Source organism: Mycobacterium sp. E3339, assembly GCF_001666915.1.
Classification (GTDB): Bacteria; Actinomycetota; Actinomycetes; order Mycobacteriales; family Mycobacteriaceae; genus Mycobacterium.
Genome location: NZ_LZIZ01000083.1, coordinates 1 through 56,681, shown reverse-complemented (window position 1 = coordinate 56,681; position 56,681 = coordinate 1). Strand labels below are relative to the sequence as shown.

Here is a 56,681-nt window from a genome sequence, read left to right as displayed (position 1 = left end):
CGGTGATCCTCTGCTGCCAAGAAAAGCCTCTAGCGAGCACACACACGGCCCGTACCCCAAACCAACACAGGTGGTCAGGTAGAGCATACCAAGGCGTACGAGATAACTATGGTTAAGGAACTCGGCAAAATGCCCCCGTAACTTCGGGAGAAGGGGGGCCGGAATACCGTGAACACCCTTGCGGTGGGAGCGGGATTCGGCCGCAGAAACCAGTGGGTAGCGACTGTTTACTAAAAACACAGGTCCGTGCGAAGTCGCAAGACGATGTATACGGACTGACGCCTGCCCGGTGCTGGAAGGTTAAGAGGACCCGTTAACCGTAAGGTGAAGCGGAGAATTTAAGCCCCAGTAAACGGCGGTGGTAACTATAACCATCCTAAGGTAGCGAAATTCCTTGTCGGGTAAGTTCCGACCTGCACGAATGGCGTAACGACTTCCCAACTGTCTCAACCATAGACTCGGCGAAATTGCACTACGAGTAAAGATGCTCGTTACGCGCGGCAGGACGAAAAGACCCCGGGACCTTCACTACAACTTGGTATTGGTGTTCGGTACGGTTTGTGTAGGATAGGTGGGAGACTTTGAAGCAGTTACGCCAGTAATTGTGGAGTCGTTGTTGAAATACCACTCTGATCGTATTGGACACCTAACGTCGAACCCTTATCGGGTTCACGGACAGTGCCTGGCGGGTAGTTTAACTGGGGCGGTTGCCTCCTAAAATGTAACGGAGGCGCCCAAAGGTTCCCTCAACCTGGACGGCAATCAGGTGTTGAGTGTAAGTGCACAAGGGAGCTTGACTGCGAGACTTACAAGTCAAGCAGGGACGAAAGTCGGGACTAGTGATCCGGCACCCCCGAGTGGAAGGGGTGTCGCTCAACGGATAAAAGGTACCCCGGGGATAACAGGCTGATCTTCCCCAAGAGTCCATATCGACGGGATGGTTTGGCACCTCGATGTCGGCTCGTCGCATCCTGGGGCTGGAGCAGGTCCCAAGGGTTGGGCTGTTCGCCCATTAAAGCGGCACGCGAGCTGGGTTTAGAACGTCGTGAGACAGTTCGGTCTCTATCCGCCGCGCGCGTCAGAAACTTGAGGAAACCTGTCCCTAGTACGAGAGGACCGGGACGGACGAACCTCTGGTATACCAGTTGTCCCACCAGGGGCACGGCTGGATAGCCACGTTCGGACAGGATAACCGCTGAAAGCATCTAAGCGGGAAACCTTCTCCAAGATCAGGTTTCTCACCCTTTTAGAGGGATAAGGCCCCCCGCAGACCACGGGATCGATAGGCCAGACCTGGAAGCTCAGCAATGAGTGCAGGGAACTGGCACTAACCGGCCGAAAACTTACCAACACACAATCGCAACCACTTTCCAGTTCCGCCGACATTTGTCGCGGACGCTTGAATACCACACCCCCCACCGAAACAAATTTAAATAGAGTTACGGCGGCCACAGCGACAGGGAAACGCCCGGTCCCATTCCGAACCCGGAAGCTAAGCCTGTCAGCGCCGATGATACTGCCCATGCGGGTGGAAAAGTAGGACACCGCCGAACATACACAAAAACACCCCCGGCAACGGGGGTGTTTTTGCATTCTTTGACGCCGGCGCAGTCCTAGTCGAATAGCGTCAATGCCACCGAAGCGCGCTTCTTTTCCAATGCGAGCAGCTTTTGTTTGCGGTCGAGGCCTCCGCCATAACCCGTGAGGCTTCCGTTGGCCCCGATGACCCGATGGCAGGGCACGACGATCGCGATGGGATTGTGGCCGTTGGCCAATCCGACGGCGCGTGCCGAACCGGGTGCGCCGATCTGGGCCGCGATTTTTCCGTAGGACCGCGTCTCGCCGTACGGAATGGTCAGCAGGGCCTCCCATACTCGCCGCTGAAAGTCGGAGCCGCGCAGCTCGAATTCGAAATCGAATTCGGTCAGCTCGCCCGCGAAATAGGCGTCGAGTTGCTCGGCGGCCTCGCAGAATGCCGCGGGGTTGGGAGTCCAGCCGGTCCGGCTCGGCTCGTACGTCTGGTCGACCATTCGAAGCATGGTCAACACCGAATCCTGGCCGGCCAGGGTCAGTGGCCCGATAGGGCTGTCAATCGTGCGGTACTCGATCATGCGACCTCCTGTGGTGGCCATTGGTTAACCGGGTGCTCGAGGGTGGTCCATAGGTATTGGGTGGCATAGGAGCGCCAGGGCCGCCACCCGCCGCTGCGCTCGACAAGCGAGCGTTCGTCGGAGGGCAGGCCCAGGTGCCCGGCGGCCAGGCGCACCCCTAAATCACTGGCGGGGAACGCATCCGGGTCGCCGAGGCCGCGCATCGCTATCACCTCGGCGGTCCAGGGGCCTATCCCGGGAACCTCAAGGAGCTGCCTGCGCGCGGCCTCCCAGTCGCACCCGCTGTCCAGGACGATACTGCCGTCGGCGAGGCCGGCGATCAGCGCGCTGAGGGTCCGCTGCCGGGACTTGGGGACCGCCAAGTGGACGGGATCGATCTGGGCGAGCTGCGCCACCGACGGGAAGGTATGGGTCAACCCGCCACCCGGGTCGGCGACCGGCTGCCCGTAGGCCGCCACCAGGCGACCGGCGTGGGTGCTGGCCGCCTTGGTCGACACCTGTTGGCCCAGGACGGCGCGCACGGCGAGCTCGGCCTCGTCAACGGTGCGCGGAATGCGTTGTCCGGGCGCCTTTCTCACCGCCGGGCGCAGATGCGGGTCGGCGACCAGCGCGTCGTCCACCGCTTCGGGATCGGCGTCGAGATCCAGCAGCCGCCGGCAGCGCGCGATCACCGTCGTCAGGTCGCGGAAGTCGTCGAGGACGAGCACGCAGCGGACGTGATCGACGGCCGGTGTCAGGCTGACGACGGCGGTGCCGAACGGAAGGCGCAGGCTGCGCCGGTACGCGCCCTCGCGGACCTCTTCACAACCGGGCACCGTACCGGCGGCCAGATGGCCGAACACGCCCTCATACGCGAACGGCGTGCGTACGGGCAACCGGAGGCAGACCGTCCCCGCGGCCGAAGAACTCGAGGATCCGGACCGGACCGCCGCCCGCCGGCGCAGCTCCGTCGGCGTGTTCTCGAAGACCAAGCGCACGGTGTCGTTGAACTGCCGGATGCTGGAAAACCCTGCGGCGAAGGCGATGTCCCCGAAGGGCAGGTCCGTAGTCTCGATGAGCAGGCGGGCGGTCTGCGCCCGTTGGGCGCGGGCCAGCGCGAGGGGACCGGCCCCGACCTCGGCCTGCAGCAGCCGCTCCAGCTGGCGGGTGGTGTAGCCGAGGTGCGCCGACAGCCCGCCGACGCCTTCGCGGTCGACGGTGCCGTCGGCGATCAGGCGCATCGTGCGGGCGACGACGTCACCGCGCACGTTCCATTCCGGCGACCCGGGCGACGCGTCGGGACGGCACCGCTTGCACGCCCGGAATCCGGCGCGCTGGGCGGCGGCGGCCGTCGGGTAGAACCGCACGTTGCGCGCGAACGGCGGCCGCACCGGGCAGCTGGGCCGGCAGTAGATGCGGGTGGTCAGGACGGCCGTGACGAACCAGCCGTCGAACCGCGCGTCCTTGGACTGGACGGCGCGGTAGCAGCGTTCGAAGTCGTCGTGCACGCTTTCCAGACTTACACCCACCGGGTGACAAAACTGGCGGAAAAGCGACATCGCAGTGGGACGTCGGCTCAGGGTCCGTCCTGCCGCACGGCCGCGGCGGCCGCGATGAAATCGCGGGCCGGGCGGGACAGCGGGCGGCCCGAGTCCCAGATCATGCCCACATCGCGGTACGCGTCGGCGTCGGCGAGCGGCACCACGCACAACCCCGGTGCGGAGTCGCCGCCGTCGATGGGCATCAGGCTGACGCCCAGTCCGGCGGCCACCAGGCCGGCCGTCGTCGTGAGGTTCGCCGCCTCCAGCACGATCCGAGGCTGAAAGTGTGCCGCGGCGCAAAGCTCGTCGAGCAGCCGTCGCATGCCGAAGCCGGGCTGCATGGCCACGACGGGCTCGTCGGCCAGTTCGGTCATGGACACCGCGGCGCTGCCCTCGAATCGGTGAGCGCGCGGCACGGCGACACCGAGCCGCTGTCGAAACAGGCTGCGCCAGGCCAGAGTTGGCCGGCGCGGCCGCGGTGAAACCACCCCGACGTCGACGCCTCCGGCCAACACCAGGTCGCCGATCGATTCGGCGGCGCCCTCCTCGAGCGCGAACGCCACGCGCGGTGAGGATTCCTTGAACCGCGCGATCAAGCGCGGCACCACCGTCGCCCCGAACGAGCCGAGGAAGCCCACCCGGATCTCGCTGACGGCCGGGTTCGCCAGGTCGTCGATCGCCCGCCTGGCCGAGTCGAGTTCCAGCTGTGCCCGCCGGGCGTGCTCGTAGAAGATCCGGCCATAGGTGTTGAGCGACAAGCGCTTACCCCGACGATCGAACAGCGCCACACCCAGTCGCCGCTCCAGGCGCGCGAGCATTCGGGTCAGTGTCGGCTGGGCTACGCGAAGCTGTTCGGCGGCCGCCGTGACGTGTTCCAGCTCCGCGAGTGTGACGAACCACTCGTAGTCCTCGCCCGTCAAGCGCACCACCTCGACTTATACCCAAAAAGCATATTAAACCAGCGAATAATTCATTTCCGTCGATTCCCGGCGGAGCGCAGGATGAACGGCATGTCCCAGCGCCCCCCGACTCCCGTCGCGCACCGCGCCGGCAGCCCCGGCTACCGGCGACTGACCGCGGCGCTGTGCGGCGCCGGGGTGGCCAGCTTCGCCGCGATGTACTGCACCCAGGCGCTCCTGCCGGCCCTGTCGGCGGCCTACCGGATCGGCCCGGCCACTGCGGCGCTCACGGTCTCGCTCACGACGGGGATGCTGGCCGTCTGCATCATTCCCGCCAGCGTCCTTTCCGAGCGCTACGGCCGCATCACGGTGATGCTGACCTCGGGGGTGGCGTCCAGCGTGATCGGGCTGTTGTTGCCGTTCAGCCCGAACCTCGGCGTATTGCTCCTCGGCCGGGCGGTGCAGGGCGCAGCGCTCGCCGGGATACCGGCGGTCGCGATGGCGTTCCTGGCCGAGGAGGTACACGCCTCGTCGCTCGGGTCGGCGATGGGACGCTACATCGCGGGCACAACGGTCGGCGGGCTGGCCGGGCGACTCGTTCCGTCGTTGGTCATCGAGATCAGCGATTGGCGGGTGGCGCTGCTGGTGTGCTCCCTGACGACGCTGGCCGGCACGGTGGTTTTCGCCGTCCTGGTGCCGCGATCTCAGTTCTTCAACCCGAGGGAGGCGAGCGTGCGGGCCGGCGTGCGCAACCTCGCCGCGCATCTGCGAAACCCGTTGCTGCTGAAGCTCTTCGCCGTGGGGTTCGTGCTGATGGGTGGATTCGTGACCGTGTACAACTACCTCGGCTACCGGCTGACCGCCCGGCCATTCGGCCTGGCGCCGTCGGTGATCGGCCTGCTGTTCCTGCTGTACCTGGTCGGCACCTGGACATCGGTGGTGGCCGGGAGGCTCGCCGACAGAAAGGGACGCCCATTCGTGCTGGGAGTCGCCATGCCGGTTGCGGTGACCGGCCTGCTGCTCACCGTGCCGCACTCCCTGGTCGCCGTCATCGTGGGCGTCGGCGCCTTCACCGGTGGCTTCTTCGCCGCGCACACCGTGGCGAGCGGATGGGTGGGCGCGGTCGCGCAGCGCGACCGCGCTGAGGCGGCGGCGCTGTATCTGTTCAGTTACTACCTGGGCGGATCAGTGGCCGGCGCGTTCGGCGGCCTCGTGTACGGCGTCGGCGGCTGGCCGGCGACCGTCGGTTTCGTCGGGGCGCTGCTGGTGGCCGGCGCATCGCTGGTGGCGTTGTTGGTGCGGGAGAGCGGCTCCCGCACCAACAACCACGTCGTTGAGGCCCTGGCCACCGTCGAGTGATCCCGCCCGGTGCCCCGCAGGCGCTTACGGGCTGGGCGGCGTTCCCACGCAGACGCCGCCGGCGCAGGCGCCCGCACCACCGGGTCCGGCGGAAGCCCCGGCACCCGGCACGCCCGCGCTTGCCCCACCGGGCCCGGCGCCGGCGCCGGACCCACCCGGTCCGGCGGTCGTGGCACCACCGGGTCCGGTTTCCGGACCGCCGCCGCCCGGCGCGGCGGGACTGGTCGCCGCCGGGGCGGTCGTCGTGACGCTGGCAGGCGTGGTGACGGAGGTGGTGACGGTCGAGGTCGAAGTCGTCGGGTTCTTGTTGTCCTTGCCCGAGCCGCAGCCCGCGGTCAACGAACTCAAGGCAATCACCGCGGCAATTCCCGCGGCGACGGAAACACGGCGGGCGGTTCCGCTACCAGTCATGTCAACACCAATCTGTAAGGGGCGATGTCTTCAATCCCCTTACCCACTCGGCTCGAAAATCAATCAACCCGACCGGTCGGTGGGCGAGGCCAGTTGGGTGGGGCGCTCGTGCCCGCGAAGGGTCACCGTCTCGCCCAAAGACCAACGCGCGCGTTCGTTCTCGCTCGCGCCCTCCAGCGCGTCGGCCGTCGCGAGCAGCCGGCCGGGGTGCGACTTGGCGAGCTCGCACAGGCGGGCCGCCTCGTTGACCGGACCGCCGATCACGGTGTATTCGAAGCGTTCCCTGGCCCCGACGTTGCCGGCGACGACCTGCCCCGCCGCGACGCCGATACCGGCCTCGCACTCCGGCATCTCGTTGTCCAGCCGCTCGGCCATGGCCCGCGCGGCGGCCAGCGCCTCGTCTTCCGGACGCTCAAGATGATTCGGGGCCCCGAAGATGGCCAGCGTCGCGTCGCCCTCGAACTTGTTGACCAGCCCGCAGTGTCGGTCCACCTCTTCGACGACTATCCCGAAGAATCGGTTGAGCAATTGAACGGTCTCGGCCGGGGGGCGGCTGGTCACCAGCTGGGTGGATCCGACGATGTCGATGAACAGGACTGCCACATGGCGTTCTTCGCCGCCCAGCTTCGGCCGCTCGCGCTCCGCGGCCAGGGCGACCTCGCGTCCGACGTGACGGCCGAACAGGTCACGGACACGTTCCCGCTCACGCAGCCCGTCGACCATGGCGTTGAATCCCCGTTGCAGCTCACCGAGTTCGGTGCCGTCGAAAACGACGAGATCACCCCGCAGGTCGCCGCGCTCGACGCGCCTCAGCGCGGCGCGGACCACGCGCACGGGAGTTGCGGTGAGCCAGGCCAGAATCCACATCAAGAGGCAACCGAAGATCACCGTGGCCATCGAGATGATCAACACGCCGACCGCGAACTCGGTCTCGGTCAGGTTCCGCATCAGGGCCTGGAAGCCCGCGAGAAAAGCGATGCCGAGGACGGGCAATCCCGAACCGAGAAACCAGACCACCATCGTCCGGCCCATGATCCCGGCCGAGAAACGCCGCGGGGGTGGCCCCGCCTCCAGCGCCTGCGCCGCGACGGGACGCAGGGCGAACTCGGCGATTAGATAGCTGGCGGTGGCCACCAGGACGCCGCAGATGCTCACCGCCACCAGAAACCGCGGGATGAACAGCGTGTTGATCAGGCCGTAGAGCGTCGTGTACACCACCGCCCCGACACCCCACAAAATGAGGAGGAAGCGAGCGATCCGCCACGGGGCCAGGAAGGTGTTGCGCTCGTCTTCCGCGTTCGGCGAACGCTCCTCGATCGCCCAGCGCAACGAGATCACGGTCCGGCGGGTGATCCAATACGTGCCCACCGCCAGGGCCAGCGCGATGTAGGCCGGTGAGACCCCGAACGTAATCCAGGCCGGCGCGTCGTGGAAGATGCTCGGCTGCGGCACGGCGACGATCACCAACAGCAGCGCGACCACGATGCCGATCAGGTTGGCCCCCAGCACCAGCACGGTGAGGATGAGCTGGATGCGGATTCGGCGACGGCGCTGGCTCTCGGAGACCCGGCCCAGCAGCAGGGAGCCGTACGCCGGGGTCTCCGGTAGCCGGCCGCTCTGACGGGTGACCGTCTCGAGCACCCGCCCGATGCGTCTCGCCAAGCTCTGGGTGGCCGACATGGTGGCGCCAGCCTAATTTGTCGGCCACGCTCTAAGGTGAGTCGGGTGCGTCTAGTGATCGCCCAATGCACCGTGGACTACGTCGGCCGGCTCACCGCGCATCTTCCGTCGGCGCGCCGGCTGCTGCTGTTCAAGGCCGACGGATCGGTCAGCGTGCACGCCGACGACCGGGCCTACAAGCCGCTGAATTGGATGAGCCCGCCCTGCTGGCTGACCGAGGAGCCCGGCGACGACGCGCCCGTGTGGGTGGTGCAGAACAAGGCCGGCGAACAGCTGCGCATCACCGTCGAGGACGTCGAGCACGACTCCAGCCACGACCTCGGGGTGGACCCCGGGCTGGTCAAGGACGGGGTCGAGGCCCACCTGCAGGCGTTGCTCGCCGAGCACGTGCAGCTGCTCGGCGAGGGCTACACGCTGGTACGTCGCGAGTACATGACCGCCATCGGGCCCGTCGACCTGCTCTGCCGCGACGAGCGAGGCGGCTCGGTCGCGGTGGAGATCAAGCGGCGCGGCGAGATCGACGGCGTCGAACAGCTGACCCGTTACCTCGAGCTGCTCAACCGTGACAGCGTGCTCGCGCCGGTGAAGGGGGTGTTCGCCGCCCAGCAGATCAAGCCGCAGGCGCGCACCCTGGCCACCGACCGCGGGATCCGTTGCATCACACTGGATTACGACAAGATGCGGGGGATGGACAGCGACGAATACCGGCTGTTCTGAGCCCGGCGGCTAGGCTGGCGGCATGGCACGGCGCCGCACACCGCCCCGCCGGCACCGGCCGTCGTCGCCGCCCCCGGAGTTCCGCCGGGTGGAGATCGGGCCCGACGGGCACGAATACGAGGTCCGCCCCGTCGCGGCGGCCCGTGCGGTCAAGACCTACCGCTGTCCCGGATGTGATCACGAAATACGCTCGGGCACCGCACATCTGGTGGTGTGGCCGACCGATCCAACCCTCGGGGGATCCGACGATCGGCGCCATTGGCACGCCCCGTGCTGGAGCCACCGCACCACGCGGGGCCCGACCAGGAAGTGGTCGTGATCAGGCGGCCGGTTCGACCAGCTCGATGAGCACGCCGCCGGCGTCCTTGGGGTGGATGAAGTTGATCCGCGAGTTTGCCGTGCCACGACGCGGCGTCTCGTAGACGAGCCGGATGCCCTGGGAGCGCAGGCGCTCGACCAGGCTGTCGAGGTCGGTCACCCGGACCGCCATCTGCTGGATGCCCGGCCCCCGCTTGTCGAGGAACTTGGCGATGGTCGAGGAGTCGTCGATCGGGGCCATCAGCTGGATCTGCGCGGTACCCGCGGGGGCGCCGCGCACGGCCAGCATGGCCTCGCGGATTCCCTGGTCGGAGTTGACTTCCTCGTGCACCAGGATCATGCCGAGGTGGTCGTGGTACCACGCGATTGCGGTGTCCAGGTCGGCGACTGCGATGCCGACGTGATCGATCGCCGTCACCAGCTCGGTGGCCAGGACCTGACGGGCGTCAACTTGATCGGTCGTCATCACATAAAGGTAACCTGGCGGCAAAGATTGCGCTTCTCCGGGAGGCCGAATCGGCCGTCCGCGGACCCTTGGGAGGTTGTTATGACGACGTCGGTGATCGTTGCTGGAGCGCGCACGCCGATCGGCAAGTTGATGGGTTCGCTGAAGGATTTCTCGGCGAGCGACTTGGGTGCGATCGCGATCGCCGGCGCGCTGGAAAAGGCCAACGTGCCCGCCTCGCTGGTCGAGTACGTGATCATGGGCCAGGTGTTGACCGCCGGGGCCGGCCAGATGCCCGCGCGCCAGGCGGCGGTTGCGGCCGGCATCGGCTGGGACGTTCCCGCGCTGACGATCAACAAGATGTGCCTGTCCGGTATCGACGCCATCGCGCTGGCTGACCAGCTGATCCGCGCCGGCGAATTCGACGTGGTGGTGGCCGGCGGCCAGGAGTCCATGACCAAGGCGCCGCATTTGCTGATGGACAGCCGGGCTGGCTACAAGTACGGCGACGTCACGGTCCTGGACCACATGGCCTACGACGGCCTGCACGACGTCTTCACCGACCAGCCGATGGGCGCGCTCACCGAGCAGCGCAACGACGTCGACAAGTTCACCCGCGCCGAGCAGGATGAGTTCGCTGCGCGGTCGCATCAGAAGGCCGCCGCGGCGTGGAAGGACGGCGTCTTCGCCGACGAGGTCGTTCCGGTCAACATCCCGCAGCGCAAGGGTGATCCGCTGCAGTTCACCGAGGACGAGGGGATCCGCGCCAACACCACCGCCGAGTCCCTGGCCGGCCTGAAACCGGCCTTCCGCAAGGACGGCACCATCACCGCCGGTTCGGCGTCGCAGATCTCCGACGGCGCGGCGGCCGTGGTGGTGATGAACAAGGCCAAGGCGGAGGAGTTGGGGCTGACCTGGCTGGTCGAGATCGGTGCGCACGGCGTCGTCGCCGGACCGGACTCCACGCTGCAGTCGCAGCCGTCCAACGCGATCAAGAAAGCGCTCGGCCGCGAGGGGATTTCGGTCGACCAGCTCGACGTCGTCGAGATCAACGAGGCGTTCGCTGCGGTCGCCCTGGCCTCGACCCGCGAACTCGGCGTCGACCCCGAGATCGTCAACGTCAACGGCGGCGCGATCGCGGTCGGGCACCCGATCGGCATGTCGGGCGCCAGGATCACCCTGCATGTGGCCCTGGAGCTGGCCCGGCGCGGCTCCGGCTACGGCGTGGCGGCCCTGTGCGGGGCGGGCGGCCAGGGCGACGCGTTGATCCTGCGGGCAAACTGAGCGGCGCCCGGACGACGCGCGTCGACGTTGCTGGCGCGACGGCCGCGGGAACTTTTGTGATCTTCGTCATACCGGCCGCTCGGGCGCCCCTTCGGGGCGCCTGCGGGCCGCCGAACGCCCGGTGGATGGGCCGGCGATGGGCATGACAAACTTGACGGCGTGACGCGTCCGCGACCCTCAATCGGCCCCGCGCTGGCCGGTGCCGTCGACTTGTCCGGTCTCAAGCAGCGGGCCCAGCAGCAACCGCCGGCCGGCGGGACCGGCGGCGCCGCAACGCCGGCCGCCGAGGGTGGCCCCGGCGTCTCGGCCATCACCGAGGCGAACTTCGAGAGCGACGTCCTGCTGCGGTCGGAGGAAGTGCCCGTCGTGGTCCTGCTGTGGTCGCCGCGCAGCGACGCGTGTGTCCAACTGCTGGACACGCTGTCCGGCATGGCGGCGCAGGACAACGGCGAGTGGTCCCTGGCCACGGTCAACGTCGACGTGGCGCCCAGGGTCGCCCAGATATTCGGCGTCGACGCCGTCCCGACCGTCGTGGCCTTGGCCGCCGGGCAGCCCATCTCGAGTTTCCAGGGCATGCAGCCGCCCGATCAATTGCGGGGCTGGCTGGATCAGATCTTGTCGGCGACGGCCGGAAAGCTAAGGGGCCGAGCCGGTTCCGCGGATGCCGAGGTGGTGGACCCCGAGCTGGCCGCCGCGCGCGAACAGCTCGAGGCGGGCAACTTCGCGGGCGCCAGGGACGCCTACCAGGCGATTCTGGACGCCAACCCGGGCAGCGTCGAAGCGAAGGGCGCGATCCGGCAGATCGACTTCCTCATGCGCGCGACCGCCCATGCACCGGACGCCCCCGCGGCGGCCGATGCGTCCCCGGGCGACATCGACGCGGCCCTGGCGGCCGCGGACGTGCAAATCCTCAATCAGGACGTGAGCGCCGCGTTCGAGCGCCTGATCGCGTTGGTGCGCAGCACATCCGGCGACGAACGCACGCGGGTGCGCACCCGGTTGATCGAGCTTTTCGAGCTCTTCGATCCCGCCGACCCCGAGGTCGTCGCCGGACGGCGCAACCTCGCCAACGCGCTCTACTGAGGGCCTACTCCGGTTCGAGCCACAGGGCCGAGTTGGGCGGCAACACCAGCACCGCCGACGCCGGCCGGCCGTGCCACGGGTCCTCGGTGGCGTCGACGCCGCCCATGTTGCCGATGCCGGAGCCGTTGTAGTCGGTGGCGTCGGTGTTGAGCACCTCGCGCCAGCGGCCCGCGGACGGCAGGCCGAGCCGGTAACCGCTGTGCTCGCTGCCGGCGAAGTTGAACACGCAAGCCATGACCGAGCCGTCGCTGCCATACCGCAAGAAGCTCAGCACGTTGTTGGCCGAATCGTTCGCGTCGATCCAGGAGTAGCCGTCGGGAATGGTGTCCTGGCTCCACAGTGCCGGGCGGTTGCGGTAGATGGCGTTGATGTCGCGCACCATGCGTAGGACGCCGTTGGAGAAGCCCTGCTCGTCGAGTTGCCACCAGTCCAGGCCGCGCTCCTCGGACCATTCGGCGCGCTGGGCGAATTCCTGCCCCATGAACAGCAATTGCTTACCGGGATGCGCCCACTGGTAGGCGAGCAGGCTGCGCAGCCCGGCGGCCTTGACGTGGTTATTGCCCGGCATCCGCCCCCACAGCGTGCCCTTGCCGTGCACCACCTCGTCGTGGCTGATCGGCAGCACATAGTTCTCGCTGAACGCGTAGAGCATCGAGAACGTCATCTCGTGGTGGTGGTAGTTGCGGTAAATCGGGTCGCGGCTGATGTAGTCGAGGGTGTCGTGCATCCAGCCCATGTTCCACTTCATCGAAAAACCCAGGCCGCCAAGGTTTGTCGGGCGTGTCACGCCCGGCCACGACGTCGACTCCTCCGCGATGGTGACGATGCCTGGGGCCGACTTGTGCACCGTGGCGTTCATCTCCTGCAGGAACTGCACGGCCTCCAGGTTTTCCCGGCCGCCGTAGATGTTGGGGGTCCAGCCGCCTTCCGGGCGTGAGTAGTCCAGGTACAGCATGGACGCCACCGCGTCCACGCGCAGGCCGTCGACGTGGTACTCCTCGAGCCAATACAGCGCGTTGGCCACCAGGAAGTTGCGCACCTCGTTGCGGCCGAAGTCGAACACGTAGGTGCCCCAATCCAATTGCTCGCCACGCTTGGGGTCGGAGTGCTCGTAGAGGGGGGTGCCGTCGAACCGGCCCAGCGCCCAGGCGTCTTTGGGGAAGTGCGCCGGCACCCAGTCCACGATGACGCCGATGCCGGCGCGGTGCAGCGCGTCGACGAGCGCCCGGAACTCGTCGGGAGTGCCGAACCGCGACGTCGGCGCGAAGTACGACGTCACCTGGTAACCCCATGACCCGGCGAAGGGATGCTCGGCGACGGGAAGCAGCTCGACGTGGGTGAACCCGTGCTCCACAACGTAATTGGTCAGCTCCTCGGCCAGCTGCCGGTAGTTCAGCCCGGGGCGCCATGAACCGAGGTGAACCTCGTAGGTGCTCATCGGCTCGAAGACCGGGTTGCGCTGGGCGCGCTGTTCCATCCAGTCGGCGTCCTGCCAGGAGTACTTGCTGCGCGTCACCCGTGAGGCGGTGTGCGGCGGCACCTCGGTGGCGAAGGCCATCGGGTCGGCCCGATCGGTCACCACGCCGTCGGCGCCGTGCACGCGGAACTTGTACAGGCCGTCGGCGGGAAAATCGGGCCAGAACAGCTCCCACACCCCGGAGGACCCCAGTGAGCGCATCGGGGCGTCATTGCCCGTCCAGCCGTTGAACTCACCGATCAGGCTGACGCCCTTGGCGTTGGGCGCCCACACCGCGAACGACACCCCGTTGACGACCCCGTCGGCCGTGGTGAACGAGCGCGGGTGCGCGCCAAGGACTTCCCAGAGTCGCTCATGGCGGCCCTCGTTGAACAGGAATAGGTCGACCTCGCCCAGGGTGGGCAGAAAGCGGTAGGCGTCGGCGACGACGTAGGGGTCGGAACCCTCGTATTTCACCTGCAGCCGGTAGTCGATCAGGTTGGTGAACGGCAACGCCGTTGCGAACACGCCGGATTCGATGTGCTGCAGCGGGAATTTGTCCTCGCCGACGAGCGCGACCACCTCGGCGGCATGCGGGCGGAACGCGCGGATGACGGTGTGGTCGGTGTACTCGTGGGCGCCCAGGACGCCGTGCGGGTTGTGATGCGTGCCCGCCAGCAGGCGCGACAGGTCAGCCGGGTCCGGGGCCAGGTGCGTCTTGGCGAGTTGGTCGGCTTGGCTCATGTCACAATCCCTCCGGTCCGTGTGGTGGCCTGCGGAGCAGCTTCATTCGCGACTCCTGTGGGATGAGCGGCATGTTGATCACATGCGCGACGGCCCGCGCAGGGTCGATGCGAACGTAGTTTGCTTGCCCCCATTGGAATTCCTGGCCGGTGATTTCGTCGCGCACCCAAAATCGCTCGTAGGGCTCCATACCCAATGCCGCCATGTCTAAAAACAGGGTGGCTTCCTCGGCGCCGTACGCGTTGAGCGTCACCACCACCAACACGCAGTCGCCGGTGGCCGGGTCGAACTTGCTGTAGGCCAACAGCGCATCGTTGTCCACGCTGTGGAAATGGATGGTGCGCAGCTGCTGCAGCGCGGGGTGCAGCCGCCGAATCGAGTTGAGCAGCGTGATGAACGGCTCGAGCGAACGCCCCTCGGCCAGAGCGCCCGCGAAATCGCGCGGCCGCAGCTCGTACTTCTCGGAGTCCAGGTACTCCTCGCTGCCCTCCCGCACCGCGCGGTGTTCGAACAGCTCGTAGCCCGAGTACACGCCCCAAGCCGGACCCATGGTCGCCGCCAGCACCGCGCGGATGGCGAACATTCCCGGGCCGTTGTGCTGCAGGATGGCGTGCAGGATGTCGGGGGTGTTCACGAACAGGTTCGGCCGCCGGAAATCCGCGGCGGCGGCGATGGCGTCGCCGAACTCGGTGAGTTCCTGCTTGGCCGTGCGCCAGGTGAAGTAGCTGTAGGACTGGGTGAAGCCGAGCTTGGCCAGCCCGTACTGCCGGGCCGGCGGGGTGAAGGCCTCCGACAGGAAAAGCACGTCGGGGTCGATGCTCTTGGCCTGGGCGATCAGCCATGCCCAGAAGTTCGGCGGCTTGGTATGCGGGTTGTCCACCCGAAAGAACTTGACCCCGTGGTCCATCCAGTGCCGCACGACCCGCAGCACCTCGTCGTAGAGGCCGGCCGGGTCGTTGTCGAAGTTGAGCGGGTAGATGTCCTGGTATTTCTTGGGCGGGTTTTCCGCGTAGGCGATGGTGCCGTCGGGCAATTCGGTGAACCACTCGCGATGCTCGCGGGCCCACGGATGGTCCGGTGCGCACTGCAACGCCAGGTCCAGTGCCACCTCCATGCCGAGTTCGCCCGCCGCGGCCACGAACGCGTCGAAGTCCTCGATGGTGCCAAGCTCCGGATGGATGGCGTCGTGGCCGCCCTCGTCACTACCAATTGCCCAGGGGGAGCCCACATCTGACGGGGCGGCGGTCGGAGAGTTGTTGCGGCCCTTGCGGTGGATCTTACCGATCGGGTGGATCGGCGGCAGGTACACGACGTCGAATCCCATTGCCGCGATGCGGGGAAGCTGGGCGGCCGCCGTGGCGAACGTGCCGTGCACGGGTTTGCCTTTGGCGTCCCACCCGCCGGTCGAGCGGGGAAACATCTCGTACCACGAACCGAAGCGCGCCAGCGGCCGATCCACCCAGACCCCGTACTGATCGCCGCGGGTGACCAAATCGCGCAACGGATACTCGGCGAGGATCTCGTCGATCTCCGGCGCCAGGGCCAGCGCGGTGCGGGTGGTCGGGTCCCCGGGGCTTCGCAGCGCCGTGGCGGCCGCCAGCAGCGGGTCGCGCCGCGCGCGCGGCACTCCGGTGGCGGCGCGCTCGTACAGCGCGGCCCCCACCAGCAGGTCGTTGGACAGTTCCGTCTCGCCCTGACCGGCCTCGAGCTTGGCGACCAGACCGTGCCGCCAGGAGTCGATGGGGTCACCCCAGCCGTCCACTCTGAACGTCCACAGGCCGACCCGGTCGGGCGTGAATTGGCCGTGGAACACGTAGGGCTCGATGCCCAATGTCATCGGCAGGAGCAGCGGCTTGATCCGTTGCTGGTCCACGCCGCCGTCGACCTCGGATGCGAACTTGACCGGAGCCTGCACCGCCTTGAGTCGGCGCGTCTCGGTCACTTGCGGATAGCGCGGCCCGAGGTAGCGCACCACCAGGGTCGCCGCGACGGCCTCGTGGCCTTCCCGCCACACCGCCGCGCTGACCGGGACGGTCTCGCCGACCACGGCCTTGGCGGGATAAGCGCCGCAGGAGACGACGGGTTGGACGTTATCGATCTCGACACGACCAGGCACAACACTCCATTTCCGAATCGTCGTCGGCTGGTTCCGATTGTGTGCGGCCAAACCGCGGTGTGCTCCGTCGCGGAATGCCTCTCGTCTGGCGAAACTTCCTGTCGTGGGGAACTTCCTCTGCGGGGAAGCGCCGTTGCGGCCCCAGTAACTAACCGATACCCACCCTAGTGTGCGGTCACACCCTTGGCTCGAAAAGCGCTCTCCGCCGCCGTGCACCGAGCGAAATCCTCAGTAAGGTAAGGACGCGTGAAAGCCCTCCGCCGCTTTACCGTCCGAGCTCACCTTCCCGAGCGGCTGGCCGCGCTGGACCAGCTGTCGACCAACTTGCGATGGTCATGGGACAGGCCCACCCAGGACTTGTTCGCGACGGTGGACGCGGGGTTGTGGCAGCGGTGCGGCGCCGATCCGGTCGCGTTGCTGGGCGCGGTCAATCCGGCCCGCCTCGACGAGCTGGCGCTCGACGAGGCGTTCCTCGGTCGGCTCGACCAACTGGCCGCCGACCTGAACGATTACCTGAGCCGTCCGCTCTGGTATCAGCAGCAGCAGGCCGAAGGTCGGGCGATGCCGGCGGCCATCGCCTACTTCTCGATGGAGTTCGGCGTCGCCGAGGTGCTGCCCAATTACTCGGGCGGTTTGGGCATCCTCGCCGGGGACCACCTGAAGGCGGCGTCGGACCTGGGCGCGCCGCTGGTGGCGGTCGGCCTCTACTACCGGTCCGGGTATTTCCGGCAGTCGCTGACCGCGGACGGCTGGCAGAACGAGACCTACCCGTCGCTGGACCCGCAGGGGCTGCCGTTGCGGCTGCTCACCGATGCCGCCGGCGACCCCGTCCTGGTCGAACTGACGCTGCCCGACGCCGCCCAGCTGCACGCGCGGATCTGGGTGGCGCAGGTGGGCCGGGTGCCGCTGCTGCTGCTCGATTCCGACGTCCCCGAGAACGAGCACGAGCTGCGCAGCATCACCGACCGGCTGTACGGCGGCGACCAAGAGCACCGGATGCGTCAGGAGCTGCTGGCCGGCATCGGCGGGGTGCGCGCGATCCGCGCGTTCACCGCCATCGAGGGCCTGCCCGCCCCCGAGGTGTTCCACATGAACGAGGGGCACGCCGGGTTCCTCGGAGCCGAACGCATCCGCGAGCTGATGACCGATGCGGGGCTGGACTTCGACACCGCGCTGGCCGTCGTGCGCTCCAGCACGGTCTTCACCACCCACACCCCGGTGCCCGCCGGCATCGACCGGTTTCCGATCGACATGGTGCGGCTCTACTTCGACGGGCATGTCGAGGAGGACGCCGGCAAGAAGACCGAGAAGGCCGGTGGCAAGAGCGCGCCCGTGTTGTTGCCGGGCGTGCCGACCGCCCGCGTTCTTGCGCTCGGCGCCGAGGACGATCCGACCAAATTCAACATGGCGCACATGGGTCTGCGGTTGGCGCAGCGGGCCAACGGCGTATCGCTGCTGCACGGCGAGGTGAGCCGGGCCATGTTCAGCGAGCTGTGGTCGGGCTTCGACGCCGACGAGGTGCCGATCGGGTCGATCACCAACGGAGTTCACGCGCGCACCTGGGCGGCTCCGCAATGGTTGCAGTTGGGGCACGAGCTGGCGGGTTCGGACTCGTTCGCCGACCCGGGTGTCTGGCTGCGCCTGAACCAGGTTGATTCGGGCCATCTTTGGTGGATCCGGTCCCAACTGCGCTTGCTGTTGGTCGAGGACGTGCGGCGGCGGCTGCGCAAATCGTGGCTGGAACGCGGCGCGTCCGACGCCGAATTGGGTTGGATCGCAAAGGCGTTCGACCCCGACGTGCTCACCATCGGTTTCGCGCGGCGGGTGCCCACGTACAAGCGGTTGACGCTGATGCTGCGCGACCCGGAGCGGCTCGAACGCCTGCTGGTCGACGAGCAGAGGCCGATCCAGCTGATCGTCGCGGGGAAGTCGCACCCGGCCGACGACGGCGGCAAGGCGTTGATCCAGCAGGTGGTGCGCTTCGCCGACCGGCCGGAGGTGCGGCACCGCATCGCGTTTCTGCCCGACTACGACATGTCCATGGCGCGGCTTCTGTACTGGGGATGCGATGTCTGGTTGAACAACCCGCTGCGGCCGCTGGAGGCCTGCGGCACGTCCGGAATGAAGAGCGCGCTCAACGGCGGGTTGAACCTGTCCATCCGCGACGGCTGGTGGGACGAGTGGTACGACGGCGAAAACGGTTGGGAGATACCGTCCGCCGACGGTGTGACGGACGAAACCCGCCGCGACGACCTGGAGGCCAGCGCCCTCTACGACCTCCTGGAACAGTCCGTGGCCCCCAAGTTCTACGAACGAGACGAACACGGGGTGCCGCCGCGCTGGATCGAGATGGTGCGGCACACCTTGCAGACGCTCGGGCCGAAGGTGCTGGCGTCGCGGATGGTGCTCGATTACGTGCAGCAGTACTACCTGCCCGCGGCGCAGTCGCTGCGCAGGACCGTGGGGCCAGCCGAGGACGGCGAGGACGGCGGCGAGTTCGGCGCGGCGCGCGAGGTGGCGGCCTACCGTCGGCGCGCGGAGGAGGCCTGGCCCAAGATCACCATCACCGACGTCGACAGCACCGGATTGCCGGACACCCCCGTGCTCGGCTCCAAGTTGACCCTGACGGCCACCGTCGCGCTGGACGGGCTGGCGCCCGACGAGGTCACGGTCCAGGGCCTGGTGGGCCGGGTGGACTCCAGCGATGCGCTGCTGGACCCGGTCACCGTCGAGATGTCGTACACCGGCACCGCCGAAGGGGGCAACCAGGTGTTCTCGACGACGCTGTCGTTACCGCTGGCGGGTGCGGTCGGGTACACGGTGCGCGTGCTGCCCCGTCACCCGATGCTGGCCTCCAGCGCCGAGTTGGGCCTGGTCACCCTAGCCCGCTGACCGTCGGCGGCCCCTCCGGCGCGGCGCGCAGTCGCTCCAGCGCCGCGCGGACCTGCGCGGGGTCGGTGGTCTGCCAGAACGGCGGCAGCGAGGCGCACAGGTAGGCGCCGTAGCCGGCGGTGACCATCCGCGAGTCCAGCACCGCGACCACTCCGCGGTCGGTGACGCGCCGCAACAGCCGGCCCGCGCCCTGGGCCAACAACAAGGCGGCGTGGCTGGCGGCGACGGCCATGAAACCGTTGCCGCCGCGCGCGGCGACCGCGCGCTGCCGGGCGCCCAGCAGCGGGTCGTCCGGCCGCGGAAACGGGATGCGATCGATGAGTACCAGGGACAGCGACGGCCCGGGAACGTCGACACCCTGCCACAACGACAGCGTGCCGAACAGCGAGGTCTGAGGGTCGGCGCTGAACTGCTCGACCAGCGCGGAGGTGCTGTCGTCACCCTGACACAGCACCGGCGTCGACAATCGCTGGCGCATGGCCTCGGCGGCGGCCCGCGCGGCGCGCATCGACGAGAACAGGCCCAGGGTCCGCCCGCCCGCCGCGGTGATGAGCTCGGCGATCTCGGCCAGCTGCTCGGCCGAGCCGGTGCCGTCCCGCCCCGGCGGCGGCAGGTGGGCGGCGACGTACAGAATGCCGGCCCTGGCGTGCTGGAACGGCGAACCGACGTCGACACCGCGCCAGCGCGCAGCGGGGGCGTCGGGAGCGGTCAGGCCCCACGCCGCGGCCATCGCGTCGAAGGTTCCGCCGATGGCCAGGGTCGCCGACGTCAACACCGCGGTGGATCGGGAGAACACCCGCTCGCGCAGCAGGCCCGCGACCGACAGCGGCGCCACCCGCAGCACCGGGCGCATCGCGCCCCGGTTGTCCTCGTGATCCAGCCAGACCACATCTGTGCGATCGGGGATCGCCGGGGCGAACGAGGTGAGGACCCGCGACGCGGTATCCGATATCTCGGCGAGCGCCGCGATCGCCTCGGCGCGTGCCGCGGCCGCTTTCGCGTCGCTGGTGGTGTCGATCGCCGAGCGCGCCGCGCCGGCGGCGTCGCGCAGCGCGGTCAGGTAGGTCGCCAGCTCGTCGTCGAGGCGGTCGATGCGGCCCGGGGTGGCGTCATGGATGGCCGCGGCGAAGTTGGCCGTCGCGGCCTCCAAGCGTTGGGACAGTTCGGGATTGACCAACCGGGCGATCCGGCGCGCCGCTACGCCCAGGGCGGCCGGCGTCAATTCCGCGGTGGCCACCGACGTGACCCGGTCGACCAACTCGTGGGCCTCGTCCACCACCAGCAGCGCGTGTTCGGGCAGCACGGCCGATTCGGAGACGGCGTCGATAGCAAGCAGCGCGTGGTTGGTCACCACGATGTCGGCCGCGCCGGCCCGGCCGCGCGCCCGTTCGGAGAAGCACTCGGTGCCGAACGGGCAGCGGGCCACGCCCAGGCATTCCCGCGCCGAAACGCTGACCTGCGACCAGGACCGATCCGGCACACCGGGTTTCAGGTCGTCCCGGTCGCCGGACTCGGTCGTCGACGCCCAGGCGGTGAGCCGTTGGACGTCGCGGCCCAGCGCGGTGGCCGCCATCGGATCGAATAGTTCCTCCTGCGGCCGGTCGCCGGCGTCTTCCTCGGCCTCGGCGCCACCGTTGTGAATCTTGTTCAGGCACAGATAGTTTCGTCGGCCCTTGAGCAGTGCGAACTGCGGGCGGCGCGGCAGCGCGCCGGCGATCGAGTCGATCAGCCTGGGCAGGTCGCGATCGACGAGCTGGCGCTGCAGCGCGATGGTGGCCGTGGACACGACGACCGGCGAATCGTCGTCGATGGCGCGAACGATCGCGGGCACCAGGTACGCCAGCGACTTTCCCGTGCCGGTGCCGGCCTGCACGACCAGGTGCTCACTGGTCGCGAACGCCCGCGCGACGGCGTTGGCCATCTCGAGTTGACCGCCGCGCTCACTGCCGCCCAGCCCGGCCACGGCGGCGGCCAGCAACTCGGGCACGGACACTTCGGACGTGGCTACCCTCTCTGGTGCTACCGGTGACCGGCGGGAATCTGCGTCGTCGGGATCGCGGGCTCGCCGTGCGACAGGTTCAGGCCCTCCCACGGCAGGCTGCGCAGTCCGGAAGCTACCAGCTCGCGCGCCTCGGCCACATTCGGTTTGGCGACGACGTCGCCCCCGCGGACCAGCGGGACGGTCAGCACCCGGGCCGGTTCGCTCGCGGTGGGCCGGCGGCCCGCCGGGTACACCACCTCCTCGGTGACAGTGCCCGACGGCCGCGTCAGGCGCAGCGCCTCCTTGCGGCCGCCGCGGGATTCCTTGCGGCTGCTGCGCTTTTGCACCGGTATCCCGTCCACTTCGACCAGTTTGTAAACCATGTTCGCGGTCGGCGCGCCCGAACCCGTCACGAGCGACGTGCCGACGCCGTAACTGTCCACCGGTTCGGCGCCCAGGGCCGCGATGGAGAACTCGTCGAGGTCACCGGAGACCACGATGCGGGTGCCGGTGGCGCCCAACCCGTCGAGCTGGTCGCGGACCTGGCGCGCCAGCACGCCCAGCTCACCGGAGTCGATCCGCACCGCACCGAGCGACGTCCCGGCGGCGGCGACGGCGTTGGCCACGCCGGTCGTCACGTCGTAGGTGTCGACCAGCAACGTGGTGTCGACGCCCAGCGCCTCGACCTGCGCCCGGAACGCGGCCAGTTCGGTCTCTTCGGCGGTTTGGTCGCTCGCGTGCAGCATGGTGAACGCGTGCGCCGAGGTGCCCTGCGCGGGTATGCCGTATCGGCGCTGGGCCTCGAGGTTGGAGGAGGCGGCGAAGCCGGCGATATAGGCGGCACGCGCCGCGGCGACCGCGGCGTATTCGTGGGTCCGGCGCGATCCCATCTCGATCAACGGTCGGTCCCTGGCCGCACTGACCATCCGCGCCGCCGCGGAGGCCACCGCCGTGTCGTGATTGAAGATCGACAACGCCAGCGTCTCCAGCACGACGCATTCGGCGAAAGTGCCGGTCACCGACAGGACGGGGGAGCCGGGGAAGTACAGCTCGCCTTCGGCGTAGCCGTCGATGTCACCGCCGAACCGGAAATCGCCCAAGTAGCGCAACGTATCTGGATCGAGGAACTGCGCCAGCACGTCGCACGCCTCGTCGTCGAACCCGAACTGCGGCAACGCTTCGAGCAACCGGCCGGTCCCGCAGACCACGCCGTAACGACGGCCCTCGGGCAGTCGGCGGGCGAACAGTTCGAAGGTCGTCGGGCGGTCGGCGGTGCCGTCTTGCAGCGCGGCCGCCAACATCGTCAACTCGTACTTGTCGGTAAGCAGCCCAGTTACGACCGCGTCGTTCATTCCATAACGGTATCGGCTGCCGTCGGGGGCTCGGAAACCTCACCTGTCGCTCGGTATCGTGTAGACCATGGTTGTTATGTCAGCGCCCACTAAGCCGGGCACTACAGGACAACGTGAGTCCGCGCCGGTAGAGGTAACCGCGAGTCCGTGGGTCACCATCGTGTGGGATGACCCGGTCAACCTGATGACCTATGTGACGTACGTGTTCCAAAAGCTGTTCGGCTACAGCGAGCCGCACGCCACCAAGCTGATGCTGCAGGTGCACAACGAAGGCAAGGCGGTGGTGTCAGCCGGCAGCCGGGAGTCCATGGAAGTCGACGTGTCCAAGCTGCATGCCGCCGGATTGTGGGCGACCCTGCAGCAGGACCGGTGATCTTCGAGGGCTTCGGCGATCACCTGTGCGCAAATGGAAGCGCGTCGAGACCGCGGACGGTCCCCGTTTCCGGTCCGCCCTGGCGTCTCACGAAGCCGCCCTGCTGAAGAACCTGGCCACCGCCATGGTCGGGTTGCTCGATGAGCGTGAATCATCCTCGCCCGCAGACGAACTCGAGGAGATCACCGGCATCCGGACCGGAAACAGCGATCCGCCGAAGGACCCGACCCTGCGCCGGCTGTTGCCCGATTTCTTCCATCCCGACCACCGCAATGCGTCGGACCCCGAGGCGGCGAACAGCCTCAACGCCGCGCTGCGCAGCTTGCACGAGCCCGAAATTATCGAGGCCAAACGCGTTGCCGCACAACGCTTGTTGGAATCCGTTCCGAACGACGGCGGCCGCTTCGAGCTGACCGAGGACGACGCCAACGCGTGGATCGCGGCCGTCAACGACATCCGCCTGACGCTGGGCGTGATGCTCGAGGTCGGCCCGCAGGGACCGGAGCGCCTGCCCGCCGACCACCCGCTGGCGGTGCACTTCGACGTCTATCAATGGCTGACCGTGTTGCAGGAGTACCTGGTCCTGGTGCTGATGGGCAGGCCGGCCGGATGAACGCCATCACCGACGTCGGCGGCATCCGCGTCGGTCACCATCACCGACTCGACCCCGACGCGACCATGGGCTCCGGGTGGGCCTGTGGCGTCACCGTCGTGCTGACCCCGCCCGGGACCGTCGGCGCCGTCGATTGCCGCGGCGGCGCCCCCGGCACCCGCGAGACCGACCTGCTCGACCCCGCCAACACCGTCCGGTACGTCGACGCGGTGCTGCTCGCCGGCGGCAGCGCCTACGGCCTGGCGGCCGCCGACGGGGTGATGCGCTGGCTGGAGGAACGCGAACGTGGCGTGGCGATGACCGGCGGGGTGGTGCCCATCGTGCCCGGCGCGGTGATCTTCGACCTGCCCGTCGGCGGCTGGGACCGTCGCCCGTCGGCGGAGTTCGGGTACCGGGCCTGCGAAGCCGCCGAAGCGGCGGGCGCGCCGGACGTCGGGAGCGTCGGCGCGGGCGTGGGGGCGCGGGCCGGGGTGTTCAAGGGCGGCGTCGGGACCGCCTCGACGGCGTTGCCGTGCGGGGTGACCGTGGGCGCGGTGGTCGTGGTGAACTCCGCCGGGGACGTCGCCGACCGGGCCACCGGCCTGCCGTGGATGGCGGACCTGGTGCACGAATTCGGGCTGCGACAGCCGCCGGCGGAGCAGGTCGACGCCTTCGCGCAGTTGCCCACCGCGGCGGGCCCGCTGCAGAACCCGCTCAACACCGTGATCGCCGTGGTGGCCACCGACGCGGCACTCAGCGCGGCCGCATGCCGGCGCGTCGCCGTCGCCGCCCAGGACGGCCTGGCCCGCGCCGTCCGCCCGGCGCACACCCCGTACGACGGCGACACGGTGTTCGCGCTGGCGACCGGGGCGGTGGAGGTCCCGCCCCCACCCGACGCGCCCGCCTCGTTCTCGCCGGAGATGCGGCTGGCCGCGGAGGTGGGCGCCGCCGCGGCCGACTGCCTGGCGCGTGCGGTGCTGGTCGGCGTGTTCGCCGCGGAATCGGTGGCGGGGATACCCACCTACCGCGACGTGCTGCCCGGGGCGTTTGCCCGATGATGAGTTCGCCGCCGGCCGCGCCGGTAACCTGCAGCTATGGCTAAGACCACCCCGACGGGACGATCGGGTGCATCCGGGGCGCGGGCGAAGCGGCCCGCGTGGATGGTCGGCGGGGCCACGATCCTCACCTTCGTCGCGCTGCTCTACCTCATCGAGCTGATCGACCAGCTGACCCGGCATTCGCTGGACGCGAACGGCATCCGGCCGCTCGAGGCCGACGGGCTGTGGGGGATCGTGTTCGCCCCGGTGTTGCACGCCAATTGGCAGCACCTGATCGCCAATACGATCCCGCTGCTGGTGCTGGGTTTTCTGATGACGCTGGCCGGGCTGAGCCGGTTCGTCTGGGCCACCGCGATCGTGTGGATCCTGGGCGGCTTCGGCACGTGGCTGATCGGCGACGTGGGCAGCTCCTGCGGGCCCACCGATCACATCGGCGCCTCCGGCCTGATCTTCGGCTGGCTGGCCTTTTTGCTGGTGTTCGGGATCTTCGTCCGGCGATTCACCGACATCGTGATCGGGCTGGTGGTGCTGTTCGCCTACGGCGGAGTGCTGCTGGGCGCCATGCCTGTGCTGGGCAGGTGCGGGGGCGTGTCGTGGCAGGGGCACCTGTGCGGCGCGATCGCCGGCGTCATCGCCGCGTATTGGTTGTCCGCGCCGGAACGCAAGGCGCGTGCCAACAGAAAGGGCGGCGCCGCCACGCCGCGACCCACCGCATGAGCTCGCCGTTGGCGCCCGTCGGGATCTTCGACTCCGGCGTCGGGGGACTGACGGTCGCGCGGGCGATCATCGACCAACTCCCCGACGAGGACATCGTCTACGTCGGTGACACCGGCAACGGGCCGTACGGTCCGCTCACCATTCCGGAGGTGCGGGCGCACGCGTTGGCCATCGGCGACGACCTGGTCGGGCGTGGCGTCAAGGCGTTGGTGATCGCGTGCAATACCGCGTCGGCCGCCTGCCTGCGTGACGCCCGCGAGCGTTACGACGTACCCGTCGTCGAGGTGATCCTGCCGGCTGTGCGCCGCGCGGTCGCCACGACGCGTAACGGCCGGATCGGGGTCATCGGCACGCAGGCGACCATCAACTCGCACGCGTATCAGGACGCGTTCGCCGCGGCCCGCGATACCGAGATCACCGCCGTGGCCTGCCCGCGCTTCGTCGACTTCGTCGAGCGGGGCGTGACGAGCGGCCGTCAGGTGCTCGGGCTGGCCGAGGGATACCTCGAACCGCTGCAGCGCGCCCAGGTCGACACGCTGGTGCTCGGGTGCACGCACTACCCGCTGCTGTCTGGGCTGATCCAGCTGGCGATGGGGGAGCACGTGACCCTCGTGTCGAGCGCCGAGGAAACCGCCAAGGAGGTGCTGCGGGTGCTCACCGAGCGCGACCTGCTCCGACCGCATGATGCGCCGCCCGCGACCCGGGTATTCGAGGCCACCGGCGACCCCGAGGCATTCACCCGATTGGCGGCCCGATTTCTGGGTCCCGCGGTCACCGGCGTGCAACCCGTTCACCACGTGCGGATCGACTAGCTCCGATGGCGAGATTCTCATCACATGAATGCGGCGATGTTTTCGTCACGGTCCCATCGGGCATGGCACAGTAGTGTCCGTGCGAATAACCGTGCTCGGCTGCTCGGGCAGCGTGGTGGGGCCGGATTCGCCCGCGTCGGGATATCTGCTCCGGGCACCGGACACCCCGCCGATGGTCATCGACTTCGGCGGCGGTGTGCTTGGCGCGCTCCAGCGCTATGCCGATCCCGCCTCCGTGCACGTGCTGTTGTCCCATCTGCACGCCGACCACTGTCTGGATCTTCCCGGTTTGTTCGTGTGGCGCCGGTACCACCCGTCGCGCCCGGACGGCAAGGCGTTGTTGTACGGGCCCGGCGACACCTGGTCCCGCCTGGGCGCGGCATCGTCACCCTACGGCGGCGAAATCGACGACTGCTCAGACATTTTCGACGTTCGGCACTGGGTCGACGGCGAGCCGGTCACGTTCGGGTCGCTCACCGTGACGCCGCGGGTGGTGGCCCACCCGACGGAGTCCTACGGCATGCGGATCACCGATGCCACCGGCGCCTCGTTCGTCTACAGCGGCGACACCGGCGTCTGCGACCAGCTCGTCGAGCTGGCCCGCGACGCCGACGTCTTCCTCTGCGAAGCCTCCTGGACCCACTCGCCGGACCGCCCGCCCGCCCTGCACCTGTCGGGTACCGAGGCCGGCAGGATCGCGACCCAGGCCGGCGTCCGCGAGCTGCTGCTGACGCACATCCCGCCGTGGACCTCGCGCGAGGACGTGATCACCGAGGCCAAGGCGGAGTTCGACGGACCCGTGCATGCGGTGGTGTGCGGCGAAACGTTCGATATCCGCCGCTCTGAAAGGGTCTGACCGTCCCGCGTTAGGGTTGCGTCGTGACCAGACGAGAAGACGGCCGCCTTGACGACGAGCTTCGCCCGGTAGTCATCACCCGCGGTTTCACCGACCATCCGGCGGGATCGGTGCTGATCGAATTCGGCCACACCAAGGTCATGTGCACCGCCAGCGTCACCGAGGGGGTGCCGCGCTGGCGCAAGGGTTCCGGTCTGGGTTGGCTGACCGCGGAGTACGCGATGCTGCCATCGGCCACCCACACGCGCTCCGACCGCGAATCCGTAAAGGGGCGGTTGTCCGGCCGCACCCAGGAGATCAGCCGGCTGATCGGCCGGTCGCTGCGGGCCTGCATCGACCTTAGGGCGTTGGGGGAAAACACGATCGCCGTCGACTGCGACGTGTTGCAGGCCGACGGCGGCACCCGCACCGCCGCCATCACCGGCGCCTTCGTGGCGCTGTCCGACGCCGTGACCTACCTGGCCGCGGCGGGCAAGCTGTCCGACCCGCGGCCGTTGTCGTGCGCCATCGCGGCGGTCAGCGTCGGGGTGGTCGACGGCAGGATCCGGGTGGACCTGCCCTACGAGGAAGACGCGCGCGCCGAGGTCGACATGAACGTCGTCGCCACCGACACCGGGACCCTCGTCGAGGTTCAGGGCACCGGTGAGGGGGCGACGTTCCCGCGGTCGACGCTGGACAAGCTGCTCGACGTGGCGCTGGCCGCCTGCGACAAGTTGTTCGCCGCCCAGCGTGAGGCGCTGGCCCAGCCGTATCCGGGCGAGCTGCCCGAGGGGGCGCCGCCGCCGAAGGCGTTCGGCAGCTGACGCGCGTATTGGTCGCCAGCCGCAACCCCAAGAAGCTGGCCGAATTGCGCCGGGTGCTCGACGCCGCCGGCCTGACGGGGCTGACGTTGCTGTCCTTGCGGGACGTGCCCCCCTTCGATGAGGCGCCCGAAACGGCCGCGACCTTCGAGGACAACGCGCTGGCCAAGGCGCGGGACGCGTTCGCCGCGACCGGGCTTGCCGCGGTGGCCGACGACTCCGGTCTTCAGGTGGCCGCGTTGAACGGGATGCCCGGGGTGCTCTCGGCGCGCTGGTCGGGCAACCACGGCGACGACGCCGCCAACACCGCGCTGCTGCTCGCGCAGTTGCGCGACGTGCCCGACGAACGGCGCGGCGCCGCGTTCGTGTCCGCCTGCGCCCTGGCCGGGCCGACCGGCGAGGTCGTCGTCCGCGGCGAGTGGCCCGGCAGCATCGCGCGGGCACCGCGCGGCGACGGCGGCTTCGGTTATGACCCGGTCTTCGTTCCGAACGGGTCCGGGCGCACCGCCGCGGAACTCAGCCCCGAGGAGAAGGACGCGGTCTCCCATCGCGGGCGCGCCCTCGCGCTGTTGGTGCCGGCGCTGCGCGAGTTGGTCTAGCGCGCCTTAAAGGCCGAAGCGGGTCTTGACGTCCCTGGTCTGGACCTGCTCGACGATGATGCCCAGCACCGGGATGGTCCCCGCGAGCAGCACACCGATCGTCTTGGCAATCGGCCACCGCACCTTGACCGCCAGATTGAACGCGGCCAACACGTAGATGAAGTAGACCCAGCCGTGGACCACCTCGATCCAGCGGATCTCGTGGTGCATGACGAGGTGCGAGACGATCTCGTAGCACAGCGCGATCAACCAGAGGCCGGTCGTCCACGCCATGATCCGGTAGGCGAGCAGTGCGGTGCGAATCTTCTCGATGGGGAAGGCGGACGCCGGTGCCCCGGGCGGCTCGGGTGTGGTCATGCGGTGGTCCTGTTCTGTTTTTCGGTGTCGTGTTTGGCCAACTCGGCAAGGTAGGCGTTGTACTCCGCGAGCGCCGGATCGTCGGGCGGCTGGGGCGTCGGCTTGGGGCGCTCTGGGAGCAAGCCGGCGGGTAGCTCGGTTTGGGCTTCCCGGCGGGGCTCGGGTGGCATCTCTTCGTAGCGGACGTATTTGCGGTAGGCGTACACGCAGAACCAGGCGAACAGCGGCCATTGCAACGCGTAGCCGAGGTTCTGGAACGTGCCCGAGACCGACTGGAACCTGGTCCACTGCCACCAGCCCAGCGCCAGGCATCCGCACGCCGCGACGATCACCAAGGCGATCAGCGCGGGCCTGCGACGGCGGGTGGTGGACACCCCATGAACCTACCGCTCACGACTTGGGGCCGACGAATTCGTCGAGGCGCGCTGTCGGCGGGTAGGGCCGCGAACGCAGCGGTACGATCGGCACGCTGCGGGCGTGATGAAATTGGCAAACATGCCGGCTTTAGGTGCCGGTGCTCGTAAGAGCTTGAGGGTTCGAGTCCCTCCGCCCGCACCACCAGTTCTCCTTCGCCAGGCGTTAAACCCTCCGTGCGGGGTACCTGCATCTGCACGGGACACAAGGAGACGCCATGGACACCAGAGACCAGCCGGGCGAGAAAGCCTTCAGTTCAAAAGACGTGGAGCGCGCCGAACGCAGAGCCGCGCAGGCTCGCGAACGCGCCGCACACGCGGGGCTCTCGGCGGCCCGCAGCTTGGAGGAGTCGGCCCGCAAGCACGACCAGATCGCGCGGATGCAAGACCGGACCGTCGAGCTTGGTGTTTCTCATGTGGGCGCCCACCGCGAGTCGGCGGTCAAGCATCGGGAAGCGGCGGTCGAGGACCGCAAGCTGGCCCAACTGAAGCGCGAGGAGTCCGAGGCCGACTTGGCGCTCGGGGCCGAGGGCTAGGCGTCCAGGAAGCGGGCGCGAACCTGCGGCGGCGGCAACGGGCAAGTGTCGTACTTGCCGAAGACGCGATAGCGGATGCCGGCGAACTTGTCGTAGAGCCAGTCGCGCACCGGAGCCGGAATGATGCGGGCCATTCCGAACAGCTTCCACGGCCCGCCGAGGTAATCCACCACGCGCAGCGCGGCGGCGGATCGGACGGCTACCCGTTCGGCGGGCCGGCCCGGCTCATCGACGAACACCACGGAGTCGACACCCTCCATGGCCGGGTGCCGAGCGAAGACCGCGCGGGCGTAGTCGCTGTCCAGGGCCGCGAAGCGCAGGGTGCCGGCGCGGTCGAACCGAAGTACCGTGCGCACCGCCGCATTGCACACGCCGCAGACGCCGTCGTAGAGCAACACCGGCGGAACCGATTCACCGCTCACGCCACCAGGCTACCGAGCCAGCTCAGGCCACCCGGGTTTGACCTTTGGTAAGGCAACCCTTAGTTTGTGGGCGGTAGCGTATTCAGCGAAGGGGCCGCCCGCCGGCCCGTTCGCTGACGTCGCCGCGGAGCTGAGCGCCGCGGGAAAGGACCGGTGATGGCGCGCGGACTCTCCGGCGTGATGTTGCGAAGCTTCGGCGCCCGCGACCACACCGCAACCGTGATCGAAACCGTCCAGATCGCACCGCATTTCGTGCGGGTGCGGATGACGTCGCCGACCTTGTTCGAAGACGTGGACGCCGAACCCGCGGCCTGGCTGCGGTTCTGGTTCCCGGACCCGGACGGATCCAACACCGAATTCCAGCGCGCCTACACGATTTCCGAGGCCGACGTCCCCGAGGGCCGCTTCGCCGTCGACATCGTGCTGCACGAACCCGCGGGCCCGGCGTCGAAATGGGCACGCACCGTGCAACCCGGCGCCACCATCGCCGTCATGGCGCTGATGGGCTCGTCGCGCTTCGACGTGCCGGACGAACAACCGGCCGGCTACCTGCTGATCGGGGATTCCGCGTCGATCCCGGGGATGAACGGCATCATCGGCGTCGTCCCCGACGAAGTGCCGATCGAGATGTATCTCGAGCAACACGACGACCACGACGTCCTGATACCGATCGCCCAGCATCCCCGATTGCGCGTGCACTGGGTGGTCCGCCATGACGAGAAATCCCTTGCCGCGGCGATCGATAGCCGGGACTGGTCCAACTGGTACGCGTGGGCGACGCCCGAGGCCACCGTGCTCAAGCACGTGCGAACGCGGCTGCGCGACGAATTCGGCTTCCCCAAGTCCGAGGTACACGCCCAGGCCTATTGGAGCGCCGGACGGGCGATGGGCACCCGCCGCGGTGACGAGCCCGACCCCAATGAGATTGCCCCAGAACGAGTTTCATCACCGGAGCCGCACGGTCCGGCGCCCGTCGCCGCGGCGCGCGGCAGCTGGCGAGCCCAGGGTGCCGGCCGATTGCTCGCGCCGCTGCGCTCGGCGCTGATCCTGTCCGGGGTGCTGCAGGCCGTCATCACGCTGGTGCAGCTGGCACCGTTCGTGCTCCTGGTCGAGCTGGCCCGACTGCTGGTTTCAGGGGCGCCGGCCCCACGGCTCTGGGATGTCGGGATCGCGGCCGTCGCGCTGCTGGGAACCGGCACCGTGCTCGGGGCGGCGCTCACGCTGTGGCTGCACGTCGTCGACGCCCGGTTCGCCGCAGACCTGCGTTCCCGCTTGCTGCACAAGCTGTCTCGGCTGCCGCTGGGTTGGTTCACCGCGCGCGGATCCGGCTCGATCAAGCAGCTGCTGCACGACGACACGCTGTCGCTGCACTATCTGGTCACCCACGCGATCCCCGACGCGGTCGCGGCGATCGTCGCGCCGCTGGCCGTGCTGGCCTACCTGTTCGCCGTCGACTGGCGGGTGGCGCTCGTGCTGTTCCTGCCCGTCCTGGTGTACCTGGTGCTGACGTCTTCGCTCACCATCCAGTCCGGCCCGCGCATCCCGCAATCACAGCGCTGGGCGGAGAAGATGAACGGCGAGGCCGGCGCCTACCTGGAGGGCCAACCGGTGATCCGCGTCTTCGGCGGGGCGGCCGCATCCAGCTTCCGGCGCCAACTGGACTCCTACATCGAATTCCTCGTCTCCTGGCAGCGGCCGCTGGCGGGCAAGAAGACGCTGATGGATTTGGTCACCCGGCCCTCGACCTTCCTGTGGCTGATCGTGCTCACCGGCACCCTGCTGACCGTGAGCGGCCGAATGAATCCGGTCAATTTGCTGCCATTCCTGTTGCTGGGCACCACATTCGGCGCCCGGCTGCTGGGAATCGCATACGGGGTGGGTGGCATCAGCGCCGGCATGCTGGCCGCCCGCCGCCTGCAGAACGCCCTCGACGAACCCGAACTCGACGTCTGCGGGCACGACCAGTCCGGCGATCCGTCGGCGACCGTGGAATTCGACGACGTCAGCTTCGGCTACCGCCCGGGCGTCCCGGTGATCCAGAACGTGTCGTTGGCGCTGCGGCCCGGCACCGTCACCGCCCTCGTCGGCCCGTCGGGCTCCGGGAAGTCGACGCTGGCCGCCCTGTTGGCCCGGTTCCACGACGTCGAACGGGGCTCGATACGCGTTGGGGGCCGCGACATCCGGTCGATGACCGCCGATGAGCTCTACGCGAACGTCGGGTTCGTCCTGCAGGAGACGCAACTGGTGCACGGCACCGTCGCCGACAACATCGCGCTGGCCGTCCCCGATGCCAGCGCGACCCAGATCCAGGAGGCGGCGCGCCAAGCGCGAATCCACGACCGCATCATGCGACTGCCGGACGGCTACGACACCGTGCTGGGCGCGGGCAGCGGCCTTTCCGGTGGGGAGCGGCAACGGCTCACGATCGCCCGCGCGATCCTGGCGGACACGCCGGTGCTCATTCTCGACGAGGCCACCGCGTTCGCCGACCCGGAATCGGAATACCTTGTGCAGCAGGCGCTCAACCGGCTGACGCGGGATCGCACCGTGCTGGTGATCGCCCACCGATTGCACACCGTCACCGGCGCCGACCAGATCGTCGTGCTCGACCACGGGCGGATCTCCGAACGCGGCACGCACGAGGAGTTGCTGGCCGCCGACGGCCGCTACCGACGGCTCTGGGAGGGCGGCCGACGAGACCCGGTCGCGGCCAGCCCGGCTCGGGAGGGGGCGCGATGATCCGCACGTGGTTACACCTGGTCCCGGCGGATCGCCGCGCCAAGGTCAGCGCCTACACCGTGCTCGCGCTGCTCTCCGTGGTGGTCCGCGCGGCGGCCGCGGTGCTGCTGGTGCCATTGGTGGGCGCGCTGTTCGGCGACGCCCCGCACCGCGCGCTGGGGTGGCTGGGCTGGCTCACCGCCGCCACCGTGCTCGGATGGGTGATCGACACCGCGACGGCACGCATCGGCTTCGACCTGGGGTTCGCCGTGCTCGACCACAGCCAGCACGACGTGGCGGACCGGTTGCCTTCGGTGCGGCTGGACTGGTTCACCGCCGAGCACACCGCGACGGCACGCCAGGCGATCGCCGCGACCGGTCCCGAACTGGTCGGCCTCGTCGTCAACCTGCTGACGCCGCTGACCTCCGCCATCCTGCTGCCCGCCGCCATCGGGCTGGCGTTGCTCCCGATCTCGTGGCAGCTCGGCGTGGCCGCGCTGGGCGGGGTGCCGCTGCTGCTGGGTGCGTTGTGGGCGTCGTCGCGACTGGCGCGGCGCGCCGACGCCGCCGCCGACGAAGCCAACAGCGCGCTCACCGAACGGATCATCGAATTCGCGCGCACCCAGCAGGCGTTGCGGGCCGCCCGGCGGGTCGAGCCGGCGCGCAGCCTGGTCGGCGACGCGCTGGCCGCGCAGCGCGGGGCGACCATGCGGTTACTGGCCATGCAGATTCCCGGCCAGCTGTTGTTCAGCCTGGCCAGCCAGCTCTCGCTCATCCTGCTGGCGGGGGCGACCGCGGCGCTGACCATCAACAAGACGGTCACCGTGCCCGAGGCCATCGCGTTGATCGTCGTCATCGTGCGCTACCTGGAGCCGTTCACCACGATCAGCGAACTGGCGCCGGCCCTGGAAAGCACCCGCGCCACGCTCGGCCGCATCCGCTCGGTCCTCGCGGCGCCGGTGCTGAACGCCGGGTCCGCCAGGCTGCCCGCCGCGACGGCGCCCAGGATCGAATTCGACGACGTCACGTTCGGCTACGACGGCGCTACCGCCCCGGTGCTGGACGGGGTGAGCTTCAGTTTGGCGGCGGGCAGCACGACGGCGATCGTCGGACCGTCCGGATCGGGCAAGAGCACCATCCTGGCGCTGATCGCCGGGCTGCACGAGCCGACCCGCGGCCGGGTCCTGATCGACGGTGTCGACGCGGCGACGCTGGACGCGGAATCGCGGCGGGCGGCCAGCAGCGTGGTGTTCCAGCACCCCTACCTGTTCCACGGGTCGATCCGGGACAACGTGTTCGCCGGGCATCCCGGCGCCGACGCGGCGCAGTTCACGCGGGCCGTGGCGCTGGCCCGCGTGGACGAACTCATCGGCCGGCTGCCTGAGGGCGCCGACACGATCGTCGGCGAAGCGGGCTCCGCATTGTCCGGCGGCGAACGCCAACGGGTCAGCATCGCGCGGGCGCTGCTCAAACCGGCGCCGACGCTGTTGGTCGACGAGGCCACCAGCGCCCTGGACACCGAAAACGAGGCGGCGGTGGTCGACGCACTCACGCTCGACCCGCGGTCGCGCACCCAGGTGATCGTCGCGCACCGGTTGGCCAGCATCAGCCACGCCGACCGAGTCCTGTTCCTCGATGGCGGTCGCGTTGTCGAGGACGGAACGGTCGACGAATTACATGCGGCGGGTGGGCGTTTCGACGAGTTCTGGCGGCAGCAGCACGAGGCCGCCGAATGGCGGGTCCGCTCCGGCTAGGAGTTGACCGCGGCTCTTGCGGTATGCCTTACAGTTTGTCAGTCGGGCAAGGCGGCCCGGGTACAGGAGGCGTGCTGTTCATGAGTGCTGTGGTGTCGATTCCGCGGTATCCGGGCGACGTGACGCCGGAGTGGCTGTCGAACGCGCTCAGTGGGGGCGGCGCACCCGTCGAGGTTGCCGACGTCGACGTGGTCGCGATCGGCACCGGGCAGACGGGTGCGACCTACCGGGTGACCGCCCGCTACGCCGGGAGCCCCGGTGACCTGCCCCAGACCTTCGTCATCAAATTGCCCGCCCAGGACGACACCGTCCGCGATCGGGTGGTCATCGGATATCGCAGCGAGTGCGCGTTCTACTCGTCCGTGGCCGGCCGGGTGCGGGTGCCGACGCCGCGGTGCTACTACTCGGAGATCTCCGAGGACGCAATGGATTTCGCCTTGCTCCTCGCCGATCAAGCGCCCGCCGTGCAGGGCGACCAGCTCGCCGGTTGCGGGCAGCGCGAAGCGCGGCTCGCGGTCACCGCGCTCGCCGGCTTGCACGCGCCCAGTTGGTGCGATCCGTTCTGGCTCGATTTCCCGGGCATTGCGTTCGGCCGACCCGACGAGGCGGGCGCCGGCGGCATGGGCGAGGTGGCGAAGATGAGCGCCGACATCACCCTCGACAAGCTGGGCGATCGGATGAGCGCCGAGGATCGCGATACCTTCAGCGCGGCAATGGGATTGGTCACCCCGTGGCTGATGACCGAGTATGACCGGTTCGCGCTGCTGCACGGTGACTACCGCCTGGACAACCTGCTGTTCGATCCGGACCGAACCCGGGTCAGCGTGGTCGACTGGCAGACGCTCGGGGTGGGTCTGCCGGCCAGGGATCTCGCCTACTTCACCGCCACCAGCCTCGATTCGGCGCTGCGCGCGAGCATCGAGGGGGGTCTGGTCACCGACTATCATCGCGCCTTGACGACGTCGGGGGTCGCCGGCTACGACCGCGAAACGTGTTGGCGCGATTACCGTCTCGGGGTGTTGCAGGCACCCCTGATCTCGGCGCTGGGGTTCGCGTTCGCCGCCGCGACCGACCGTGGTGACGACATGGTGCTGACCATGCTCACCCGCGGCTGCCAAGCGATCCGTGAGCTCGGGACGCTGGACCTGATCGGCTGAGACCTCTACAGGTCGCCGGTGAAGTCCGCGCTCAGCCAGCGGTCGGGGCGGATGGTGTACATCACCTCTTCCACCCCCTCCATGCTGCGGATGAACGCCCGCCCGCCCTCCTCGCCGAGGTAGCGGATGGCGATCGCCTCCTGCACGTCGTGGGGAGCCGGATTGGTGGTCTCGACGATCGAGCCCTCGACCACCACGTACTGATACGGCGGCTCTTCGCGCTGGACGACCAGCGTCACCGCCCCGGCCCGCTCGATGAGCCGCGTCTTGCGACTCGACGCCCCGGTCATGATCCGGATGTCCCCACCCGGCGTGTAGTCGTACCAGATCGGGACGCTGGCCGGGGGCCGGCCGTCGGCCGCGACGGACAACACGGCGACGTGCTTGCCGGCCAGAAACTCCTGACGTTCGCTCTCGGTGAAGGCTTTCATGTGGCCAGCAATCGCCGCCCGCGGGAATCTATTCCCACGCCGGTCAGTACTGCGTGGAGCCCTGATCGACCGGGATCCGCGCGGCGGTGATCTTGCGGGACTCGTCGCTGGCCAGCCAGCAGACCGTGTCGGCGATCTCCTCCGGCTCGGCGACCCAGTCGGGCAGGAACGGCGTGAGCACGCTGGACAGCTGCGGGTTGGTCTCCATGGCCTTGCCCACCGCCGCGACCATGTCGCCCGTGCCCATCGGCGTGTTCACCGGCCCGGGATGAACGCTGTTGACCCGGATCGAATGCTTGCCCAGCTCGGCGGCGAAGGCGCGCGCCATCCCGGTGACGGCGTGCTTGCTGGCGGTGTAGTGCACCATGAACGGCTGCATCTTCATCCCGGCCGCGGAACTGATCAGGATGATCGAGCCGCCGCGGCCCCCTTCGATGATCTTGTCCGCGCCGGCCATCACGGTGTTCCACGTGCCGGTCACGTTGATGTCCATCACGTCGCGGAAGTCCTGCGGCGTGATGTCGTTCCAGGCCTGCGGGGCGGCGACGCCGGCATTGGCGACGATGATGTCCAGCCGCCCGAACGCGGCGACGCCGTCGTCGACGGCCTGGCGAAGCGCCTCGAAGTCGCGGGTGTCCACGACCGAGGCGACGATCCGGCGGCCCGTTTCCTTAACCAGCCGAACGGTCTCGGCCAGGTCGTCGGGGCTCGCCGGGTCGTACGGGACACAGGACGGAAGCTTGCCGGCGATGTCGACGGCGATGATGTCGGCGCCCTCCCGCGCCAGCCGAACCGCGTGCGCCCGGCCCTGACCGCGGGCCGCCCCGGTGATGAATGCCACTCGGCCTGCGAGCTTGCCGCCCATAGTTGCTCCTTATCGCTGCGCCGCTTTGACGAGGTTGGACCCGATGATCAGGCGTTGAATCTCGCTGGTGCCCTCATACAGTCGTAGCAGCCGCACGTCGCGGTAGATGCGCTCGACCGGGACCCCGTGCATGTAACCGCTGCCGCCGTGGATCTGCACCGCGAGGTCCGCCACGTTGCCGGCCATTTCGGTGCAGAACAGCTTGGCCGCGGACGGCGCGACCCGGCGGTCCTCGCCGGTAACCCACTGCCGCGCGGCGTCGCGCACCAGCGCCCGGCCGGCCAGCACGCCGGTCTGCTGGTCGGCGAGCATCGCCTGGACCAACTGGAAGCTTCCGATCGGCGTCCCACCCTGCGTCGCGGTGGCCGCGTAGCCGACCGATTCGTCGAGCGCCCGCTGGGCGGCGCCGACGGCGAGGGCGGCGATGTGCACCCGTCCGCGCGCCAGCGACGTCATCGCCGCTCGATACCCGATGTCCTCGCTACCGCCGACCAGCGCGCCGTCATCGACCCGGACGTCGTCGAAGCTGACGTCGGCGGTCCACGCGCCCTCCTGGCCCATCTTGGCGTCCTTGGCGCCGACTTCGACGCCGTCGGCGTGCGCGGGCACCAGGAACACGGCGATCCCGGGTCCCTGGTCGTCGGCAGGTCGGGTGCGCGCGAACACCACGAACAGGTCGGCGACGGGCGCGTTGGTGATGAAGCGCTTCTGCCCGGAGATCACCCAATCATCCCCGTCACGAACGGCTTTGGTGCGCAGGCCGGCCGGGTTGGAGCCGGCGCCGGGCTCGGTCAGCGCGAACGAGGCGACGACGTCGCCGGTCGCGATCGCCTCCAGCCAGCGGGATTTCTGTTCGTCGGTGCCGAAGCCGACCAGCACCTGTCCGGCGATGCCGTTGTTGGTGCCGAACATCGACCGCAGCGCCAGCGAGGTGTAGCCCAGCTCCATCGCCAGCTCGACGTCCTGCATCAGGTTGAGGCCCAGGCCGCCCCACTCCTGGGGAATCGCGTAGCCGAACAGCCCCATCTTCTTCGCCTCGTCGCGGAGGTCGTCCGGCACGCGATCGGAGTCGAGGATCTCCTGCTCGCGGGGAACGACGGCGCTGCGGACGAATTGCCGTGTCTGGGCAAGGATCTCGCGAAAATCTTCGTCGCTGACTTCCGCGGATTCGGTGGCTGCCATTGGCTGCACGCTCCTCTCCTGGTCGGGGAGACCCCGGTTCAGAGCAGGATCCTATATCAAATATGATATTTGCCCTGAGGGTGTCCGGCGGCGGCTACGACAGTGAAGGATGTGTGACCCAGGTGGGGTTGTTGGCAGGTCAGACGGCGGTAATCACGGGCGGAGCGCAAGGGCTGGGGCTGGCCATCGCGGAGCGCTTCGTCGCCGAGGGCGCGCGGGTTGTGCTCGGCGACGTCAATCTCGAAGCGACGCAAGCGGTGGCCAAACAGCTCGGCGGTGATGACGTCGCCGTCGCGGTCCAATGCGATGTCACGCAGGCATCCGACGTCGAAAAACTGATCCAAACCGCGGTCGAGCGTTTCGGCGGGCTGGACATCATGGTCAACAACGCGGGCATCACCCGGGACGCGACGATGCGCAAGATGACCGAGGAGCAGTTCGATCAGGTCATCGCCGTGCATTTGAAGGGAACCTGGAACGGCACCCGATTGGCGGCCGCGGTCATGCGGGAAAACAAGCGGGGCGCGATCATCAACATGTCGTCGGTGTCGGGCAAGGTCGGCATGGTCGGGCAGACCAACTACTCGGCTGCCAAGGCCGGCATCGTCGGCATGACCAAGGCGGCCGCCAAGGAGCTGGCCTACTTGGGCGTCCGGGTGAACGCGATCGCCCCCGGCTTGATCCGCTCGGCGATGACCGAGGCTATGCCGCAACGTATTTGGGATTCGAAGGTCGCCGAGGTGCCGATGGGCCGGGCCGGTGAGCCCAGCGAAGTCGCCAGCGTGGCGCTGTTCCTGGCGTCCGACCTGTCGTCCTACATGACCGGCACCGTCATGGAGATCACCGGCGGCCGACACCTATGAGCGCGCTACGCGAAGCCGTTATCTGTGAACCGGTCCGCACGCCGATCGGCCGCTACGGCGGCATGTTCTCCTCGCTGACGGCCGTCGACCTGGGCGTCACCGCCCTGAAGGGGTTGCTCGAGCGGACCGGGCTGGCGCCCGACGCGGTGCAGGACGTGATCCTCGGCCACTGCTATCCCAACAGCGATGCCCCGGCGATCGGGCGCGTCGTGGCGCTGGACGCCGGCCTGCCGGTGACGGTGCCCGGCATGCAAGTCGACCGGCGTTGCGGGTCGGGCCTGCAGGCGGTGATCCAGGCGTGCCTGCAGGTGGGCAGCGGCGATCAGGATCTGGTGGTCGCCGGCGGCTGCGAGAGTATGAGCAATGTCGCGTTCTATTCCACCGACATGCGTTGGGGTGGCGCGCGAAGCGGGGTCCAGGTGCACGACGGGCTGGCCCGCGGACGCACCACCGCCGGCGGCCGTCACCACCCGGTCCCCGGCGGCATGCTGGAGACGGCGGAGAATCTGCGCCGCCAGTACGGCATTCCGCGGTTGGAACAGGACGAACTCGCCGTGCGGTCACACCAGCGGGCCGTGGCCGCGCAGAAGGACGGGGTTCTCGCCGAGGAGATCATCCCGGTCACCGTCCGCACGCGCCACGGTGAAGAACTGATCGACACCGACGAACATCCGCGCGCCGACACCTCGGTCGAGTCGCTGGGCAAGCTCAAACCCGTTCTGCTCAACCAGGATTCGGAAGCCACCGTCACCGCCGGCAACGCCAGCGGCCAAAACGACGCGGCGTCGATGTGCGTGGTGACCACGCCCGAGAAGGCCGCCGAATACGGTCTGACCCCGCTGGTCCGCCTGGTGTCATGGGGGCTGGCGGGAGTGGCGCCCCACGTCATGGGCATCGGGCCCGTACCGGCGACCGAGGCGGCGCTGCGCAAGGCCGGCCTGCGGCTGTCCGACATCGACCTGATCGAACTCAACGAAGCCTTTGCCGCTCAAGCGCTTGCGGTGATGCGGGAGTGGAATTTCGGCGCGGCCGACCACGAGCGGACGAACGTGCACGGATCCGGCATCTCGTTGGGCCATCCCGTCGGCGCGACGGGTGGGCGGATGCTGGCCTCACTGGCGCGCGAGCTCAACCGCCGCGAGGCGCGCTACGGGCTGGAGACCATGTGCATCGGCGGCGGCCAGGGCCTGGCCGCGGTGTTCGAGCGGGTGACGTGACCGGTCCCCTGGGCGGACTCACCGTCGTCGAGGTGTCCAGCTTCGTCGCCGCCCCGCTGTGTGGCATGACGCTGAGTCAGCTTGGCGCGGAGGTGATCCGGATCGATCCGATCGGCGGCGCCTCCGACGTGCAGCGGTGGCCGCTGGCGGCCGACGGCACCTCGATCTACTGGACCGGGCTGAACAAGGGCAAGCGTTCGGCCACCATCGATTTGCGCTCTCCCGACGGGCAGGAACTGGTCGCGCGGCTCATCGTCGAGGGCGACGGGGTGGTGGTGACCAACGCCGCCGGCCTGTCCTGGCTCAGCCACGAGGCGTTGGCCGGCAAGCGTTCCGACGTCATCCACGTGCAGCTGCTCGGGCGTGGCGACGGTTCCACCGGGGTGGATTACACGGTCAACGCCGGGATCGGATTCCCGCTCGTCACCGGCCCCGCCGGGCACGCCGGCCCGATCAACCACGTGTTGCCGGCCTGGGACGTGTGCTGCGGCCTGTACGCCGCCCTGGCCGTCGTCACCGCGGTCCGCCGCCGAGACGAATCCGGTGCCGGTGCGCGGATCAGCCTGGCCCTCGAGGACGTCGCGCTGGCCACCGCCGGAAACCTGGGGCTGTTGACCGAGCCGCAGATCACCGGCACGCAGCGCGAGCGCCTGGGCAACACCATCTATGGCCAGTACGGGCAGGACTTCGTCGCCCGTGACGGCGCCCGGTTCATGGTTGTCACCTTGACCCGCAGGCACTTTCGCGACCTGGTCGACGTGACCGGCACCGGCGTCGCGGTGACGGCGCTCGCCGATGCGCTGGGTGTCGACTTCGGTTCGGAGGGCGACCGCTACCGATACCGCGACGTGCTGTCCGGGTTGTTCGCCACCTGGTTCGCCGACCACTCGGCCGACGAGGTCACCGCCGCGCTCTCGGGCACAACGGTGTTGTTCGAGCGGTACCGCACCTTCGCCGAGGTCGCGGCGGGCCCGAAGGTGACCGACAACCCGCTGTTTTCCCCACTGCGGCAGGAAGGCCTGGGTGAGTACCTGGCCCCCGGGCTGCCGGTCGCGTTCGACGGCGTGCATCCCGCCGGCGCGCCCGCGCCCGCGTTGGGGCAGGACACGGCCGAGGTTCTCGAGCGCCGGTTGGGATTGACCACCGCCGACATCGAACGCCTGGCGAAGGCGAAGACCATCGCTTGCTGAGCAAGCCCGGACCGAAAGACAGCGCATGACCAAGCTCGCTCAGACCCTCGGGCTGACCGAATTCCAGACCGAAATCGTCGCTACAGTACGGCAATTCGTCGAGAAGGAGGTGATCCCCAACGCCGCGGAGCTCGAACGCGGCGACACCTACCCGCAGGACATCGTCGACCGGATGCGCGACATGGGCCTGTTCGGCCTGATGATTCCGCAGGAGTACGGCGGGCTGGGGGAGTCGCTGCTCACCTATGCGCTGTGTGTGGAAGAGCTCGCGCGTGGCTGGATGAGCGTGTCCGGCGTGCTCAACACCCACTTCATCGTGGCCTACATGCTTCGCCAACACGGCACCGAAGCGCAGCAGCAGCGGTTCCTGCCGCGGATGGCGACCGGCGAAGCGCGGGGCGCTTTTTCGATGTCGGAGCCGGAACTCGGGTCCGACGTCGCCGCGATTCGGACCCGGGCGGTACGCGGCCCGGACGGCGACTACACCATCAACGGCCAGAAGATGTGGCTGACCAACGGCGGAAGCTCCACACTCATCGCGGTGCTGGTGCGCACCGACGAGGGTGCCGACAAGCCGCACCGAAATCTGACCGCCTTCCTGGTCGAGAAGCCAACGGGATTCGGTGAAGTCGCGCCGGGCTTGGTCATCCCCGGCAAGATCGACAAGCTGGGCTACAAGGGCATCGACACCACCGAACTGATCTTCGACGGCTACCGGGCCAGCGCCGACGACGTTTTGGGTGGCACCCCGGGGCAGGGCTTCTTCCAGATGATGGACGGCATCGAGGTCGGCCGGGTCAACGTGTCGGCGCGGGCGTGCGGTGTCGGCATCCGCGCCTTCGAGCTCGCGGTCCGCTATGCGCAACAACGGCACACCTTCGGCAAGCCCATCGCCGAGCACCAGGCCATTGCCTTCCAGCTCGCCGAGATGGCCACCAAAGTCGAAGCCGCCCACCTGATGATGGTGAACGCGGCGCGGCTGAAGGACTCGGGGGAGCGCAACGACGTCGCCGCCGGGATGGCCAAGTATCTGTGCAGCGAGTATTGCACCGAGGTCACGCAGCAGAGCTTCCGAATCCACGGCGGCTACGGCTATTCCAAGGAATACGAGATCGAGCGGCTGATGCGCGACGCGCCGTTCCTGCTGATCGGCGAGGGAACCAGCGAAATCCAGAAGTCGATCATCAGCAAGCGCCTCCTTGCCGAGTACCAGGTGTAGCGATGAGCGTTCCGGATTTCGCCGCGCGACCGCAACTTTCCGACGACGTCGCGCGCCTCATCCGCCGTCGGATCTTCGACGGCACCTACCTCGCGGGGTCCTACGTCCGGCTGGACCAGTTGGCCGCCGAGTTGGGAATCAGCGTCACGCCGGTGCGGGAAGCGCTGTTCGCCCTGCGCGCGGAAGGTCTGATCGCCCAGCAACCCCGGCGGGGTTTCATGGTGTTGCCGGTGACCGGCCGCGACGTCACCGACGTCGCCAACGTGCAGGCCCATGTCGGTGGCGAACTCGCGGCGCGGGCCGCGATCAACATCACCGACGACCAACTGCGCGAGCTCAAGCAGATCCAGGCGGAACTCGAAGACGCGTACGCGGGTGACGACGAGGAGCGGACGGTGCGCCTGAACCACCAATTCCACCGCGCCATCAACGTTGCCGCGGACTCGCCGAAACTCGCCCAGCTGATGCTGCAAATCACCCGCTACGCACCGGAATCGGTGTTCCCGGCCATCGAGGGCTGGCCGGAGCAGTCGATGCGGGATCACCGTCGCATCCTGTCGGCGCTGAAGAAGCGCGACGGGGGGCTCGCGCGCGCGGCCATGTCGCAGCATCTCGCCGCGGGCGCCGTGCCGTTGATCGATCACCTCACCGCGCGAGGCGTGGTCGTCGACGGTGACTGATGGTTGTTACCCCGCGCGCCTCGGCATAGGCTGCGTGACAGGGGGCAACAACATAAAGCGAGGAAAAGTGCCCCGAACGGTTACCGCATCGGCCCTGTTCGTTTCGGTGGTGACGGCCGTCGCCCTGGCACCGCCGGCGCTGGCCGACCCGCTCGACCCCATCCCCGGCAACGGTGTCTTCATCGTGGGCCCGGACATCGCGCCGGGCCTCTACCACACCGGCGGTTCCGGGTCGGCCTTCGGTGTTTGGATCAACGACGTGCCGACCCAGGGTTCGATGTGCTCCTGGTTCACCTACAGCACGCCCGACGCGAACAAGGACCATGTGCTGCAGACGAATACGTCGATCGGTCCGATGTACGCGAACATCAACACCTCGGTCAAGGCCTTCGAGTCCCAGAACTGCCAGCCGTGGACCCGGGTGCCCTAGGGCTGGTCGGCGCCGGTCAGGGCTGCTGGTCGCGAAAAGCGTTGCGGTAGCTCTGCGGCGCCACTCCAACCAGTCGGCGGAACTGCTCGCGAAAATTCGTGGCCGACGCGAATCCGACCAGCCGCGAGATGGTTTCGACACCGGCGGAGCTCGTCTCCAGCAACTCCTCCGCGTGCCGGATCCGAATGCCGTTCAGCCACTGCATCGGTGTTTGGCCCGTCTCGCTCTTGAACCGCCGATTCAGGGTTCGTTCGCTGGTGGCGGCCTGACGGGCGATTTCACCGAGGGTCAACGGGAGGTGCGCGTTGCTTTCCAGCCAGACCAGCAAGCCATCGAGTTCGGTGAGCGACTTTCCGCGATTGCGGATGACGAATTGGGCTTGATCACCGGTGCGGTGCAGGGGCGTGACCGCTAACCGGGCGGCGTCGGCGGCCACCGCGGAGCCGTAATCGCGCGCGACCATGTAGAGGCACAAGTCGAGACCCGCGGAAGCCCCGGCCGAGGTGAGTACCTGGCCCTCGTCCACGTACAACGCGGCGGCATCGAGCCGGACGTTGGGATAGCGGGCCGAGAACGAGTCGGCGGCGGCCCAGTGGGTGGTCGCGCGTTTGCCGTCCAGGATGCCCGCCGCGGCGACGGTGAAGGTGCCGCTGCAGATGGAGGCGATGCGGACTCCCTTGCGGTGCGCCGACTTCAGCGCCGCCACGACGTCCTCGCGCACACCCACCGTGACGTCGTTGCGTCCGGGCACCACGATGGTGTCCGCACCGTCGAGTCCTTCCAGGCCGTGATCGGTGGCGACCCGGATCGGTCCGGCCGGCACGACGGGCTCGCAGCCGCACACGCGCACGCGATAGCCGGGCGCACCGGTCGCGAGGGCGACCCGCCCGAAAACCTCGATCGCAATGGCGAGGTCGAACGCGATGACGTCCGGCTCGGCCAGAATCGCGACGGAATGCATGGCTTGGCAATATACCGGTGCATAGTGGCAATCCAGCCACTGGTGCGGCCGGCGCAAGGCGGTGACCATGACGGGATGCATGCGCAAGTCGTGTTGTACGACGGATTTGACCCGCTCGACGTGATCGCCCCGTTCGAAGTGCTGGCGGCGGGCAGCGACTGCGTGGGCGGCGACCTGACGGTGACGTTGGTGTCGGCGGAGGGGCCGCGCAGCGTCACCAGTGGCACACGTGGTTTGGCGCTCAGCGCCAGTGCCGCGCTCGATCCGTCCGTGCCCGGCTGCGTGATGGTTCCGGGCGCCAGCGGTCCGATAGCCGGCGACCCGGACGATGGCGTCGAGACCATCCCGGTGCTGTTGGCCCGGGCGGCGCAGACGGAGCTGACCCCGTTGTTGCGGAAGGCCTTTGACAATCCGGAGATCACGGTGGCCGGGGTTTGTGGCGGATCGGTGGTGATGGCCATGTCGGGCCTGATCGAGGGGCGCCACGCGGTGACCCATCACTTGGGGCTGGAGCTGTTAGAGGCGGCCGGCGTGCATGCGGTGGCCGCCCGGGTGGTTGACGACGGGGACGTGGTCACCGCCGGCGGGGTGACCTCGGGGCTCGATCTGGCGCTGTACCTGCTGGATCGGTGGTACGGGCCACGGGTCGCGCACGCCGTCGAGAAGCTGTTCGAGTACGAGCGTCGGGGCACCGTCTGGCGTCCGGCGGGACGAGAACCGATGGAGGCATAGGTTGGGCATCGAGGGTGAGTGGGACGTGACGATCAAGACGCCGATCGGCACGCTCGCGGTGCGGTACGTGTTCACCGAACTGGGTGACGGGCTGGTGGGTACGGCTACCTACAAGAACGAATCAGTTCCGTTGCGGGACTTGATGTCCAGTGCGGTCGCGGGAGGTACCCGGCTGACCTGGCGGCAATCGGTGACCAAGCCCATGCGGCTCAATCTGGACTTCGACGTCGTGGTCGACGGGGAGTCCATGAGTGGACATTCGCGCGCCGGTCGGCTTCCGCGGTCGCCGGTCTCCGGCGTCCGGCACTGACGGTCGCCAACGGTCACCCCGCCGACGCCAGCATCTCGCGCAGCCGGCCGGTGTCGACCTTACCGGTCCCGCCGCGCGGGACGTCGTCGTCCGACCCCAACAGCAACCACACCGTCGGTACCTTGAAGGCGCTCAGCAGCTTTCGCGCGCTCCGGCTCAGCTCATCGGTGGACACCGCGCCGTCGCACAACACGGCCGCGCCCACCCGTTGGCCCGCCGGCCCGGGGACGTTGGTGACAACGGCGCCGCGGACGCCGTCGATGGTGCGCAGCGCGCGTTCTACCTCGCCGGGATATACGGTGGCGCCGCTGACCTTGAACATGTCGTCGCAGCGTCCGTGGTAGAACAGGAACCCCTGCTCGTCGAGCCGGCCCAGGTCGCCGGTGGCGTAAAACCCGTCGGCGGTGAACAACTCCTCTCGGCTGCGACCGCAGATGCCGCGCAGCGTGTGCGGGCCCCGAATCTGGATCACGCCGACGGTGCCGGCCGCGGCGGGCTCGCCGGTGTCGGCGTCGACGATGCGAACCTCCATGCCGCCGAACGGCTTTCCGCAACTGCCCCACGCCGCCGGTGGCAGGTCGGTGTCGGCGGGGTAGCCGCAGTATGGGCCGAACGCCTCGGTCATGCCGAACAGCGCGGCCCGGGCGCCGGGTTGCGCACGCCGCTCGGGCGGCAGCAGGGCCTGCAGGCTGCCCGCGCCCAGGGCCGACAGGTCGGCGCCGACCGCGGCGGCGTGCCGCGCCAGGGTCTCGGCCTGATCGGGCCAGCCGCGAAACAGCGTCACCCGCTCGGCCTCCAGCAGCCGCAGCGTGGTCTCCGGCCGCGGTATCTCCTCGGTCACCAGGGTGGCGCCGGCCATCAGCGCAGACAGCACTCCGCTGCCGAATCCGCCGACCCAGAAGAAGGGCATCGGCAGATACAGCCGGGTGTCGGCGGTGATGCAGCGCGCGGCTAGGCCCGAGTTCACGGCGCCCAGCGCGCTGCCGTGCGAATGCATGACCCCCTTGGGCGCCCCGCTGCTGCCGGAGGTGAACGTGATGACCAGAAGGTCGGCGGGCGCGACCGTCTGCGTCATGGCGTCCACGAGTCCACGGGCCCGATCGCCGGCGGTGGTGCCGGCGAGCCGGGCGGCCGTCCAGACCCCGCGCAGGGCCGGCAGCCGGCTGCGCGGTGGGAGGTCGTCGAGGTAACGATGACCGCGGAATTCCTCGACGCTGATCAGGATTTGCACCGCCGCGGCACGCAGCTGCGCGGTCAGTTCGGTCGCCGTCAGCAGGGTGCTCAGCGGGACCAGCACGCCCCCGATCCGGGTCACCGCGAGGGCCACCTCGACCCAGCGGGTGCCGTTGGGCATGATCAGCCCGACCCGGGTGCCCTTGCCGACGCCGGCCTCGACGAAGACCGCGGCGAGATGCCTTGTGGTCGCCTCGAGTTGGCGGTAGCTGGTGCGCGACCCCGGGTCGATCACCATCGGCTTGTCGCCGTAAAGCTCGGCGCGAGAACGCACCAGCTCGTCGATGGTTGTTTTGTCAGGCATCGAGGAGCTTCCTCAGCTGTGCCCGGTCGACCTTGCCGCTGGAGAGCAGCGGCAGCTGCGAGCGCGACAACGCGAGCAACCGGCGGGGAATCTTGTATGCCGACAGTTCCGTCTTGAGCCGGTCGCGCAGGGCGGCACCGTCGAACGTGGCGCCGTCGGGCACCACCACGACCGCCGCGACCAATTCTCCCCGTTGGGCGTCGGGCACGCCGGTGACGTGCGCGGCCAGCCCGCCGGTGACCTTGGTGATGGCCCGTTCGACCTCTTCCGCCGAGACGTTGGCGCCCGCGGTCTTGATCATCGTGCTGAGGCGGCCGACGTAGTAGAAGAATCCCTCGGCGTCGCACCGCACCAAATCGCCGGTGTGGAACCAGCCGTCGGCGTCGAAGCACTCCTCGCGACTGCGCCGGTAGTACCGCTGCATCACGTACGGTCCGCGGATGCACAGTTCACCGACTCCCGAGGGATCCGGGTCCAGGATCATGGTCTCGAAGCCGGGCGCCGGCTTGCCGAACGACCCGCGCCTGCGCTCGGGTTGATCGGTTTCGTCGTCACTGATCAGCACGACGCTGCCGGCTTCGGTCATCCCGAGCATGTTGTGCCGCAGTTCCGGATCCGCCGGTCGAACGTCGGGCGCCATGATCGGGTACAGGTTGCCCCGCCGTGATGACAGGTCACGACGGCCGAAACTCGGATGATCGGCCAGGTGAGCGATCGTGGCGCTGAAACCATTGGTCAGGGTGGGTCTTTCGGCCTCCAGCAGGTCGAGCGTCGCGCCGGGATCGTCGGCATTCGAGCACACCAGCGTCGACCCGGCGACCAACGTCGCGAGCAGCCCGAACGCGAATCCGCCGATCCAGAAGAACGGCGAATTGCAGAACAGCTTGTCGTCGGCGGTCAATCCGCGGATCTCGTTGAGGTTCCGCTGATGCGCAAGCAGCGCGGCGTGCGTGTGCACCACCCCCTTGGGGGCGCTGGTGGAGCCCGAGGTGTACACGATGGCCAGCGGATCGCAGCCCTGGACATCGTCTTGCGTCGCCGCCAGCAACTCGGGGCTCACAGTGCCGGCCAGACGATAGAACCGGTCGATGTCGCGGACGCGTCGCACCGCGTCGGGGCGGTGGTCGATGCCCACCTGCCGCAGTTGCGGTGCGGCCACGCAGAACAAGGGCAGGTCGGATTCGAACTCTGGATCCGAAAGCAGCTCTTCGAGTCGTTGCGCATAGTCGTGGCGGCGGAAAGACGCCGCCGCTAACAGGATTTCGGCGTCGCTGTCGAGCAGCTGCTCGTGCAACTCGCGTGCGGTGACGAACGTCGAGAACGGGACCACCACGGCTCCGATCCGCGCCGCCGCCAGCATCGCGACGACGAAGCCCACGCCATTGGGATAGAGCAGGCCCACATGGGTGCCCTTGCCCGCGCCGGCCGCGATCAGTCCGCGGGCCAGCTCCGCCGACTGCTCCTCGGCTTCCCGGTAACCGATCCGGTCGCCGTCGCAGACGAGCAGCGGGCGGTCTCCGCGCGAGCGGGCCTGGTATGCCAGGACCTCGGCGACGGTCGGGGCGTCACCGCGCATGGTCGGTGTGGGCGGCGGGCGCGCTGAAGAAGCGCTGGACCGCGCCCAAATCGGGTTTGCCCGACGGGGTCCGCGGGATGGCGTCGACGATTGCGATCTCGGTGGGAACCTCGTAGCGCGCCAACTTATTTCGGAGATATCGCGCCAGCGCTTCGGGTTCGACGGACGCGGATTCGCGCAATTCCACCATGGCGACCGGCGTCGCGCCCAGGCGCTGATCGGGGCGCCCGATCACCGCCGCGCCGGCGACCGCGGGGTGGCTCTCCAGTGCGGTGCGCACGTCGTCGGGCATCACCTTGAACCCCCCGCGGATGATCGCCTGATCGGCCCGCCCGACGATCCAGACGAAGCCGTCCGCGTCGATGCGGGCCATGTCCGTGGTTCGCATCCACGGCGCCGACGGGCCAAGCTGGCCCGGCTTGACTTCGAGCAGGCCGACCTGGTCGGCGCCGAGCGGCGTGCCGTCGTCCCCGACCACCCTCAGCTGCGCCCCGGGGTTTGCACGGCCGACGCTACCCCGTTTGGCGGTCCAATACCGTTGGTAATCGGGCAGGGTCCAACCCGCCACGCCGCCACCGAATTCCGTTGCGGCATAGGAGGTCAGGACCGGGATGCCGTACTTGTCGGTGAAGGCATCCGCGTCGTCGGCCGTCAGCGGGGCCGTGCCGCAGGTGACGGCCCGGATGCTCGCGAGATCGGCCCTCGGCACGTCGGAGTGCAGCACCGTTCGCAGCGCCGCGGGTACCAGCGATACGGTCCGCGGCCGGTGCCTGCGCACCGCGTCGGTCCACGCATTGAGTTCGAACCGCTCCAGGAGCGCGAACGGCCTGGCCTCGGCGACGCACTGCAGCACGCGGAACACGCCGCCGATGTGCACCAGCGGTGAGTTGACGATCGCCACACCCCGCCGTAGCTCTTGGGGCGCCGGGGCGCTGTCGGGGTCGGCGCCCATCACGCTGCGGGCCAGCATGGCGTAGCCGATGTCGATGCGTTTGGGCGGGCCCGTCGTACCGCTGGTCAGCATCCGGACCGCGACGTCGGCCCGGGCGATGGGACCCCCGCCATGGCGCACGGGCCCACCCTCCAGGCAAGCCGAGATCGCCAGCGTCCGGATACCCGGCGGGACCTGCGCGGCCAAGTCGTCGGCCTCGCCGATGATCAACGGCAACTCCAGCGGGGCGATGTCGGCGCGCGTGCGCTCGTCCCCGCGCGAGGGGTTGATGGTGACGACCGTTCCGCCGCCCAGGAGCACCCCGAGGAAGGCCGCCACGTGGCCGGGCCGGTTGCGCAGCAGCATCCCGACCCCCGGGCCCGGGCCGGCCTGCGACGCGATGCGCCGCGCCGCATCGCCCACCTGCCGCCACGAGTGCCATTGGCCCGCAAACTCAATCGCGTGCGCGTCCGGCTGCAGGTCGAGAACGTCGGCGATGCGCTGACTGAGCGGGTGACGCACCATCAACGGATCTTCGGTTCGCCCGCACCGGCCTCGCCCCGCTGGGCGGCGAGTTCGGCTGTACCGAGCGGATTGCCCAGCCGGGTATAGATCAGGCCCTGCTCCATGGCCGCGCGGTAAGGCTTGTCGAGCGACTCCCAGATCGCTTTGACCGTGCCCTGAGTCGCGGTCGATGGCTTCGCGGCGATGGTCGCGGCGATCTCGTGCGCGCGGTCCCAGAGCCGGTCGGCGGCGACCACCTCCGATACCAATCCGATTCGCAACGCGGTGTCGGCGCTGACCCGTTCGTCGTTGCCCATCAGTGCTATGCGCAAGGTCTCGCCCAGGCCGATGCGCCGCATCAGGCCGATCGGCTCCAACGCACAGACCAGGCCGGCCGACACGTGCGAGTCGAAAAAGGTGGCGCCCTCCGAGCAGATGACGATGTCGGATTCGTTGATGAAGTAAAAGGCGCCCGCGGTGCAGATGCCCTGGACGGCACACACGACCGGCTTCCACATCTTTTGCCACTTCGGGCTGAGGGCCTCGCCGGGATCCTCGTGGTTCCAGACGTTTTCGGGCTGCCCGTACGGTGTTTTGATGTCCAGCCCGGCGCTGAACGCGCGGTCACCCGCCGCCCGCAGCACCACGGCGTTCACCGACTCGTCGAGCTTGACCGCGCGCCAGGCGCGGGCCATCTCCGCACACATGGTGCGGTTGAACGCGTTCAACTGGTCGGGCCGGTTCAGCGTGATGGTCGCCACCCGGTCGGCCGCGTCGATTTCGAGCAGGATCGTCTCGAACGTCATCGACACTGCCAATCCGGCGCCCGCTTCTCGACGAAGGCCTTGGGGCCCTCGAGCGCGTCCTCGGTCCGCAGTACGCGCTCGCGGAACGCTTCGGCGAGCATCTCGGCTTCGTGCAGCGGCAGATCGAGGCCCTTGAGGATCGCCAGCCGGGTCCCGCGCACGGCCAGCGGCGCGTTGGAATTGACGATCCCGGCGAGTTCGTGGGCGCGTTCGAGAAGCCGTTCGTGCTCGACGATTTCGCTGATCAATCCCAACTCGAAGGCCCGCTGGACGCCCATCCGCTCGTGCTTGCCCAGCAACGCCATTCGCAAGGCGACCGAACGGGGGAGCACCCGGGCCAGTCGCACCAGCTCGCGCCCGGCCACCAGGCCGATGCTGACGTGGGGATCGAAGAACGTCGCGCGGTCGGACGCGATGACGATGTCCGACGTGGTCACCCAGTCGAGGCCCGCACCGCAGCACAACCCGTTGACGGCGGTCAGCACCGGTTTGGCCATCTGGCGGAATGGCGGTGTGCCCTCCTGGGGGGCCTCCCATTGCTCGTACGTCGACAGGTACGGCCGCTCGTAGATGACCTTGCCGTCGCCGGGTATGGCCTTGACGTCGGCCCCGGTGCAGAAGGCGCGACCGGTGCCGGTGACGACGAGTACCCATACCTTGTCGTCGTTTTCGGCCTCGTCGTAGGCGGCCCGCAGTTCGGTGATCATGTGCGGGCTGAGCGCGTTGAGGGCATCCGGACGGTTCAGCGTGATGGTGGCGGTATGCCCGTCGACCTCGTAATTGATGGTGTCGAACGAGTCAGTAGGCATCCTGCTCCCTCATCGGCCGTGAAACTTCGGTGGTCGCCGCTCCCGAAAGGCCGCCAGGCCCTCTTTGAAATCGGCTGTCCGGCAGGACAGTTCGAGGTTGAACAGTTCCTGGGTCATGGATTGGGCCAGGGTCACGTGCTGACCGAAGCCGAGCGCCTGCTTGGCCAGCCCGATCGCGGTCGTCGGCCCCGCGGCCAGCCGCTCCAGCAACTTCTCGGCGGTGTCATCGAGTTCGGCGGGGCTCACCGCTTGGTGAATCAATCCCCAATCGGCCGCGTCCACCCCGCTGACCTGCTCGCCCAGCAGCAGCATGCGCCTGGCCCGCGCCAGGCCCACCAGCCGGGGCAGCAGCCAGGTGGCGCCCGAATCGGGGCTGAATCCGCGGTCCACGAAAGGTTCCCAGAACACCGCGTCGGCCGCGGCGACGGTGAAGTCGGCGGCCAGCGCGAGATTGCAGCCGAACCCCGCCGCCCAGCCTCGCACGCTGCAAAGCACCGGCAGTTGGATGCTCGTGACGAGCTCGATGACGCGGTGAGCTTGGTGGGGGATGCGCCGCACCAGATCCCCGGTGCGCGGGCGTTGCCGGTCGTTGCCGGCGACCCAGTCCACCCCGGCGCAGAAGTCCTCACCGCCCCGGATGTGAAGGGCGCGCAGCGCATCGTCGGTGGCGGCATCGGTCAGTGCCTCCACGAAGGCTTCGATCATGTTCTGGGTCAACGAGTTACGCCGGGACGGGCGATCGAGCGTCACCCGCAACACCGCGCCCTCCCGGCGCACTGTCACCGAGCCGTCGGCACCGGCCGCCTCGGCCTCCTGACTCACCGTCGAATCCGGCCTTTCTGCCGATACGGTTACCCATACAGTAGGCAATACGATTGATACGCTGTATAAGTTAGCAGGGTACGCTGCCGCCGGAAATAGCCGGGCCGGAACCCGAGCGAAAAGAGAGAAGCATGGCCTTGCAGGAGGGGCGAGCCGACGGGCAGGCCGCGCCCGAATCGACCCGCGCAGGCGACGCCCGATTCGGCGAGCAGCCCCTTGCCCAGACCGTGGCCGCCGCCGGCGCCATGCGGCGCCTGACCGCACTGCTGCTTTCGCTCGAACACCCGCATCCGACGGTGGATGCCATGGTGGCGAAGTTCGCCGAGTGGGAGCGCGAGCTGAGCGTCGCGGCGCCGGCCGACAACGCGCCGCGCATAGGTGACGTCCCCGACGATCCCCGACGTGTCTACCTCAACCATGCGACCGACATCGGCGCCTACAACCCCTGTTTTCCGGAGTATCGGTTCGACCACCTCGACGCCGAAAAGGCGGCCGGGCGAGTGAATTTCCCGCTGGCCTACGAGGGTCCCCCGGGATTGGTGCACGGCGGCTTCCTGGGTGTCTTCTTCGATTGCGCCATCCAACACCACAATTGCGTCACGGGTCTTTCGGGGAAGACGCGCTCGCTGGTCGTGACATTCCGCCGGCCGACGCCGGTGTTGACCGAGCTGCGGTTCGACATCGCCCGCTCGCACATCGAACGCGGCATCGCCTCGACGGCACGGCTGCTGCTGGACGACGAAGTGCTCTGCACCGGCGAGGTGAACACGTTGGCATCACGGCCGGAGAAGCTGACCGGATTTCGATTCGGCAGGCGGCGAAAGGAGTCCGATAGATGACTGCCCCGAGCCCCCCGGACGATCGCGTGCTGTTCGAAGTCGACCGCGATCGCCGGATCGCGACGATCACGCTGAACAATCCGGCGCAGCGCAACTCCTACGACGCCGCGATGCGCGAGGCGGTGGCCCGCTGCCTGGACCGGGTGGCCGAAGACGATGACCTGACGGTGGTGTTGTTGCGCGGCGCCGGTGGCGTCTTCTCCACCGGGGCCGACATGAACAACGCATATGGCTGGTATGGCAAGCCGGAACAACCGGGCGATGACTCGTCGGCAAAGCGCCGCCCCAGTCAGCGTCGGCGCCTCACGGTGGACCGCAAGTCATTTGGCTTCTATCACAACTTCATGGGGTTCCCCAAGGTCACCGTGGGGGAGATCGCCGGCTACGCGCTCGGCGGCGGCTTCGAGATGGCGCTGATGACGGACATCTCGGTGATAGCGCGCGACACGAAGATCGGCATGCCGGCGACCCGGTTCCTCGGCCCCGCGCTGGGGAGCCTGCACATGTTCTTCTACCGGCTGGGGCCGGTGCTGGCCCGGCGCCTGCTGCTGACCGGCGACGTGATCGAGGCCGGCGAGCTCGAGCATCTCGGAATCTTCACCGACACATGCGATTCCGCCGTCGTCCCGGCGCGGGCGCGGTACTGGGCAGAGAAGGCGGCGAAGATGCCCGCCGACGGGGTGGTCATCGCCAAGGAGGCATTCCGGCTCGTCGAACAGAGCCAGGCGTACCAGGGTGAGGAAGTCGCCAGCTATCTGTTTCACGCCTTCGGCACCAATCTGCAATTCGGGCCGGGCGAGTTCAACTTCGTCAAAACCCGCGCACAGCACGGAACCAAGGAGGCGTTCCGGCTTCGAGATGAGCACTTCGATGTGCCGGAACCCGAAGCGTGATAAGCGGATTCGCCGGCTAGCGCGCCGGGGCCTTGGTGCGCGCCCGCGACCCGGGTGACTTGGCGGCCTTACGCTGCCGGGACGGCGCCGCCTTGCCGGCTTTCGCTCCCTTGCCCTCTTCGATCAGCCGGCTGGCGTGGTCGAGGATGCAGCCCAGGCCGTACTCGAAATTGGTCTCGTCGGGGGCGCCGATCCGGTGACCGATCCGGCTGATCTGAGCAAGCAGCGGGGTGTTCTCGGGATCGATGGCGACGGCGTCCTCGATGGCACGCTGGCCGACATCGGTCGATTGGTTCTTCTCGTACAACCGCTGCAACACCACCGACCCGCGGACGTGCACCGAAACGGCCGAATACGTGTCGAAGGCGTCCTCCGGCGACAGGCCGGCCTCGACCAGATTGGCGATCGCCTTCTCCATCTCCTGGGCACCCAGCCGCGCGGCCTTCGGGCTGAGCGCCGCGCGAATCAGGATCAAATCACACAGAATTGGGTTGCCCATGAACGTCTTGCGCATCAAGCGCGCGTGGTTGCGCAACGTCTCCCGCCAGTCACTGGCTTCGACGTAGGGGGTCGCGAACACATACTTGCTCAACGCCCGATCGGTCATCGCGTTGAGCAGGTCGTCCTTCTTGCGGAAGTACCAGTAGATGCTGGTGACGCCGACGCCCAGGTGTTTGCCCAGCAGCGGCATGCTCAAGTTGTCAATCGACACTTGTTCCGCGAGTTCGAATGCGCCACTGATGATGTCATCGGGATTGATGGATCCGCGTTCGCGTCGTTGACGCTTATCGGCGGTAGCTTGCTTTGCCACTACGGGCACCTCCATCACGATGTATCCTGTGCATGCGGTCGGCGAGCCCTGCCGACTCACCTGCGCATACGTAGGCGTATCGCCGCTCGACGATGACCGTCAACCGGCCTTCCGTGCGTTTTTCCATCTGCTACTGTAATACCTATCGTAGGCTTTTTGGTAACGACGGCTGGACGGGCGAAGATGACCGGGCACAAGCCATTGAACGAGTCACCCGATAAGCCACGGGAATTGCCATGGATTTAGGCCTGGCGAATGCCACAACCGCGGTCGTCGGCGGCAGCCGGGGGATGGGTTTGGCGGCCGCCCGTTGCCTCGCCGACGAGGGCGCCAGGGTCGCGGTCATCGGCCGTAGTCGTGACGCGCTCGACTCGGCAGTGTCCGATCTGCAGGCGCGCGGAAGCGCCGATGCGCTTGGGCTCGTCGCCGACATCGCCGACGCCGGCCAGGTCGACGCGGCGTTCGCCGAGCTCGACCGCCGCTGGGGCGGCGAACTCAACGTGCTCGTCAACACGGTCGGGCCCGGCGCGGCGGGCACATTCGACGATCTGACCGACGAGCAATGGCGCGAGGCCGTCGAAGACGGCGTGCTCGGGATGGTGCGCTGCGTCCGCGCGGCACTTCCGTTGCTGCGCAAGGCGCCATGGGCGCGGATGGTCAACTTCTCGGCGCACTCGACCCAGCGGCAGAGCGTCATGCTGCCCGCGTACACGGCGGCCAAATCGATGCTGACGAGCGTCTCGAAAAACCTCTCGCTGTTGTTGGCCAAGGACGAGATTCTGGTCAACGTGGTGTCGCCCGGCAGCATCGCCTCCGAGTCGCTCGTCGGCTGGGCCAAGTCGGTCGGTGTCGACGGCGACGACCCCTACGCGCTGATGGACGCCATTGCCAAACACTTTGGCCACCCCGCGCACATGCCCCGGGCGGGCCTGCCGGAGGAGATCGGGCCGGTGGTCGCCTTCCTCGCCTCGCGGCGCAACTCCTACATGACCGGGGCCAACATCAACGTCGACGGTGGTTCGGACTTCACCTGAGGGTCCGAAAGTCGGCTGAGAAGAAGGAGGTCGCCGTGGCGACGGCAAGCGAGGCGCGCGCGTGGGCGCGCGGGGCACTGCGGGGAATCGGCGACTCCCTCTACACCCCATTCTGCGGTCCGGACGGGGACGACATCGACTGGGAGGCATATCGGACGCTTGTCCGCTACTGCGTCGGCGACCTCGGACACCCGATGCTGTGGTGCACCAGCGGGCTGTCCGAGTTCTGGTCGTTGACCCTCGACGAGCGAAAGCGCTTGCTGGAGGTGGCAATTGAAGAGGGCCGCGCCGCCAACCCCGACGTTGTCGTGCAAGCGTGCACGGCGGCCATGTCCGCGAAGGATTGTCTGAACCTGACGCTGCACGCCCAGGAGGCGGGCGCCGACATCGCCTACATCCAAACGCCGATGATGGAGGCGCACGGTGGGGAGGGCGTGCTGCGGTTCTTCAAATACATCGCCGCCCGCACCGACATCGCCCTGGGCATGTTCAACTCGCCGTCGTCCG

Annotated in this window: 54 protein-coding genes, 1 tRNA gene and 2 rRNA genes (1 of these 57 running past the window's edge); 33 read left to right on the top strand and 24 right to left on the bottom strand. The window is 68.5% G+C overall.

The window, feature by feature from the left end; translation table 11 throughout:
- Positions 1-1,351: ribosomal RNA gene (locus tag A5702_RS07870) — 23S ribosomal RNA — on the top strand; it begins 1,749 nt to the left of the window's first position.
- An 89-nt stretch (positions 1,352-1,440) separates the two neighbouring features.
- Positions 1,441-1,553: ribosomal RNA gene (rrf, locus tag A5702_RS07865) — 5S ribosomal RNA — on the top strand.
- 60 nt (positions 1,554-1,613) lie between these two features.
- On the opposite strand, the gene A5702_RS07860 is transcribed toward rrf, so the two are convergent.
- The 3 genes from A5702_RS07860 to A5702_RS07850 all read right to left on the bottom strand — a co-directional run bounded on the left by A5702_RS07860 (position 1,614) and on the right by A5702_RS07850 (position 4,551).
- Positions 1,614-2,111, bottom strand: a complete 498-nt coding sequence (locus tag A5702_RS07860; RefSeq protein ID WP_055405240.1) for a methylated-DNA--[protein]-cysteine S-methyltransferase — start codon at positions 2,109-2,111, stop codon at positions 1,614-1,616.
- The gene (locus A5702_RS07855; RefSeq protein WP_055405239.1) at positions 2,108-3,598 is read right to left on the bottom strand and encodes a DNA-3-methyladenine glycosylase 2 family protein; all 1,491 of its coding nucleotides are present in this window, start codon (positions 3,596-3,598) and stop codon (positions 2,108-2,110) included. Before A5702_RS07855 ends, A5702_RS07860 begins: the two co-directional genes overlap by 4 nt.
- A 68-nt stretch (positions 3,599-3,666) precedes the next feature.
- Entirely contained in the window at positions 3,667-4,551 is an 885-nt protein-coding gene (locus A5702_RS07850; RefSeq protein WP_067824081.1) for a LysR family transcriptional regulator, read from the bottom strand.
- Between the two features lie 90 nt (positions 4,552-4,641).
- Between A5702_RS07850 and A5702_RS07845 the strand changes: the two genes are divergently transcribed.
- A complete protein-coding gene (locus A5702_RS07845; RefSeq protein ID WP_068219724.1) occupies positions 4,642-5,889 on the top strand; it encodes an MFS transporter in 1,248 nt (415 codons plus the stop codon).
- A 24-nt stretch (positions 5,890-5,913) separates the two neighbouring features.
- Here A5702_RS07845 and A5702_RS07840 read toward each other — a convergent pair whose 3' ends face one another.
- Both A5702_RS07840 and A5702_RS07835 read right to left on the bottom strand, forming a co-directional pair.
- Positions 5,914-6,300 carry a hypothetical protein gene (locus tag A5702_RS07840; RefSeq protein ID WP_067824038.1) on the bottom strand — a complete coding sequence of 129 codons (387 nt, stop codon included), beginning with the start codon at positions 6,298-6,300 and terminating at the stop codon, positions 5,914-5,916.
- A gap of 63 nt (positions 6,301-6,363) precedes the next feature.
- A complete protein-coding gene (locus tag A5702_RS07835) occupies positions 6,364-7,980 on the bottom strand; it encodes an adenylate/guanylate cyclase domain-containing protein (RefSeq protein WP_067824035.1) in 1,617 nt (538 codons plus the stop codon).
- Between the two features lie 45 nt (positions 7,981-8,025).
- On the opposite strand from A5702_RS07835, the gene nucS reads away from it, so the two are divergent.
- Positions 8,026-8,697 (top strand): endonuclease NucS, encoded by a 672-nt coding sequence (gene nucS, locus A5702_RS07830; protein ID WP_055404485.1) that lies wholly within the window; start codon positions 8,026-8,028, stop codon positions 8,695-8,697.
- 22 nt (positions 8,698-8,719) lie between these two features.
- The gene (locus A5702_RS07825; protein ID WP_055404483.1) at positions 8,720-9,016 is read left to right on the top strand and encodes a hypothetical protein; all 297 of its coding nucleotides are present in this window, start codon (positions 8,720-8,722) and stop codon (positions 9,014-9,016) included.
- On the opposite strand, the gene mce is transcribed toward A5702_RS07825, so the two are convergent.
- The gene (mce, locus tag A5702_RS07820) at positions 9,017-9,484 is read right to left on the bottom strand and encodes a methylmalonyl-CoA epimerase (protein ID WP_197506515.1); all 468 of its coding nucleotides are present in this window, start codon (positions 9,482-9,484) and stop codon (positions 9,017-9,019) included.
- Positions 9,485-9,562: 78 nt separating this feature from the next.
- On the opposite strand from mce, the gene A5702_RS07815 reads away from it, so the two are divergent.
- Entirely contained in the window at positions 9,563-10,744 is a 1,182-nt protein-coding gene (locus A5702_RS07815) for an acetyl-CoA C-acetyltransferase (RefSeq protein ID WP_068219665.1), read from the top strand.
- A gap of 159 nt (positions 10,745-10,903) precedes the next feature.
- Entirely contained in the window at positions 10,904-11,827 is a 924-nt protein-coding gene (locus tag A5702_RS07810; protein ID WP_067824026.1) for a tetratricopeptide repeat protein, read from the top strand.
- 4 nt (positions 11,828-11,831) lie between these two features.
- On the opposite strand, the gene glgB is transcribed toward A5702_RS07810, so the two are convergent.
- On the bottom strand, positions 11,832-14,027 hold the full coding sequence (glgB, locus tag A5702_RS07805; RefSeq protein ID WP_055404474.1) for a 1,4-alpha-glucan branching protein GlgB: 2,196 nt from the start codon (positions 14,025-14,027) through the stop codon (positions 11,832-11,834).
- Position 14,028: 1 nt separating this feature from the next.
- Positions 14,029-16,143, bottom strand: a complete 2,115-nt coding sequence (locus tag A5702_RS07800) for an alpha-1,4-glucan--maltose-1-phosphate maltosyltransferase (protein WP_068219662.1) — start codon at positions 16,141-16,143, stop codon at positions 14,029-14,031.
- A gap of 246 nt (positions 16,144-16,389) precedes the next feature.
- Between A5702_RS07800 and glgP the strand changes: the two genes are divergently transcribed.
- Positions 16,390-19,035 carry an alpha-glucan family phosphorylase gene (gene glgP, locus A5702_RS07795; RefSeq protein WP_055404470.1) on the top strand — a complete coding sequence of 882 codons (2,646 nt, stop codon included), beginning with the start codon at positions 16,390-16,392 and terminating at the stop codon, positions 19,033-19,035.
- Here glgP and A5702_RS07790 read toward each other — a convergent pair.
- Together A5702_RS07790 and A5702_RS07785 are read right to left on the bottom strand one after the other, a co-directional pair.
- Positions 19,019-21,028 carry an ATP-dependent DNA helicase gene (locus A5702_RS07790; protein WP_156669522.1) on the bottom strand — a complete coding sequence of 670 codons (2,010 nt, stop codon included), beginning with the start codon at positions 21,026-21,028 and terminating at the stop codon, positions 19,019-19,021. The two genes, glgP and A5702_RS07790, sit on opposite strands and share 17 nt — an antisense overlap.
- 26 nt (positions 21,029-21,054) lie before the next feature.
- Positions 21,055-22,368: a nicotinate phosphoribosyltransferase gene (locus tag A5702_RS07785; protein WP_068219660.1), complete on the bottom strand. Its 1,314-nt coding sequence runs from the start codon at positions 22,366-22,368 to the stop codon at positions 21,055-21,057.
- 67 nt (positions 22,369-22,435) lie between these two features.
- On the opposite strand from A5702_RS07785, the gene clpS reads away from it, so the two are divergent.
- From clpS to rdgB, 8 genes are all read left to right on the top strand, one after another.
- Entirely contained in the window at positions 22,436-22,741 is a 306-nt protein-coding gene (gene clpS / locus A5702_RS07780) for an ATP-dependent Clp protease adapter ClpS (protein ID WP_055404466.1), read from the top strand.
- A gap of 25 nt (positions 22,742-22,766) precedes the next feature.
- Positions 22,767-23,354 carry a DUF2017 domain-containing protein gene (locus tag A5702_RS07775; protein WP_055404464.1) on the top strand — a complete coding sequence of 196 codons (588 nt, stop codon included), beginning with the start codon at positions 22,767-22,769 and terminating at the stop codon, positions 23,352-23,354.
- The gene (locus A5702_RS07770) at positions 23,351-24,391 is read left to right on the top strand and encodes a P1 family peptidase (protein ID WP_068219657.1); all 1,041 of its coding nucleotides are present in this window, start codon (positions 23,351-23,353) and stop codon (positions 24,389-24,391) included. The genes A5702_RS07775 and A5702_RS07770 overlap by 4 nt, the downstream gene beginning before the upstream one ends.
- A gap of 36 nt (positions 24,392-24,427) precedes the next feature.
- A complete protein-coding gene (locus A5702_RS07765; RefSeq protein ID WP_231965013.1) occupies positions 24,428-25,108 on the top strand; it encodes a rhomboid family intramembrane serine protease in 681 nt (226 codons plus the stop codon).
- On the top strand, positions 25,105-25,920 hold the full coding sequence (gene murI, locus A5702_RS07760; RefSeq protein ID WP_068219650.1) for a glutamate racemase: 816 nt from the start codon (positions 25,105-25,107) through the stop codon (positions 25,918-25,920). Before A5702_RS07765 ends, murI begins: the two co-directional genes overlap by 4 nt.
- 73 nt (positions 25,921-25,993) lie before the next feature.
- Entirely contained in the window at positions 25,994-26,776 is a 783-nt protein-coding gene (locus tag A5702_RS07755) for a cyclic nucleotide-degrading phosphodiesterase (RefSeq protein WP_067899365.1), read from the top strand.
- A gap of 23 nt (positions 26,777-26,799) precedes the next feature.
- The gene (gene rph / locus A5702_RS07750; RefSeq protein WP_055404453.1) at positions 26,800-27,579 is read left to right on the top strand and encodes a ribonuclease PH; all 780 of its coding nucleotides are present in this window, start codon (positions 26,800-26,802) and stop codon (positions 27,577-27,579) included.
- Positions 27,576-28,175 (top strand): RdgB/HAM1 family non-canonical purine NTP pyrophosphatase, encoded by a 600-nt coding sequence (gene rdgB, locus A5702_RS07745; RefSeq protein ID WP_068219647.1) that lies wholly within the window; start codon positions 27,576-27,578, stop codon positions 28,173-28,175. Before rph ends, rdgB begins: the two co-directional genes overlap by 4 nt.
- 6 nt (positions 28,176-28,181) lie before the next feature.
- Here rdgB and A5702_RS07740 read toward each other — a convergent pair whose 3' ends face one another.
- Together A5702_RS07740 and A5702_RS07735 are read right to left on the bottom strand one after the other, a co-directional pair.
- Positions 28,182-28,532 carry a DUF3817 domain-containing protein gene (locus tag A5702_RS07740; protein ID WP_055404449.1) on the bottom strand — a complete coding sequence of 117 codons (351 nt, stop codon included), beginning with the start codon at positions 28,530-28,532 and terminating at the stop codon, positions 28,182-28,184.
- Positions 28,529-28,906 (bottom strand): hypothetical protein, encoded by a 378-nt coding sequence (locus A5702_RS07735; protein WP_067824011.1) that lies wholly within the window; start codon positions 28,904-28,906, stop codon positions 28,529-28,531. Before A5702_RS07735 ends, A5702_RS07740 begins: the two co-directional genes overlap by 4 nt.
- 97 nt (positions 28,907-29,003) lie before the next feature.
- On the opposite strand from A5702_RS07735, the gene A5702_RS07730 reads away from it, so the two are divergent.
- Both A5702_RS07730 and A5702_RS07725 read left to right on the top strand, forming a co-directional pair.
- Positions 29,004-29,090: transfer RNA gene (locus A5702_RS07730), tRNA-Leu, on the top strand.
- A gap of 73 nt (positions 29,091-29,163) precedes the next feature.
- A complete protein-coding gene (locus A5702_RS07725) occupies positions 29,164-29,481 on the top strand; it encodes a hypothetical protein (RefSeq protein ID WP_067824008.1) in 318 nt (105 codons plus the stop codon).
- Here the strand turns inward: A5702_RS07725 and A5702_RS07720 are convergent.
- Positions 29,478-29,903, bottom strand: coding sequence for a thiol-disulfide oxidoreductase DCC family protein (locus A5702_RS07720; protein WP_068219645.1), 426 nt, complete (start codon positions 29,901-29,903; stop codon positions 29,478-29,480). The genes A5702_RS07725 and A5702_RS07720 overlap by 4 nt on opposite strands.
- Positions 29,904-30,059: 156 nt before the next feature.
- On the opposite strand from A5702_RS07720, the gene A5702_RS07715 reads away from it, so the two are divergent.
- The 3 genes from A5702_RS07715 to A5702_RS07705 all read left to right on the top strand — a co-directional run bounded on the left by A5702_RS07715 (position 30,060) and on the right by A5702_RS07705 (position 35,532).
- A complete protein-coding gene (locus A5702_RS07715) occupies positions 30,060-32,642 on the top strand; it encodes an ABC transporter ATP-binding protein/permease (RefSeq protein WP_068219642.1) in 2,583 nt (860 codons plus the stop codon).
- Positions 32,639-34,375, top strand: coding sequence for an ABC transporter ATP-binding protein (locus tag A5702_RS07710; protein WP_068219641.1), 1,737 nt, complete (start codon positions 32,639-32,641; stop codon positions 34,373-34,375). Before A5702_RS07715 ends, A5702_RS07710 begins: the two co-directional genes overlap by 4 nt.
- Positions 34,376-34,455: 80 nt before the next feature.
- The gene (locus tag A5702_RS07705) at positions 34,456-35,532 is read left to right on the top strand and encodes a phosphotransferase family protein (RefSeq protein ID WP_068219718.1); all 1,077 of its coding nucleotides are present in this window, start codon (positions 34,456-34,458) and stop codon (positions 35,530-35,532) included.
- Between the two features lie 5 nt (positions 35,533-35,537).
- On the opposite strand, the gene A5702_RS07700 is transcribed toward A5702_RS07705, so the two are convergent.
- Genes A5702_RS07700 through A5702_RS07690 form a run of 3 tightly spaced genes read right to left on the bottom strand, consistent with a single transcriptional unit; the run spans position 35,538 to position 38,010 of the window.
- The gene (locus A5702_RS07700; protein WP_067899339.1) at positions 35,538-35,963 is read right to left on the bottom strand and encodes a pyridoxamine 5'-phosphate oxidase family protein; all 426 of its coding nucleotides are present in this window, start codon (positions 35,961-35,963) and stop codon (positions 35,538-35,540) included.
- Positions 35,964-36,006: 43 nt separating this feature from the next.
- Positions 36,007-36,828, bottom strand: coding sequence for a mycofactocin-coupled SDR family oxidoreductase (locus tag A5702_RS07695; RefSeq protein ID WP_055405189.1), 822 nt, complete (start codon positions 36,826-36,828; stop codon positions 36,007-36,009).
- A gap of 9 nt (positions 36,829-36,837) precedes the next feature.
- Entirely contained in the window at positions 36,838-38,010 is a 1,173-nt protein-coding gene (locus A5702_RS07690) for an acyl-CoA dehydrogenase family protein (protein ID WP_067823993.1), read from the bottom strand.
- A 113-nt stretch (positions 38,011-38,123) separates the two neighbouring features.
- Between A5702_RS07690 and fabG the strand changes: the two genes are divergently transcribed.
- The 6 genes from fabG (at position 38,124) to A5702_RS07660 (ending at position 43,609) form a co-directional block, all read left to right on the top strand.
- On the top strand, positions 38,124-38,873 hold the full coding sequence (fabG, locus tag A5702_RS07685) for a 3-oxoacyl-ACP reductase FabG (RefSeq protein WP_055405194.1): 750 nt from the start codon (positions 38,124-38,126) through the stop codon (positions 38,871-38,873).
- A complete protein-coding gene (locus A5702_RS07680) occupies positions 38,870-40,090 on the top strand; it encodes an acetyl-CoA C-acetyltransferase (protein WP_067823990.1) in 1,221 nt (406 codons plus the stop codon). Before fabG ends, A5702_RS07680 begins: the two co-directional genes overlap by 4 nt.
- Positions 40,087-41,280 carry a CoA transferase gene (locus A5702_RS07675; RefSeq protein ID WP_068219638.1) on the top strand — a complete coding sequence of 398 codons (1,194 nt, stop codon included), beginning with the start codon at positions 40,087-40,089 and terminating at the stop codon, positions 41,278-41,280. Before A5702_RS07680 ends, A5702_RS07675 begins: the two co-directional genes overlap by 4 nt.
- A 25-nt stretch (positions 41,281-41,305) precedes the next feature.
- Positions 41,306-42,499, top strand: a complete 1,194-nt coding sequence (locus A5702_RS07670; protein WP_067823984.1) for an acyl-CoA dehydrogenase family protein — start codon at positions 41,306-41,308, stop codon at positions 42,497-42,499.
- A gap of 2 nt (positions 42,500-42,501) precedes the next feature.
- Positions 42,502-43,179, top strand: a complete 678-nt coding sequence (locus tag A5702_RS07665; protein WP_068219636.1) for a GntR family transcriptional regulator — start codon at positions 42,502-42,504, stop codon at positions 43,177-43,179.
- A 67-nt stretch (positions 43,180-43,246) separates the two neighbouring features.
- Positions 43,247-43,609: a hypothetical protein gene (locus A5702_RS07660; RefSeq protein WP_055405207.1), complete on the top strand. Its 363-nt coding sequence runs from the start codon at positions 43,247-43,249 to the stop codon at positions 43,607-43,609.
- 16 nt (positions 43,610-43,625) lie between these two features.
- On the opposite strand, the gene A5702_RS07655 is transcribed toward A5702_RS07660, so the two are convergent.
- Entirely contained in the window at positions 43,626-44,570 is a 945-nt protein-coding gene (locus tag A5702_RS07655) for a GlxA family transcriptional regulator (protein WP_068219715.1), read from the bottom strand.
- 75 nt (positions 44,571-44,645) lie between these two features.
- Here A5702_RS07655 and A5702_RS07650 point away from each other — a divergent pair, with 75 nt between their 5' ends.
- Entirely contained in the window at positions 44,646-45,302 is a 657-nt protein-coding gene (locus A5702_RS07650) for a DJ-1/PfpI family protein (protein WP_067823978.1), read from the top strand.
- Position 45,303: 1 nt separating this feature from the next.
- Entirely contained in the window at positions 45,304-45,612 is a 309-nt protein-coding gene (locus A5702_RS07645; RefSeq protein ID WP_055405205.1) for a hypothetical protein, read from the top strand.
- A gap of 13 nt (positions 45,613-45,625) precedes the next feature.
- Here A5702_RS07645 and A5702_RS07640 read toward each other — a convergent pair whose 3' ends face one another.
- From A5702_RS07640 to A5702_RS07615, 6 genes are read right to left on the bottom strand one after another with little or no spacing between them, the layout of a single operon-like run.
- Positions 45,626-47,149 carry a class I adenylate-forming enzyme family protein gene (locus A5702_RS07640; RefSeq protein ID WP_068219633.1) on the bottom strand — a complete coding sequence of 508 codons (1,524 nt, stop codon included), beginning with the start codon at positions 47,147-47,149 and terminating at the stop codon, positions 45,626-45,628.
- Complete coding sequence (locus tag A5702_RS07635) at positions 47,142-48,725, bottom strand: class I adenylate-forming enzyme family protein (protein ID WP_068219630.1); 1,584 nt, start codon at positions 48,723-48,725, stop codon at positions 47,142-47,144. The genes A5702_RS07640 and A5702_RS07635 overlap by 8 nt, the downstream gene beginning before the upstream one ends.
- On the bottom strand, positions 48,715-50,181 hold the full coding sequence (locus tag A5702_RS07630) for a class I adenylate-forming enzyme family protein (protein WP_068219625.1): 1,467 nt from the start codon (positions 50,179-50,181) through the stop codon (positions 48,715-48,717). Before A5702_RS07630 ends, A5702_RS07635 begins: the two co-directional genes overlap by 11 nt.
- Positions 50,181-50,966, bottom strand: a complete 786-nt coding sequence (locus A5702_RS07625; RefSeq protein WP_068219622.1) for an enoyl-CoA hydratase/isomerase family protein — start codon at positions 50,964-50,966, stop codon at positions 50,181-50,183. The genes A5702_RS07630 and A5702_RS07625 overlap by 1 nt, the downstream gene beginning before the upstream one ends.
- Positions 50,963-51,775, bottom strand: a complete 813-nt coding sequence (locus A5702_RS07620) for an enoyl-CoA hydratase/isomerase family protein (protein WP_055405200.1) — start codon at positions 51,773-51,775, stop codon at positions 50,963-50,965. The genes A5702_RS07625 and A5702_RS07620 overlap by 4 nt, the downstream gene beginning before the upstream one ends.
- A gap of 9 nt (positions 51,776-51,784) precedes the next feature.
- Positions 51,785-52,597, bottom strand: a complete 813-nt coding sequence (locus A5702_RS07615) for an enoyl-CoA hydratase/isomerase family protein (protein ID WP_068219619.1) — start codon at positions 52,595-52,597, stop codon at positions 51,785-51,787.
- 131 nt (positions 52,598-52,728) lie between these two features.
- On the opposite strand from A5702_RS07615, the gene A5702_RS07610 reads away from it, so the two are divergent.
- Together A5702_RS07610 and A5702_RS07605 are read left to right on the top strand one after the other, a co-directional pair.
- Positions 52,729-53,436 (top strand): hypothetical protein, encoded by a 708-nt coding sequence (locus A5702_RS07610; RefSeq protein ID WP_068219616.1) that lies wholly within the window; start codon positions 52,729-52,731, stop codon positions 53,434-53,436.
- A complete protein-coding gene (locus A5702_RS07605) occupies positions 53,433-54,329 on the top strand; it encodes an enoyl-CoA hydratase/isomerase family protein (protein ID WP_068219613.1) in 897 nt (298 codons plus the stop codon). Before A5702_RS07610 ends, A5702_RS07605 begins: the two co-directional genes overlap by 4 nt.
- 16 nt (positions 54,330-54,345) lie before the next feature.
- Here the strand turns inward: A5702_RS07605 and A5702_RS07600 are convergent, their stop codons facing one another.
- Positions 54,346-55,155, bottom strand: coding sequence for a TetR/AcrR family transcriptional regulator (locus A5702_RS07600; RefSeq protein WP_067823958.1), 810 nt, complete (start codon positions 55,153-55,155; stop codon positions 54,346-54,348).
- Positions 55,156-55,376: 221 nt separating this feature from the next.
- Between A5702_RS07600 and A5702_RS07595 the strand changes: the two genes are divergently transcribed.
- A complete protein-coding gene (locus tag A5702_RS07595; protein ID WP_068219608.1) occupies positions 55,377-56,174 on the top strand; it encodes an SDR family NAD(P)-dependent oxidoreductase in 798 nt (265 codons plus the stop codon).
- Positions 56,175-56,209: 35 nt separating this feature from the next.
- A partial coding sequence (locus A5702_RS07590; RefSeq protein ID WP_197506513.1) for a dihydrodipicolinate synthase family protein occupies positions 56,210-56,681 on the top strand: 472 nt, incomplete at its 3' end.

Excerpts from the sequence above, each read along its gene's own strand:
- A5702_RS07860 (WP_055405240.1), bottom strand. The coding sequence starts at position 2,111 with ATGATCGAGTACCGCACGATTGACAGCCCTATCGGGCCACTGACCCTG.
- A5702_RS07845 (WP_068219724.1), top strand. The coding sequence starts at position 4,642 with ATGTCCCAGCGCCCCCCGACTCCCGTCGCGCACCGCGCCGGCAGCCCC.
- A5702_RS07840 (WP_067824038.1), bottom strand. The coding sequence starts at position 6,300 with ATGACTGGTAGCGGAACCGCCCGCCGTGTTTCCGTCGCCGCGGGAATT.
- A5702_RS07835 (WP_067824035.1), bottom strand. The coding sequence starts at position 7,980 with ATGTCGGCCACCCAGAGCTTGGCGAGACGCATCGGGCGGGTGCTCGAG.
- A5702_RS07825 (WP_055404483.1), top strand. The coding sequence starts at position 8,720 with ATGGCACGGCGCCGCACACCGCCCCGCCGGCACCGGCCGTCGTCGCCG.
- A5702_RS07815 (WP_068219665.1), top strand. The coding sequence starts at position 9,563 with ATGACGACGTCGGTGATCGTTGCTGGAGCGCGCACGCCGATCGGCAAG.
- glgB (WP_055404474.1), bottom strand. The coding sequence starts at position 14,027 with ATGAGCCAAGCCGACCAACTCGCCAAGACGCACCTGGCCCCGGACCCG.
- A5702_RS07785 (WP_068219660.1), bottom strand. The coding sequence starts at position 22,368 with ATGAACGACGCGGTCGTAACTGGGCTGCTTACCGACAAGTACGAGTTG.
- clpS (WP_055404466.1), top strand. The coding sequence starts at position 22,436 with ATGGTTGTTATGTCAGCGCCCACTAAGCCGGGCACTACAGGACAACGT.
- A5702_RS07770 (WP_068219657.1), top strand. The coding sequence starts at position 23,351 with ATGAACGCCATCACCGACGTCGGCGGCATCCGCGTCGGTCACCATCAC.
- A5702_RS07765 (WP_231965013.1), top strand. The coding sequence starts at position 24,428 with ATGGCTAAGACCACCCCGACGGGACGATCGGGTGCATCCGGGGCGCGG.
- murI (WP_068219650.1), top strand. The coding sequence starts at position 25,105 with ATGAGCTCGCCGTTGGCGCCCGTCGGGATCTTCGACTCCGGCGTCGGG.
- A5702_RS07740 (WP_055404449.1), bottom strand. The coding sequence starts at position 28,532 with ATGACCACACCCGAGCCGCCCGGGGCACCGGCGTCCGCCTTCCCCATC.
- A5702_RS07725 (WP_067824008.1), top strand. The coding sequence starts at position 29,164 with ATGGACACCAGAGACCAGCCGGGCGAGAAAGCCTTCAGTTCAAAAGAC.
- A5702_RS07715 (WP_068219642.1), top strand. The coding sequence starts at position 30,060 with ATGGCGCGCGGACTCTCCGGCGTGATGTTGCGAAGCTTCGGCGCCCGC.
- A5702_RS07710 (WP_068219641.1), top strand. The coding sequence starts at position 32,639 with ATGATCCGCACGTGGTTACACCTGGTCCCGGCGGATCGCCGCGCCAAG.
- A5702_RS07705 (WP_068219718.1), top strand. The coding sequence starts at position 34,456 with ATGAGTGCTGTGGTGTCGATTCCGCGGTATCCGGGCGACGTGACGCCG.
- A5702_RS07700 (WP_067899339.1), bottom strand. The coding sequence starts at position 35,963 with ATGAAAGCCTTCACCGAGAGCGAACGTCAGGAGTTTCTGGCCGGCAAG.
- A5702_RS07695 (WP_055405189.1), bottom strand. The coding sequence starts at position 36,828 with ATGGGCGGCAAGCTCGCAGGCCGAGTGGCATTCATCACCGGGGCGGCC.
- A5702_RS07690 (WP_067823993.1), bottom strand. The coding sequence starts at position 38,010 with ATGGCAGCCACCGAATCCGCGGAAGTCAGCGACGAAGATTTTCGCGAG.
- A5702_RS07680 (WP_067823990.1), top strand. The coding sequence starts at position 38,870 with ATGAGCGCGCTACGCGAAGCCGTTATCTGTGAACCGGTCCGCACGCCG.
- A5702_RS07670 (WP_067823984.1), top strand. The coding sequence starts at position 41,306 with ATGACCAAGCTCGCTCAGACCCTCGGGCTGACCGAATTCCAGACCGAA.
- A5702_RS07665 (WP_068219636.1), top strand. The coding sequence starts at position 42,502 with ATGAGCGTTCCGGATTTCGCCGCGCGACCGCAACTTTCCGACGACGTC.
- A5702_RS07655 (WP_068219715.1), bottom strand. The coding sequence starts at position 44,570 with ATGCATTCCGTCGCGATTCTGGCCGAGCCGGACGTCATCGCGTTCGAC.
- A5702_RS07650 (WP_067823978.1), top strand. The coding sequence starts at position 44,646 with ATGCATGCGCAAGTCGTGTTGTACGACGGATTTGACCCGCTCGACGTG.
- A5702_RS07640 (WP_068219633.1), bottom strand. The coding sequence starts at position 47,149 with ATGCCTGACAAAACAACCATCGACGAGCTGGTGCGTTCTCGCGCCGAG.
- A5702_RS07635 (WP_068219630.1), bottom strand. The coding sequence starts at position 48,725 with ATGCGCGGTGACGCCCCGACCGTCGCCGAGGTCCTGGCATACCAGGCC.
- A5702_RS07630 (WP_068219625.1), bottom strand. The coding sequence starts at position 50,181 with ATGGTGCGTCACCCGCTCAGTCAGCGCATCGCCGACGTTCTCGACCTG.
- A5702_RS07625 (WP_068219622.1), bottom strand. The coding sequence starts at position 50,966 with ATGACGTTCGAGACGATCCTGCTCGAAATCGACGCGGCCGACCGGGTG.
- A5702_RS07620 (WP_055405200.1), bottom strand. The coding sequence starts at position 51,775 with ATGCCTACTGACTCGTTCGACACCATCAATTACGAGGTCGACGGGCAT.
- A5702_RS07610 (WP_068219616.1), top strand. The coding sequence starts at position 52,729 with ATGGCCTTGCAGGAGGGGCGAGCCGACGGGCAGGCCGCGCCCGAATCG.
- A5702_RS07605 (WP_068219613.1), top strand. The coding sequence starts at position 53,433 with ATGACTGCCCCGAGCCCCCCGGACGATCGCGTGCTGTTCGAAGTCGAC.
- A5702_RS07600 (WP_067823958.1), bottom strand. The coding sequence starts at position 55,155 with ATGGAGGTGCCCGTAGTGGCAAAGCAAGCTACCGCCGATAAGCGTCAA.
- A5702_RS07595 (WP_068219608.1), top strand. The coding sequence starts at position 55,377 with ATGGATTTAGGCCTGGCGAATGCCACAACCGCGGTCGTCGGCGGCAGC.